Source organism: Cellvibrio sp. UBA7661 (assembly GCA_002483365.1).
Classification (GTDB): Bacteria; Pseudomonadota; Gammaproteobacteria; order Pseudomonadales; family Cellvibrionaceae; genus Cellvibrio.
Map to the genome: position 1 here is coordinate 1 of DLHT01000012.1, position 57671 is coordinate 57671.

56 protein-coding genes (1 of these 56 running past the window's edge) are annotated in these 57671 nt (G+C 46.9%); 19 read left to right on the plus strand and 37 right to left on the minus strand.

All coding sequences use genetic code 11. The annotated features are described in order from the left end of the window. Positions 1-80: 80 nt before the first annotated feature. A complete protein-coding gene (gene tyrS / locus B2739_RS10585; RefSeq protein ID WP_331345833.1) occupies positions 81-1388 on the minus strand; it encodes a tyrosine--tRNA ligase in 1308 nt (435 codons plus the stop codon). Beyond that, positions 1375-1638, minus strand: a complete 264-nt coding sequence (locus B2739_RS10590) for a hypothetical protein (RefSeq protein WP_331345834.1) — start codon at positions 1636-1638, stop codon at positions 1375-1377. The genes tyrS and B2739_RS10590 overlap by 14 nt, the downstream gene beginning before the upstream one ends. Here B2739_RS10590 and B2739_RS10595 point away from each other — a divergent pair. Then, a complete protein-coding gene (locus tag B2739_RS10595; RefSeq protein ID WP_331345835.1) occupies positions 1637-3049 on the plus strand; it encodes an OapA family protein in 1413 nt (470 codons plus the stop codon). The genes B2739_RS10590 and B2739_RS10595 overlap by 2 nt on opposite strands. Positions 3050-3063: 14 nt before the next feature. Next, a complete protein-coding gene (locus tag B2739_RS10600) occupies positions 3064-4179 on the plus strand; it encodes an anhydro-N-acetylmuramic acid kinase (RefSeq protein ID WP_331345836.1) in 1116 nt (371 codons plus the stop codon). A gap of 15 nt (positions 4180-4194) precedes the next feature. Here the strand turns inward: B2739_RS10600 and erpA are convergent, their stop codons facing one another. From erpA to argC, 4 genes are all read right to left on the minus strand, one after another. Next, the gene (gene erpA / locus B2739_RS10605) at positions 4195-4548 is read right to left on the minus strand and encodes an iron-sulfur cluster insertion protein ErpA (RefSeq protein WP_331345837.1); all 354 of its coding nucleotides are present in this window, start codon (positions 4546-4548) and stop codon (positions 4195-4197) included. A 70-nt stretch (positions 4549-4618) separates the two neighbouring features. Continuing rightward, complete coding sequence (locus B2739_RS10610; RefSeq protein ID WP_331345838.1) at positions 4619-4999, minus strand: polymer-forming cytoskeletal protein; 381 nt, start codon at positions 4997-4999, stop codon at positions 4619-4621. Between the two features lie 26 nt (positions 5000-5025). Next, the gene (locus B2739_RS10615; RefSeq protein ID WP_331345839.1) at positions 5026-5790 is read right to left on the minus strand and encodes a DUF6776 family protein; all 765 of its coding nucleotides are present in this window, start codon (positions 5788-5790) and stop codon (positions 5026-5028) included. 76 nt (positions 5791-5866) lie between these two features. After that, on the minus strand, positions 5867-6913 hold the full coding sequence (gene argC / locus B2739_RS10620; protein WP_331345840.1) for an N-acetyl-gamma-glutamyl-phosphate reductase: 1047 nt from the start codon (positions 6911-6913) through the stop codon (positions 5867-5869). A gap of 154 nt (positions 6914-7067) precedes the next feature. On the opposite strand from argC, the gene B2739_RS10625 reads away from it, so the two are divergent. The 4 genes from B2739_RS10625 (at position 7068) to hemL (ending at position 11278) form a co-directional block, all read left to right on the plus strand. Continuing rightward, entirely contained in the window at positions 7068-8810 is a 1743-nt protein-coding gene (locus B2739_RS10625) for a chloride channel protein (protein WP_331345841.1), read from the plus strand. 38 nt (positions 8811-8848) lie between these two features. Next, on the plus strand, positions 8849-9271 hold the full coding sequence (hemJ, locus tag B2739_RS10630; protein WP_331345842.1) for a protoporphyrinogen oxidase HemJ: 423 nt from the start codon (positions 8849-8851) through the stop codon (positions 9269-9271). A gap of 1 nt (position 9272) precedes the next feature. After that, entirely contained in the window at positions 9273-9884 is a 612-nt protein-coding gene (gene thiE, locus B2739_RS10635; protein WP_331345843.1) for a thiamine phosphate synthase, read from the plus strand. A 113-nt stretch (positions 9885-9997) separates the two neighbouring features. Next, positions 9998-11278, plus strand: a complete 1281-nt coding sequence (gene hemL, locus B2739_RS10640) for a glutamate-1-semialdehyde 2,1-aminomutase (RefSeq protein WP_331345844.1) — start codon at positions 9998-10000, stop codon at positions 11276-11278. A 42-nt stretch (positions 11279-11320) separates the two neighbouring features. Here the strand turns inward: hemL and B2739_RS10645 are convergent, their stop codons facing one another. The 8 genes from B2739_RS10645 to B2739_RS10680 all read right to left on the minus strand — a co-directional run bounded on the left by B2739_RS10645 (position 11321) and on the right by B2739_RS10680 (position 18150). Next, a complete protein-coding gene (locus tag B2739_RS10645; protein ID WP_331345845.1) occupies positions 11321-12739 on the minus strand; it encodes a hypothetical protein in 1419 nt (472 codons plus the stop codon). 223 nt (positions 12740-12962) lie between these two features. Further along, positions 12963-13562: a Yip1 family protein gene (locus B2739_RS10650; protein WP_331345846.1), complete on the minus strand. Its 600-nt coding sequence runs from the start codon at positions 13560-13562 to the stop codon at positions 12963-12965. A 116-nt stretch (positions 13563-13678) separates the two neighbouring features. Continuing rightward, a complete protein-coding gene (locus B2739_RS10655; RefSeq protein WP_331345847.1) occupies positions 13679-14341 on the minus strand; it encodes an SCO family protein in 663 nt (220 codons plus the stop codon). After that, positions 14334-14807 carry a copper chaperone PCu(A)C gene (locus B2739_RS10660; RefSeq protein ID WP_331345848.1) on the minus strand — a complete coding sequence of 158 codons (474 nt, stop codon included), beginning with the start codon at positions 14805-14807 and terminating at the stop codon, positions 14334-14336. The genes B2739_RS10655 and B2739_RS10660 overlap by 8 nt, the downstream gene beginning before the upstream one ends. Then, positions 14773-15720: a heme o synthase gene (cyoE, locus tag B2739_RS10665; RefSeq protein ID WP_331345849.1), complete on the minus strand. Its 948-nt coding sequence runs from the start codon at positions 15718-15720 to the stop codon at positions 14773-14775. Before cyoE ends, B2739_RS10660 begins: the two co-directional genes overlap by 35 nt. A gap of 65 nt (positions 15721-15785) precedes the next feature. After that, on the minus strand, positions 15786-16826 hold the full coding sequence (locus B2739_RS10670) for a COX15/CtaA family protein (protein WP_331345850.1): 1041 nt from the start codon (positions 16824-16826) through the stop codon (positions 15786-15788). Continuing rightward, positions 16823-17410, minus strand: coding sequence for a hypothetical protein (locus B2739_RS10675; RefSeq protein ID WP_331345851.1), 588 nt, complete (start codon positions 17408-17410; stop codon positions 16823-16825). The genes B2739_RS10670 and B2739_RS10675 overlap by 4 nt, the downstream gene beginning before the upstream one ends. Next, positions 17407-18150 carry an SURF1 family protein gene (locus B2739_RS10680; protein WP_331345852.1) on the minus strand — a complete coding sequence of 248 codons (744 nt, stop codon included), beginning with the start codon at positions 18148-18150 and terminating at the stop codon, positions 17407-17409. The genes B2739_RS10675 and B2739_RS10680 overlap by 4 nt, the downstream gene beginning before the upstream one ends. A 26-nt stretch (positions 18151-18176) precedes the next feature. Between B2739_RS10680 and B2739_RS10685 the strand changes: the two genes are divergently transcribed. Further along, a complete protein-coding gene (locus B2739_RS10685) occupies positions 18177-18386 on the plus strand; it encodes a DUF2909 domain-containing protein (protein WP_331345853.1) in 210 nt (69 codons plus the stop codon). A gap of 21 nt (positions 18387-18407) precedes the next feature. On the opposite strand, the gene B2739_RS10690 is transcribed toward B2739_RS10685, so the two are convergent. The 11 genes from B2739_RS10690 to B2739_RS10740 all read right to left on the minus strand — a co-directional run bounded on the left by B2739_RS10690 (position 18408) and on the right by B2739_RS10740 (position 31338). Further along, positions 18408-19289: a cytochrome c oxidase subunit 3 gene (locus B2739_RS10690; protein ID WP_331345854.1), complete on the minus strand. Its 882-nt coding sequence runs from the start codon at positions 19287-19289 to the stop codon at positions 18408-18410. Between the two features lie 62 nt (positions 19290-19351). Then, positions 19352-19879: a cytochrome c oxidase assembly protein gene (locus B2739_RS10695; RefSeq protein WP_331345855.1), complete on the minus strand. Its 528-nt coding sequence runs from the start codon at positions 19877-19879 to the stop codon at positions 19352-19354. A gap of 33 nt (positions 19880-19912) precedes the next feature. Next, complete coding sequence (gene ctaD / locus B2739_RS10700; RefSeq protein WP_331345856.1) at positions 19913-21529, minus strand: cytochrome c oxidase subunit I; 1617 nt, start codon at positions 21527-21529, stop codon at positions 19913-19915. Between the two features lie 2 nt (positions 21530-21531). Then, positions 21532-22689, minus strand: a complete 1158-nt coding sequence (gene coxB / locus B2739_RS10705) for a cytochrome c oxidase subunit II (protein ID WP_331345857.1) — start codon at positions 22687-22689, stop codon at positions 21532-21534. A 547-nt stretch (positions 22690-23236) separates the two neighbouring features. Beyond that, the gene (locus B2739_RS10710) at positions 23237-24082 is read right to left on the minus strand and encodes a putative porin (RefSeq protein ID WP_331345858.1); all 846 of its coding nucleotides are present in this window, start codon (positions 24080-24082) and stop codon (positions 23237-23239) included. A gap of 125 nt (positions 24083-24207) precedes the next feature. Further along, the gene (locus B2739_RS10715; RefSeq protein WP_331345859.1) at positions 24208-25020 is read right to left on the minus strand and encodes a symmetrical bis(5'-nucleosyl)-tetraphosphatase; all 813 of its coding nucleotides are present in this window, start codon (positions 25018-25020) and stop codon (positions 24208-24210) included. Positions 25021-25036: 16 nt separating this feature from the next. Continuing rightward, the gene (gene apaG, locus B2739_RS10720; RefSeq protein WP_331345860.1) at positions 25037-25405 is read right to left on the minus strand and encodes a Co2+/Mg2+ efflux protein ApaG; all 369 of its coding nucleotides are present in this window, start codon (positions 25403-25405) and stop codon (positions 25037-25039) included. Position 25406: 1 nt separating this feature from the next. After that, the gene (gene rsmA / locus B2739_RS10725) at positions 25407-26276 is read right to left on the minus strand and encodes a 16S rRNA (adenine(1518)-N(6)/adenine(1519)-N(6))-dimethyltransferase RsmA (RefSeq protein WP_331345861.1); all 870 of its coding nucleotides are present in this window, start codon (positions 26274-26276) and stop codon (positions 25407-25409) included. 16 nt (positions 26277-26292) lie between these two features. After that, the gene (gene pdxA, locus B2739_RS10730; protein WP_331345862.1) at positions 26293-27288 is read right to left on the minus strand and encodes a 4-hydroxythreonine-4-phosphate dehydrogenase PdxA; all 996 of its coding nucleotides are present in this window, start codon (positions 27286-27288) and stop codon (positions 26293-26295) included. A 162-nt stretch (positions 27289-27450) separates the two neighbouring features. Further along, positions 27451-28770, minus strand: coding sequence for a peptidylprolyl isomerase (locus tag B2739_RS10735; RefSeq protein WP_331345863.1), 1320 nt, complete (start codon positions 28768-28770; stop codon positions 27451-27453). Positions 28771-28785: 15 nt separating this feature from the next. Beyond that, on the minus strand, positions 28786-31338 hold the full coding sequence (locus B2739_RS10740; RefSeq protein WP_331345864.1) for an LPS-assembly protein LptD: 2553 nt from the start codon (positions 31336-31338) through the stop codon (positions 28786-28788). A gap of 156 nt (positions 31339-31494) precedes the next feature. Between B2739_RS10740 and B2739_RS10745 the strand changes: the two genes are divergently transcribed. Both B2739_RS10745 and murU read left to right on the plus strand, forming a co-directional pair. Next, the gene (locus tag B2739_RS10745; protein ID WP_331345865.1) at positions 31495-32589 is read left to right on the plus strand and encodes an aminoglycoside phosphotransferase family protein; all 1095 of its coding nucleotides are present in this window, start codon (positions 31495-31497) and stop codon (positions 32587-32589) included. Beyond that, on the plus strand, positions 32586-33281 hold the full coding sequence (gene murU, locus B2739_RS10750; RefSeq protein ID WP_331345866.1) for an N-acetylmuramate alpha-1-phosphate uridylyltransferase MurU: 696 nt from the start codon (positions 32586-32588) through the stop codon (positions 33279-33281). Before B2739_RS10745 ends, murU begins: the two co-directional genes overlap by 4 nt. Positions 33282-33334: 53 nt before the next feature. Here murU and B2739_RS10755 read toward each other — a convergent pair whose 3' ends face one another. Together B2739_RS10755 and B2739_RS10760 are read right to left on the minus strand one after the other, a co-directional pair. Next, positions 33335-34015 carry a hypothetical protein gene (locus B2739_RS10755; RefSeq protein WP_331345867.1) on the minus strand — a complete coding sequence of 227 codons (681 nt, stop codon included), beginning with the start codon at positions 34013-34015 and terminating at the stop codon, positions 33335-33337. Positions 34016-34037: 22 nt separating this feature from the next. Continuing rightward, a complete protein-coding gene (locus B2739_RS10760; RefSeq protein WP_331345868.1) occupies positions 34038-35891 on the minus strand; it encodes a serine/threonine-protein kinase in 1854 nt (617 codons plus the stop codon). 218 nt (positions 35892-36109) lie between these two features. Here B2739_RS10760 and rpsT point away from each other — a divergent pair, with 218 nt between their 5' ends. Both rpsT and maoP read left to right on the plus strand, forming a co-directional pair. Continuing rightward, a complete protein-coding gene (gene rpsT, locus B2739_RS10765) occupies positions 36110-36379 on the plus strand; it encodes a 30S ribosomal protein S20 (RefSeq protein WP_331345869.1) in 270 nt (89 codons plus the stop codon). A 208-nt stretch (positions 36380-36587) separates the two neighbouring features. Further along, a complete protein-coding gene (gene maoP / locus B2739_RS10770; RefSeq protein ID WP_331345870.1) occupies positions 36588-37040 on the plus strand; it encodes a DUF413 domain-containing protein in 453 nt (150 codons plus the stop codon). A gap of 76 nt (positions 37041-37116) precedes the next feature. On the opposite strand, the gene B2739_RS10775 is transcribed toward maoP, so the two are convergent. From B2739_RS10775 to B2739_RS10785, 3 genes are read right to left on the minus strand one after another with little or no spacing between them, the layout of a single operon-like run. Further along, on the minus strand, positions 37117-39468 hold the full coding sequence (locus tag B2739_RS10775; RefSeq protein WP_414633225.1) for a GH36-type glycosyl hydrolase domain-containing protein: 2352 nt from the start codon (positions 39466-39468) through the stop codon (positions 37117-37119). 30 nt (positions 39469-39498) lie between these two features. Continuing rightward, complete coding sequence (locus tag B2739_RS10780) at positions 39499-41142, minus strand: MFS transporter (RefSeq protein WP_331345872.1); 1644 nt, start codon at positions 41140-41142, stop codon at positions 39499-39501. Positions 41143-41179: 37 nt separating this feature from the next. Then, on the minus strand, positions 41180-42217 hold the full coding sequence (locus B2739_RS10785) for a LacI family DNA-binding transcriptional regulator (RefSeq protein ID WP_331345873.1): 1038 nt from the start codon (positions 42215-42217) through the stop codon (positions 41180-41182). A gap of 113 nt (positions 42218-42330) precedes the next feature. Between B2739_RS10785 and B2739_RS10790 the strand changes: the two genes are divergently transcribed. The 3 genes from B2739_RS10790 (at position 42331) to B2739_RS10800 (ending at position 43771) form a co-directional block, all read left to right on the plus strand. Next, positions 42331-42879 (plus strand): gluconokinase, GntK/IdnK-type, encoded by a 549-nt coding sequence (locus B2739_RS10790; RefSeq protein WP_331345874.1) that lies wholly within the window; start codon positions 42331-42333, stop codon positions 42877-42879. A gap of 122 nt (positions 42880-43001) precedes the next feature. Continuing rightward, the gene (locus B2739_RS10795) at positions 43002-43295 is read left to right on the plus strand and encodes a hypothetical protein (protein ID WP_331345875.1); all 294 of its coding nucleotides are present in this window, start codon (positions 43002-43004) and stop codon (positions 43293-43295) included. After that, positions 43295-43771: a GNAT family N-acetyltransferase gene (locus B2739_RS10800; protein ID WP_331345876.1), complete on the plus strand. Its 477-nt coding sequence runs from the start codon at positions 43295-43297 to the stop codon at positions 43769-43771. The genes B2739_RS10795 and B2739_RS10800 overlap by 1 nt, the downstream gene beginning before the upstream one ends. 49 nt (positions 43772-43820) lie before the next feature. On the opposite strand, the gene B2739_RS10805 is transcribed toward B2739_RS10800, so the two are convergent. Then, the gene (locus B2739_RS10805) at positions 43821-45770 is read right to left on the minus strand and encodes a phytase (RefSeq protein ID WP_331345877.1); all 1950 of its coding nucleotides are present in this window, start codon (positions 45768-45770) and stop codon (positions 43821-43823) included. Positions 45771-45855: 85 nt separating this feature from the next. After that, positions 45856-48618, minus strand: coding sequence for a TonB-dependent receptor (locus B2739_RS10810; protein WP_331345878.1), 2763 nt, complete (start codon positions 48616-48618; stop codon positions 45856-45858). 212 nt (positions 48619-48830) lie between these two features. On the opposite strand from B2739_RS10810, the gene B2739_RS10815 reads away from it, so the two are divergent. From B2739_RS10815 to B2739_RS10830, 4 genes are all read left to right on the plus strand, one after another. After that, positions 48831-49775, plus strand: a complete 945-nt coding sequence (locus tag B2739_RS10815) for a GGDEF domain-containing protein (RefSeq protein ID WP_331345879.1) — start codon at positions 48831-48833, stop codon at positions 49773-49775. 16 nt (positions 49776-49791) lie between these two features. Next, on the plus strand, positions 49792-50895 hold the full coding sequence (locus B2739_RS10820; RefSeq protein WP_331345880.1) for an AraC family transcriptional regulator ligand-binding domain-containing protein: 1104 nt from the start codon (positions 49792-49794) through the stop codon (positions 50893-50895). A gap of 342 nt (positions 50896-51237) precedes the next feature. Then, a complete protein-coding gene (locus B2739_RS10825) occupies positions 51238-52551 on the plus strand; it encodes a PAS domain-containing methyl-accepting chemotaxis protein (protein ID WP_331345881.1) in 1314 nt (437 codons plus the stop codon). Between the two features lie 12 nt (positions 52552-52563). Beyond that, positions 52564-53337, plus strand: coding sequence for an EAL domain-containing protein (locus tag B2739_RS10830; RefSeq protein WP_331345882.1), 774 nt, complete (start codon positions 52564-52566; stop codon positions 53335-53337). 34 nt (positions 53338-53371) lie between these two features. Here the strand turns inward: B2739_RS10830 and B2739_RS10835 are convergent, their stop codons facing one another. Beyond that, positions 53372-54163 (minus strand): helix-turn-helix transcriptional regulator, encoded by a 792-nt coding sequence (locus tag B2739_RS10835; protein WP_331345883.1) that lies wholly within the window; start codon positions 54161-54163, stop codon positions 53372-53374. Positions 54164-54324: 161 nt separating this feature from the next. Here B2739_RS10835 and B2739_RS10840 point away from each other — a divergent pair, with 161 nt between their 5' ends. Next, positions 54325-55554 carry an MFS transporter gene (locus B2739_RS10840; RefSeq protein WP_331345884.1) on the plus strand — a complete coding sequence of 410 codons (1230 nt, stop codon included), beginning with the start codon at positions 54325-54327 and terminating at the stop codon, positions 55552-55554. A 254-nt stretch (positions 55555-55808) separates the two neighbouring features. Here the strand turns inward: B2739_RS10840 and B2739_RS10845 are convergent, their stop codons facing one another. The 4 genes from B2739_RS10845 to B2739_RS10860 form a co-directional block, all read right to left on the minus strand. Next, positions 55809-56303, minus strand: coding sequence for a hypothetical protein (locus tag B2739_RS10845; protein ID WP_331345885.1), 495 nt, complete (start codon positions 56301-56303; stop codon positions 55809-55811). 274 nt (positions 56304-56577) lie between these two features. Further along, positions 56578-56865 (minus strand): hypothetical protein, encoded by a 288-nt coding sequence (locus tag B2739_RS10850; RefSeq protein WP_331345886.1) that lies wholly within the window; start codon positions 56863-56865, stop codon positions 56578-56580. A 153-nt stretch (positions 56866-57018) separates the two neighbouring features. After that, positions 57019-57453: an acetyltransferase gene (locus B2739_RS10855; protein ID WP_331345887.1), complete on the minus strand. Its 435-nt coding sequence runs from the start codon at positions 57451-57453 to the stop codon at positions 57019-57021. A 139-nt stretch (positions 57454-57592) separates the two neighbouring features. Further along, a protein-coding gene (locus B2739_RS10860; RefSeq protein ID WP_331345888.1) for a hypothetical protein crosses the window boundary here: on the minus strand, positions 57593-57671 show its 3' portion. 242 nt of this gene lie beyond the right edge of the window; the window shows 79 of its 321 coding nt (coding positions 243-321); its start codon lies beyond the right edge, outside the window; it ends in the stop codon at positions 57593-57595.

The following is a 57671-nucleotide window of genomic DNA, read 5'->3' on the forward strand; positions in this document are numbered from 1 at the left end:
CACCCTCAGACAAGCTTTATTTGCAGACTTTTTGATAACAAAGCAAGAGCAGGCCACTCAACAAACAAACCAATCAAAATTCACACAATTTCAAATAAGTGATACTTCTTTTTGCCAACCTTTACCAAATAGAAGCACTCAAAAAAACCACAGCATTTAGCAAAAGATTCCGCAGCCTTCATGTTGTCATCAAGTGATTTCGGGGAACCATTAATTGATACAGCATTGCGTGCGAGAGCATCTTTAATTTGCTTACCCGATGCCGCTAACCCAGCATCTGCAAGCAATTGAGTTAAGGGGGCGAGCCCCAATTGCGCTCGATCAATTACTGACACTGGCAAGCCATCCTGCTTCAATTGCAACAAATCATCCCTGGATAACATATCGAACCGATCACTGAACAAAGCCAACGTAATTCGCTGAGCCGCAGCCAATCCCTCATGACCATGAATCAGTCGAGTCACCTCCTCCGCAAGAATTCGCTGCGCCTCAGGCTTCTTGTTGCTCACCGCATCCTCAGCCTCAATGCGCGCAATCTCCTCGACAGACAGGAAAGTAAAGTAACGCATAAAACGATAAACATCTGCATCCGCCACATTCAGCCAAAATTGGTAAAACATGTAGGGAGAGGTTTTTTCAGGATTGAGCCAAACAGCCCCAGATTCAGTTTTACCAAATTTCGTACCATCTGATTTGGTAATCAAGGGAACAGTTAATCCATAAACCTGACCACCATGCAGACGCCGAGTCAGATCCGTACCACCAGTTATATTTCCCCACTGATCACTACCACCAATTTGCAACGTACAATTATATCGACTGTACAATTCTGCAAAATCATATGACTGAAGGAGCATGTATGTGAATTCAGTAAATGAAATCCCCTCGCCTTCACGCTCAATACGCTGCCTTACAGATTCCTTGTTAATCATATTATTGACAGAAAAATGCTTGCCAATATCGCGCAAAAAAGTCAGCACATTCATGCTGCCAACCCAATCAAGGTTGTTAACAACAATCGCAGAGGTATCACCACACTCAAAATCAACAAAGCGGCTAATTTGACCCTTCAGATTTTCAACCCAATTACTAACAGTTTCAGCGGTATTTAGCTTTCTCTCTTGAGCCTTGAAACTGGGATCACCTATGAGACCTGTTGCACCACCTACCAAGGCAATAGGACGATGCCCAGCCAATTGAAAACGGCGAAGCATTAATAAAGGCACAAGATGCCCTATATGAAGACTGTCCGCAGTAGGATCAAAACCACAATAGAGCGTACGACTGCCCGAGTTAAGGTGTTCAACAATAGCCTCACCGCCAGTCATCTGGGCAACAAGACCTCGATCTTGCAACTCTTGCAGAAAATTTGTGTCAATAGCCGTCATACACACCAACCACACCTGTTAATTGTGTTTCGATTTGGAACAAAAAGGCGGCAAAGATACCGCATCTCGCTTCAAATTCAAGGCTAAAGCGAAGACTTATTGCAATAAGATGAAATTTTGGGGTGTTAAGGCCATTTTTTTCTGCTATAAATGCTTTTTCTTGGATCACTTTTCTATATATTTTTGTGAAATTACGTGAGCCGACTCTCTCAAGTGTTTGATATACAAAGAAGTGCGAATTTTTATACATGCTTACAATAAAGAATTATTACAACATCGCCCGATCGACACTATTTCAATATGTACCGCGCGAGCACCTCGCAGTGGCGGTAGCTTTATCATTGGGTTTAGTAATAGTTTTAGCCAGCGAGCAGCATAACAATACAGAAATAGCCAGTACTCCAAGTAAGAATATTCCCGGACTAGAAATTCAAGGTCTAGACACTCAGGCCACCCCCATAGCGGTTCCAGAAGTAGAAACAATAATCCAGACCGTTGCAGCCAAAACTGACACAAACAAACCAATACAAAACCAGCCAGAATCCCCCAAGTGGAAAGAGTTCACTGTTCAAAATGGCGACAATCTATCAATTCTATTCAAACGTGCAGGTTTAAATGATCGCGCTATTTATGAATTATTTAGTGATGCTAAGGACGCCAAGGATCTCCGCAATATTCGCGCTGGTCAAAAAATGTCATTTTTGGTGGAGAACGGGCAACTACACGGATTGAACTATGTTATTGATAACCTCAATAGCTTGAGTTTCGAGCGTGGTATAAAAGGTTTTACAAGCAAGGAAGTCACTTTAAAGCCGAATGTTAAATACGCATTTCGTCAAGCATCTATTGATAGCTCGCTCTATATGGCAGGCAAGCGCGCAGGAATGCCGAGCAACCTAACTATGGAACTGGCGAATATTTTTGGCTGGGACATCGACTTCGCTCTGGACATCCAAAAAGGTGACAACTTCAAGGTGATGTATGAAGAACAATTCCTTGATGGTAAACGCATTGGTACAGGTAAAATACTCGCTGCAGAGTTCACCAATAGCGGAAAAACATTTAAAGCAGTTCGTTATACATCAAAAGATGGCTCAAGCAATTACTACACTCCGGATGGCCGCGGGATGCACAAAGCATTTTTGCGTACCCCGATCGAATTCGCACGAATTAGTTCCCATTTCAGCCTGAACCGCAAACATCCCGTATTACATATTATTCGCGCTCACAAGGGTACTGACTACGCCGCAGTACGTGGCACACCTATCCGTGCGACAGGTAATGGGAAAATTGCTTTCGCTGGCCGTAAGGGCGGCTATGGAAATTGTATTGTCATTCAGCACGGCCAAGGGATTGAAACTCTCTACGGTCACATGAACGGTTTCGCCAAAGGAATGAAAACAGGAGCTCGCGTAAGCCAGGGTGATGTTATCGGTTATGTTGGATCTACCGGCTTAGCTTCCGGCCCTCACTTGCATTATGAGTTCCATGTTAATGGTCAGGTGCGCAATCCTGTAACTGTTCCACTGCCAAAATCGATTGGCATAGAGAAATCTGAATTGGCTAGATTTAACGAGACTACCCGCCCACTTATCGCAAAATTGGATCAGTACAAATCTTCCAACCGCTTGGCTGTGGCTAAAACTGATAACAGCAACTAATACAGACATTTCGTATGACTCAACGCCAGCTCTATATAGGTTTGATGTCTGGCACCAGTGCTGATGCTATAGATGTCGTATTAGTAGATTTACAATTCTCACCAAAGCTAATTGCCCAGCACAGCCTTCCTCTTCCTCATAAGATACAACAACAGATACATGCACTCTCATTGCCTGATGAAAATGAGATAGATCGTATGTGCGCTTTGGATACTGAGCTTGGACAACTATTTGCCCAAGCAAGCCTCGACTTACTCAGCAAGGCCAAAATTGCTAATCACGATGTTGTAGCTATTGGCAGCCACGGCCAAACCATCCGTCATCGGCCGCCAGGCTCAATCCAAGGGACATTTACTTTGCAGATTGGAGATCCCAATATCATTGCAGAGCTAACAGGTATAACAACGGTGGCAGATTTCCGCCGCCGGGATATGGCAGCAGGAGGCCAAGGAGCACCACTGGTACCGGCCTTTCATCAGGCCGTCTTTAAAAGCCAGAAGCATGACCGGGTTATCCTGAATATTGGAGGTATGGCCAATATCACCTGGCTTCCAGCCGAAGGAAAAACATCCGGCTTTGATACCGGCCCGGGAAATGTCCTGATGGATAACTGGGTGCAAACGCATCTTAATAAATCTTACGATGCAAATGGAGACTGGGCTTCGGCGGGTAGCATTAATCCTGAATTACTACGTCTTCTGCTGGCCTATCCTTTCTTCTCATTGCCTGCCCCCAAGAGCACCGGGCGGGAGAATTTCAATCGCACATGGCTAGATAGCAAATTGCATATGCTGCCGTCGCAGCCCGCAGCTGTTGATGTGCAAGCCACCCTATTAGAGCTAACCGCCACCTCTATTGCCGATAGCATTAACCAACTTTCACCAGACGCAAAAGAAATTTTCGTTTGTGGCGGAGGTGCTTACAACACTCACTTAATGCAACGCCTGGCAAATTTATTAACTAATAGCACTGTGGCCAGTACCTCAACCTTGGGCGTTGCCCCACAGTGGATAGAGGCAATGGCGTTTGCCTGGTTGGCACAGCAAACCATACACCGCAAGTCAGGCAACTTGCGCGCGGTGACAGGGGCAAATCGGGAAGTGATTTTGGGGGGGGTTTATTACGCGTAATCCAATAAGCATCTATTAGATGCTGAAGGACGAGCCGCAGCCGCATGTACTGGATGCATTAGGATTTTGGATAACAAATTTAGAACCTTGTAACCCTTCCTCATAGTTAACTATAGCGCCAACGAGATAAGGATAGCTCATCGCATCCACTACTACTTTGACACCTTCACGCTCAACAACGGAATCATCATCAGCCACAGCTTCATCAAAAGTAAAACCGTACTGGAAGCCAGAGCAGCCGCCCCCCGTGACATAAACACGCAACTTCAGATCCGGATTATCCTCTTCCTCAATCAAACTCCTGACCTTGGCAATCGCACTATCGGTCACGATGACGACCTGAGGAATATAAACTTCAGCGGTAGACATAAACACTCCGGAAACAACCAAACCCTCAAGGGCGGGATTTATTATCCCTTTACCCTAGTAAAACAGTCAACTATTGGGCTTTAGCTAATATATCCAAGACTCCAGAAGGCTCCTGCTGATTATTGACCATACTGCCGTTCAACTGTGCCCCCTTGACCATTTCTATAGAATGATAATGCACTGTCCCGGTCACATTACCTTTAGCTGCTAACTCAAGATGCTTACTGGAGTATATATTTCCCACGACCTTACCATTCACAATAACGACGGGAGCACGAATCTCACCCTCCACTAAACCAGTATCAGCAATCACCAACTTTGCATCCTTCTCATCTTCTGCGACGATGTTTCCTGTCACTTTGCCCTCCAGTTGCAGCTCACCACTAAAATACAAATCTCCAATGACTCTGGTTGCGCGCGAAATAAGAGTGTGATTATTAGAAAACGCCATCAGGAGACTCCTTAACCTTTACTGTTTTATTTGATTTCTGGCCATTCAAGTTCTGCTGTAACAGTCACCGGATTGCGCTTGGCACTGGATTTCACTGTCAGCTCGACCCGGTCTGGAATGAATCCTTGGGGTAATAGGATTTCAGTTTCTATATTCTGGAAAAACTTAAAGTTCAAAGGAATAGATTCTGCCAGTGGGTCACTGCCTTCTTTATTGACCGCCAGTTCATGTAATGAAATAACCGCCTCTTTGCCATCGCGCAAACCAATTACATCTACACGTAAATGGCCAGAAAACTCATCGTCGCCTTCTGCGAGCTTTTGCACCACCAATTTAAATTGATGTTTGTTATCGGGCAGTGATGCAACTGAAAAAATGCCGAAGCTGATTCCCATAGGATTGGCGCTCTTTTTCGATGTGAGAATGCGGTACACCTCAACATCGCGCTGCAATGCAGCTTTCTCTTCACGCAACTCCAATACACGCTTACGTAAATCTTCGCCTGCTTGACGATCAACCTCTGCGTTTAACTGATATTTAGCCAACTCTCGTTTGGAATCACCCAGCTCCTGGGTCAATTTCTCCAATTGCGCACGAAGGGATTGTGCTTCTTCTGGGGATAACAACTCATTACTGGCTTTGTGCTGCGCATAATAATAAGTTGCCACCAAGGCACTCGCGACTAGCAGCGACAGCAACAAAATCACCAAAACGTTTTTCAATGGCCGATGAGGCACCACTTTCATACGATAAACCGGCGAACCTTTCACTTTGGCTTTGGATGAATTCATAGCATTTTATTATTAGCAGTCATTTTTTTTATTGGGTGTGACCATCAGACGATCACACCCGCGATAAGAGAAAGAATCAAGGCAATAGTGCGACAACATCCAGTCCGGCTTTTTCATCAAAGCCAAACATAATATTCATATTCTGAATGGCTTGGCCGGATGCACCTTTAGTGAGATTATCGATGACGGATAACACCACAATCGTATCGCGTTGTTGCGGGCGCACAACTGAAATCCGGCAGACATTAGAACCCTTCACCGAACGAGTTTGCGGCAACTCACCTGCGGGTAATACATCGACAAACGGCTCATTGGCGTAACGCTGTTCGTAGAGCTTCTGCAAATCCGGCAGCGTGTTTACATCGAGCGCAGTTGCGTACAGGGTGGCGTGTATACCGCGGATAATCGGCAACAAATGCGGAACAAATGTTAACAAAACGGGTGCAACGCCTGCTGGCTGAACATCGCGAAGCCCCTGCTCGATTTCAGGCAAATGGCGATGCCCGGCAACACCATAGGCTTTAAAGCTATCGCTAATTTCCATCAGTAAATTATCGATTTTTGCCTGACGACCTGCCCCACTCGCGCCACTTGCGGCGTTAGAGATCAGACGTGTTGGATCCACCAGATTATTTTCAATCAGAGGCAAATAACCCAGTTGAGTCGCTGTTGGGTAGCAACCAGGGCACGCGACCAATTTAGCAGTGCGGATTTTGTCGCGGTTTACTTCCGGCAAACCATAAACGGCCTGCGTGACAAGATCAGGAGCTCCATGAGTTTGGTTGTACCACTTTTCCCACAAAGGCACGTCGCGAATACGGAAGTCTGCCGACAAATCGATAATGCGCGCCTTGGTATTCATCAATGCACCCATCATGTTCTGCGCCACACCGTGCGGAGTGGCGAAAAACACCACATCGCACTCGCCCAGCACCGCAACATCGGGCTCGGTGAACGCCAGATCGACATGGCCACGCAAGCTGGGGTATATATCAGCAACCTTAGTACCCGCTTCCGCACGGGAGGTGATCACCGTCACTTCAACCTGTGGATGTTTGGCCAACAAACGTAACAGTTCGACGCCTGTATAGCCGGTTCCGCCGACGATGGCTGCCTTAATCACCTTAACCCCCTAACACTCAATAGATTTGTTCAATGTGATCGCACTTATAGCGACTAACGAAAGACGGCTATCATAAGAGCCTTGTCCATAAATCGAAAGCAAAAGCTGCCCATCATTCTCATAAACCGGATAAATAGCCGAACAGGAATCCAGCGTGCCGATTGAGCCAACACCCACTAACCAGCCCCCTACACAACTATCCCAGCGCATTGAATCGCTACGCGACCAGCTCGCCGGGGCCGATTCACTGCCGCTGTTAACCCTGCTGGGTTTGCTAACCGGGATTATCGCAGGTGCAGTCATTGTGTTATTCCGCTGGGTAGTAGAAATCCCTCTTGGCTATTTTTTGCCAGATAACTTTGAAAACTTTGAGGGTGTCAGTTCGATAACCCACTTCGCCCTGCCAGTGGCAGGAGCCATACTCTTGGGGGGCATCCTGCAGTTGGTTGACAAGCGCCATCACGCCACCAGCATCGGCCATGTTATGGACCGCCTGCAAAACCATCAGGGGCGGATGCCGGTGGGTAACGTCATCACCCAATTCTTCGGCGGCGCCACCTGTTTGTTAACCGGGCACTCAGTCGGCCGCGAAGGCCCTGCTGTGCATCTGGGAGCCGGCAGCGGCAGCTTGCTTGGCCAGTGGCTAAAATTGCCCGCCAATACCTTGCGGCCGCTCGCTGGCTGCGGTGTTGCTGCGGCTATCGCTGCCTGTTTTAACACGCCGATGGCCGGGGTTATTTTTGCGATGGAAGTGGTGATACTGGAGTACACCATTGTCGGTTTTATCCCTGTCACACTCGCCGCATTCGCGGGTGCGACCATGACCAGACTCGCCTTCGGCCCAGAGATCGCCTTTATGAATGCCCAATCTGTCATGGGCGATTTACGTGAATTACCGCTCATGGCCGCCGTCGGTTTTGTTGTCGCAATCTTTGCCGCTGCCTATATCCGCCTTCACGGTGCGAGCTGCCGCTGGGCACTAAACCGCCCCATCGCACTGCGCTTTGCTCTGGCAGGATTATTGACCGGAATATGTGCCCTGTGGATTCCACAGATTATGGGCGTTGGTTATGACACTATCAGCAGCGCTCTTGGCGGCGAGATAGGCTTTGCGCTGTTACTGGCTATTGCCGTCACCAAACTCTTCGCCACGTCCTTTAGCCTTGGAGTTGGAATGCCTGGTGGCGTTGTTGGCCCACTCCTGTTTATTGGTGCCTGTGTTGGCGGCGCAGTGGGTTGCGCAGCCCAGTGGCTCATGCCCAATTCCGCCAGTGCTATTGGGTTCTATGTGATATTGGGTATGGGGGCGATGATGGGCGCAACACTGAATGCACCTCTTGCCTCCATGATGGCCATTCTCGAACTCACCTATAACCCCAATATTATTTTTCCCAGTATGCTGGTGGTGATTGCCGCCTGCCTCACCACGCGCTGGGTCTTTAAATGCGATGGATTATTCCAGCATGTGCTGCGTATACAAGGGAAATTCCGCAGTGCGGAAGCGATGGAACAACTTCTTAGCCGCACAGGTGTACGTGGCATAATGGATCGCCATTTAGTCGTGAGCGACAACCTCATCGATGCAAACACAGCGCAACAATTGCTGAGCCACCACCCGCACTGGATTTTACTGCGCGAAAGCAGCCAACTGCTGCAACCGGCCGATCTCCACGCTCAATTGCAACATCGCGATGCTAACGACAAGCTCAACCTGCAAGAAATACCGGCGCGCCGTTATGACCTCGCACGCATTCCCGCCGATGCCAATTTATTTGAAGCACTTGAATTAATGAACCATCAACAACTGGATGCACTCTGGGTAGAATCCCTTAACGATACCCACCAACCCTTGGGTATAATCACACGCAACAAAATTGACGACTATTACCGTATCTAAATTTTCTACCTACGAAATCATTTTATTGAGACGCTCACATGCTCTGGATTAAAGCATTTCACATCATCTCCGTTATTAGCTGGATGGCCGCGCTATTTTATTTGCCGCGCTTATTCGTTTATCACACCATGAGTGAAGATGACATCAGCCGCGAGCGCTTCAAAATAATGGAGCGAAAATTATTGCGCGGTATCGCCAATCCCGCGATGGGCGCTACCTATATTTTTGGCATCTGGATGATGTGGCTCGGCTGGGGTTATTACTCAACGCAAATGTGGTTCTGGTGCAAGATAGTGCTGGTTGCTCTGCTGACAGGATATCACCACGCGTGCGTCGCCTATTGGAAACAACTGCGCGATGATCGCTGCACCAAAAGCCATACATTTTTCCGCGTATTTAATGAACTGCCGGTGTTTTTATTGGTCGGCATTGTGATCTTGGTTGTCGTAAGGCCGTTTTGACATGACCAGTACACTCTATGCAATTACCGACTCACAATTACTCCCCGGTGACAAACTGTTTGATGCAGTTGCGGCTGCATTAAAAGGTGGCTGCAAATGGGTGCAGTACCGCGATAAATCAGCGGATCATGCTCGCCGTTTATTTGAAGCAAAACATTTACTCACGCTTTGCAATCAATATCAGGCGCAATTATTGATTAACGATGATGTAGAGCTCGCCAAAAACAGTGGCGCGCATGGTGTGCATTTGGGACAAGACGACACAAACCCCGTAGCGGCACGCCTTATTTTAGGCAGCAGCGCCATTATCGGCGTAACCTGCCACGCTTCACTTGCACTGGCACAGCAAGCCATTAAAGACACCGCCAACTACGTCGCCTTTGGCCGGTTTTTTCCATCGAGCACAAAACCCGATGCACGCCCTGCCCCCCTATCGTTAATCAGCGAAGCGCGCGCGCAGTTTGTAAATACACCGATTGTAGCGATTGGCGGCATCACACTGGATAACGGCAAACAACTGCTGGATGCCGGTGCCGACATGCTCGCCGTTTGTCACAGCCTTTTTTCAGCAAACGACATTACTGAACAAGCCAGAAAATTTATTGAATTGTAGATTGGAAGTGAGGAACGAACTCCAACGCAAAATTTGAAAAATTCGCATTGGGGGTTCGTTTCCCACCGCCAAACCAACAAAAAAAATTACATTTTATTTATCAGGATTTACACATGAGCCGCTCCGAAGAATTATTTTTACAAGCACAAAAACACATTCCCGGTGGAGTCAATTCACCAGTGCGCGCATTCAAAGCGGTGGGTGGAACGCCCGTGTTTTTTGAGAAAGCCCAAGGCGCCTATGTATGGGATGCCGATGGCAAACGCTATATCGATTACGTACAAAGTTGGGGACCAATGGTATTAGGCCATGCGCACCCCGAGGTCATCAACGCCGTGATTGAAGCAGCAAAACACGGATTAAGTTTTGGTGCACCCACCGAACGCGAGACAACACTTGCGGAAAAACTCTGCACATTAATGCCTGGCATGGATATGGTGCGCTTTGTTAGCTCCGGCACTGAAGCCACCATGAGTGCAATCCGTCTCGCACGCGCCTTCACCAAACGCGACAAAATTATTAAATTTGAAGGCTGCTATCACGGCCATTCTGATTCACTGCTAATCAAGGCAGGCTCAGGCGCGCTCACACTCGGCGTTCCCAGTTCACCTGGCGTACCTGCGGTATTGGCCGACCACACGCTCACACTTGATTACAACAACGCAGAACAAGTGCGTGAGTGTTTTGCAAAATTGGGCGATCAAATTGCGTGCATTATTGTTGAGCCTGTTGTTGGCAATATGAATTGTGTTCCACCGGTTGCAGGATTTTTGGAGTGTCTACGCGAGGTTTGCGATCAATACGGCAGCGTATTGATTCTGGATGAAGTCATGACCGGATTCCGCGTTAGTCACACTGGCGCGCAAGGTCATTACGGCATCAAAGCGGACATCACCACACTCGGCAAAGTTATCGGTGGCGGAATGCCGGTTGGCGCTTTTGGTGGCCGCCGCGACATTATGCAAATGATTGCGCCCTCCGGTCCTGTATATCAGGCGGGAACACTATCAGGAAACCCGGTTGCCATGGCCGCCGGCTTAAAGACATTAGAGTTGTTGGAGCAAGCGGATTTTTATAAACACCTTTGCGCGCGCACCACACAATTAGTAGAAGGCTTACAAAAGCTTGCCGATGAAGCCGGAATTCCATTCACCACCAACCACGTCGGCAGCATGTTCGGTTTCTTCTTTACCAGCGAGAAAAAAGTCACCAACTTTAAACAAGTGATGGCATGCGATATTCCGCGCTTCAATAAATTTTTCCACGGTATGTTAGAACGCGGCATTTATCTGGCACCGGCTTCGTATGAAGCAGGCTTTATGTCTGCAGCCCATACCGATGAAGATATTGCCAATACACTGGCTGCAGCGGCGGAAGTTTTTAAACAGCTGTAACCATTCAATAGGCCTGCTTGTTCGTGACAAGCAGGCCTATATTTATTTAACCGCAAGAGGATTGATCATAATTAACATGCCGCCATCCGGCAAACGACGACTGATAAACAATCCTTGTTCACGTTGATATTGCGCCCGCTCCTGATACATAGATTTTATCTGATCACAATCCCATCCCTGCAAATCCGGGCATACCCTGAAGTGTTTGTAACCCATTTCCTTTAATACAGGCACCCAATACTGGGGATGCGAAAAACCCTCAGAATATAAATTTCTTTTATTAATATTATTATTGATCATGTCAAACATTTTCCGGGATTCAGCCATTTCGGCCACTACAAATACCCGGCCAACTTCTTCTGGTGGAGCAACTACAACTGACTCAATTTGTTGTGCAAGCAGATTGGTATTAATGCTATACCAACTAATTCCTTCATGCCCCACCTTCGCCATACGAACAGCCAATGAAAACATAATAACCATTACAACCAATACTGCCGTCCGCGACGCATAAGGCGCAAGAAACAAAGCAGCAAATAATGCGATAAATGCTGACAGGGTGGTGCGATCCTGAATATAGATTCCGACAGGAAGCGTTGAAACATAAATCCCTAAACTACAAATAATGGCGAGCAAAGGTAACCAATACTGTTTCTTCCAAATGGAAACAACAATGCTACTTACCAGCAAAATTGCTAACACACCTTTCTTTAAAAAAGATTCCATTTTCCCCAAATGAATAAAAATGGCACGTTTTATATTTTCCAAGTTAACCAAAAAATCATCGAAATTATGGAGATAATTAGGGTTTCTCCAATTCGCAAGCTGAATGGAATGTCCGGTCAAGATATAAACCAAAAAATTGGTAGCAATATATGCTGCAATAAATGCGGCAATCCAGATCAGCATCAATCGCCAAAATCGCGAATAATTCAACCCGCTCAAAAACAAGAGCGGCATCAGGAAATAAAAGGCACTAAAAGTACCCATGAATAGAATGGCAACTAATGGAAAGAAATATAGATCAGGCAAGCTCTTCTGTAACACAGGAGACAAAGCCAACCCAACAAACCCGAAAAGTAATGTTTCTGGCCACTCAAGCTGTACCGGCAAGACTGGTGTAAGCGCACATAAAATGCCAAAAACAGCCGAAAAAAATATATTTTTTGTTACCCTGAAAGCAACTACAGCTGAAAAAAGAATGACGCAAAAATAGCTAATCACGATAGCGACATCGCTTGGGACTAGCTGTAAAAATCGAAAGAAAAGATGATTAATCCAACGGCCTTCCTCGACCAACTTATCATCATAGCTACTGACGTAATACATTGAGTCATTACGCCAAATATCCACTGTTAAAAATAAAGAAAGGTTTGACCAAAGCAGAACAACCATCAACCCTAATATTAATATCTCGGGCAGACGCTTACCCCACGAATCCCTCATTACAGCCAAGTCCATAACAACAATTACCTTTTGTACAACAAATTACAACTCGGGAACACGCAGCCCGCGAGCCAAAAATGAATAAGTGAAATATCAAAAAAAGAGGCTGCTTGTTATGCAGAGATTCATAACAAGCAGAGCTTGACCGAGCCAAGTACCGGCTCTTTGGCGGCGCAATTTAATTGCAAATTAGACTGAGTGTCCAGTAATTTTTTGTACGCGAAATAATACCCCATCACTAGCCCGCATAAGCCGGCCCAAACCCGAAGCTCCAGATCAATACAGTAATTGCCATGATAGAGACAAACATGACCAAGCCAATTGTCAGTATTGAACTTGAATAAATAAATCCTTCGTCTTCAGGGATTTTCATAAAAATGGGAATGCCCATGTAAAGCAAATACACCGTATAAAAAATCGCAACTATGCCCACCAACATTGCCAATATGACATTGGGATAAAGCGCGCAAAGACCGGCGAGGAATAGCGGTGTCGCCGTGTATGCGGCAAACACAATACAGCGGGCAAGCCCGGGGGATGAGTCATAGGTGCGCGCCATCCAGTTGATAAACATACCTATCACCGCCACACCGGTGAGCATGGCCAAATACATCAGCGCGCTCATGATTGCCGCGCTGGATTCGGTGAGCATAACCGGCGCGCCATTGCCAATCGTCCACCCCACTTTCGTGGTACCGATATACATAGAGACAGGAGGAATCAATGCAAGGAAAAGTACATGCGCGAAATACAAATGGGAGACGCTTTCCTGTGTATCGCGAATTTCCTCCCATTCTTTGTGCGGATGAGTAAATAAACCAGCAACATGAGAAATCATATCCTGCCTCCGGAAACCTACTGATGTGCTATGAGTATAGGGGCTGACATTACCAACTTCACTGGGCGCATTAGAACAAATGTAATTCAAAACAATACGCACGATAACTGCGAACGCTAAAACAATTTCTGTAAATCTTCCCATATCAATTCCGGCGTTCCGGCATTAGCTATAGAACCAATGTATTTACCTTGGGAATCAATAACAAACACGCGAGTGGAGTGATTGACCAGGTACTGCTCGCCTGCGTTAACTGGCATTGCCACTCCCGCTGGAATAGTCACTACTTTATTATCGATAATGGCAGAGCGATCATAAGCCGCACCCAGGAAGCGGGCAAAATTGGCTATCGCCGGATTATCACCACGCAGCCCGATAATCTGCGGATGGAAAAACGCAACATACTGTGCGAGCTTTTCAGCTGAATCCCGCTCTGGATCAACACTCACAAATACAACTTGCATACGATTGCCTGACGGCTGCGATAACTTTAATAACCTACTGAGCTTTTGTAGCTCCATAGGGCAAAAATCCGGGCATGACGTAAAGCCAAAAAATACCAGACTCCAATGCCCGTAAAAATTTTCACGCGCAAATGCATCACCAGTGACACTGCGCAACATGACCGAAGGCAAAGATTTCGGCTCTGGCAATAACTGTACGCTCTCCAACACAAGGGGTTTGGAGGATAAAGCAGCGAACAAATGTTTGGCGCTGACAACACCCAATAACACGCACACAATTGCTACCAACATAAAACCCATTCGCTGGCTAGTCATTGCCATTTACCTTTACCGGAAAATAAACCGTTTGTTGTTGACCATCCGCAAATAACAGCTGTATCGCAATTTCATCTCCCAAGTGAAAAGGCGATTCAGACTGTAACAACATAATATGTAAATCACCCGGCTTCAGATCCACCTGTTTTGCAGCGGGGATTGTCAATGTATCCACATGCTCCATCATCGCTTTATCATTTTTATATACGGTGCGATGCAACATGAGTGTTGCACAACAAGTGGAAGACAAACCGCTAATGACTAACGGTTTATTACCCGGATTATATAATTCCGCATAAGCTGCATTAACCGCTGCACCGGGAGGCGCCATTTTTATCCAGGCATTGTTTATATGTAAGGGTGCAGGTATTTCTGCCCACACTGGATAACAGAAAGTTATTATCGCTACTGATAACAGCATCGCCTTATATTCAAGGTGATAACATTTGCCAATTCCAATAAGCATAGTGATCCACCAACAAAATAAGAAACAGCGTCATCAGGTGCACAATTGAAAACCGGAATGTGTTCATTGCCGATGCTGCATCCGCATGAAACTTTAATTGCCATGCATGGGCAATAAATTTCACACTCAATATAACCGCACCCAGTAAATAAATAAGGCCACTCATACCCACAAGATAAGGAAGCAAGCACACAACAGCTAACAACAAGGTATATAAGAGAATTAATGTTTTGGTGAAATCAATGCCGTGGGTAACAGGCAACATAGGAATACCCGCACGCGCATAATCATTAACACGATGAATGGCCAGCGCCCAAAAATGCGGAGGGGTCCAGGTAAATACAATCATCATTAACAATAACGATTCGCCGCTCACCTGGCCGGTCATGGCACTCCAACCGAGCACCGGCGGTAAAGCGCCAGCAATCCCACCTATCACAATATTTTGCGGTGTCGCACGCTTAAGCAGCAGCGTGTAAATCACAGCGTAACCAAATAATCCCAATAACGTCAGCACAGCTGTTAGTGCATTTACCGCAAAAAATAAAATAAAAAAACCTGCTAATGCCAACGCGCAAGCAAAGACCACAGCCTCCCTTGTTGATAAGCGCCCTTGGGGTAAAGGACGTTGGTGAGTGCGCGCCATTTGCGCATCAATTTTCTGATCGAGCACATGGTTAAACGCAGCGGCAGCCGCAGATACCATTGCAATACCGACACAGGCAATGACAACTAATAACAGATCCGGTATTGCGGGGGTTGCGAGCATCATTCCTACCCATGCCGTCAGGACTAATAGCGCAACCACTTTAGGTTTGGTGAGCTGATAATAATCGTCACAATACTCGCGACAATAATTGAACACTGTGGGGCGATACAATGCAGTTGAAACAGCATGTTTAATAATAGCCATTGCGATTTCTCTCCATGTGAATGCTTTAACCGGAGTAGCCTCTTAAAATAATACTGAACTAATTGCTAACTAATAATTGGCCGTTCTTTTTCAATAAGTGGCCGATGTACTTTATGCAGCGCTGTGTTGCGCAACTGTATTTGCCGAATAAACACCACCAACATTACTAATAGATTTGCAGCCACAAGATTATGAGCAACCGCATTTAGTAGAGGTAATTGGGCGATGATATTGATGAGCCCCAATGTCAGCTGCAGCAATAGCAATGTTCCTATCGCTAACGCCATGGAGCGCATTGTTTTGCTGCTCGCGCGGAGCCAACATAACAACACAAATATTCCCAACACAAAAAAGGTAAAAATTGCACCCATTCGATGCAGCACATGAATACTCATACGCTCCTCATAGGATAAAACACCGAATTCATAAGTATCATGTCCCAGCGGCATACTGAACGCGGCCTGTAATGAAAATCGCTCCTGCCAGCCACTTTCACAGAACGGCAACTGATAACACACGGTGGCGGCATAATTACTGGAGGTCCAACCACCCAATGAAATTTGAATAAATAGAACCAGTAATGCGAAATACCCTAGTGGTAATAAGTTTCCCAATACAAGCTCCATCGCCAATGCTGTTTTTTGTGATGCAACCTCTGTACGCAGCAACACCAACAAACTCAACAGCGTAAAGCCACCCAATAGATGCGCCAGTACAACTAATGGCAACAAATTTAAGGTGACTGTCCACATTCCTAATGCAGCCTGAAACATTACCAAGAGTAAAATCACCACACCAAAAATCCGATACTGCTTTAACCAAAAACAAAATAAGGTGATTGCCAACACACACAAACCCAATAGACCCGCAATGTAACGATGCATCATTTCGTTATGGGCTTTGTGTGGTTCAATTGTGGCATCAGGAAATTTTTGTTGGGCTTCTGCAACATGTCCGTCATGCAAAGGGGCGGTTAGCTTTCCGTAGCAGCCAGGCCAGTCCGGGCAGCCGAGCCCAGCATCAGTCAAGCGGGTATACGCACCCAAAGCAATGACCGTAAATGCCAACAAAATAGTGCAATTAATCAGGACTACAAATGTTTTCATGTTCCACTCCGGTCATAATTGATCAGATGCATCAAATCTGTCCGTATGTCCTTTGCAAGATCACGCATCTGTTCAGCGCTACCGGTAATGGGATAACGCAACAATACCAAACCGCGTTGATTAACAATCACAATGTGATTTTGCAATTCAGGTACAACAAAGGAGGCAGTCTGCCACTCAATATCCGGTCGCTGTTGTAATTGCACAGGTTGTAATTGCAAAGATGATAACTGCACGGTTTGATTCGCATTCAATTGCGGCGGAGTGAGTAACAAAGGTTTTATTTTTAATTGTTTACGACCAAACCCGGAATACAACTGTTGTAATGTAAATAAAGCCTGCTCGCAAAGCTGGTCGCATGTTTGCGCCTGCACATATACCAATCGCCAATGAACTTCTGTGCTTGCAAGTGTTTCGTGTTGCAAGCTTGCCATGTCGGGCAATAGCTGTATTTCCTTTTCCATCCAAATACCTTTGTTGGTAACTGAATGGCTAAACCAACCGAAACTCAAACTCAACTTTGCTGCTGCCAAAGGCACAATTGCACACAAGCAAAAGAATAAAAAAAACTTTCGGCTATTCATGCTTGTGGCTCCTGTATTTTTTTACGACCACTGGCAGCCAATGCAATGACAACAACAGCTATCGCCAGTAAAAACCATTGCAATGCATAGGCTTTGTGGCGCTCTGGTGGAAGCATTACCGGGCGATAATGAATAACAAAAGGCGAGTTTTTTTCCTGATAAACAACACCAGACACCAACGATGTATCGATAGAATTGGATAACAGGGACGGATCTACCTGTTGAATCCGGATTGGCCAATGATCGTTATTTTCAATGTTTGTACCTAACAAAATACCTTGCGTGCGTGTGCGGAAAATACCTTGCACCGGCAATACAGAAGGAACGTCAATGGCCGGAAGCGATGCTCGCGAAACCGGAGCCGCAATCCAACCAAGGTTTAATAAAACCGCAGGTGTATTACCGGATGATGAAATATCTTTAACGGCGATTAATACATCGTAACCTGCGCGACCATTCACCAATCGATTATCCAGCAGCCACACTGCAGGTGCTAACCAGCGTCCGGAAAATTCCATATACACACCATCACGATCTGCAGCAGAAATAGTTAGTAAACGGGAAACATTAACAGCGCCCTGTTTTTTCCAGCCAGCAATGCGCTCCAGGGTTTGGTACTTTTCTTCCGCCCGTTGCCATTGCCACAGGGATAACCCCAGCAATAACAGCACTGCCAGAAAATTTACGCATACCCACGGCCACCGGACGACCCAATAGCGATTGAACGCTATAATAGTCATACACTCACTCCTGCAATGGTGATCCCATGCTGATTAAAATTATTCTTGTTGTGTTGTTGGCAATCGTTGTTTCCAGCTTATTCCAGGCACTTGTAGTGATGTTAAAAAATGATGAAGCAGCTCCCAAGATGTCCAAGTTTTTAGGCCGTCGCCTGATTTTTTCAGCAGCAGTCGTTTTGCTTCTGATCATTCTGTTATTAACAGGAGTTATTACCCCAAACCCACGCCCTTATTAAATTGGCGCTCTTTTAAAAAAATTACAGAACGTACACAAATATAAAGAGATTTAGCCAGACCACATCCACAAAATGCCAATACCAAGCCGCCGCCTGAAATCCAAAATGACGTTCAGGTGTGAAGTGACCTTTTATTAAGATACGCAAAAAAATAACCGTTAAAAAAATTGCACCCAGCGTGACATGAAGCCCATGAAACCCGGTCAATAAAAAGAACGTATTGCCATAGACTCCAGAGTCCAAACGCAGGCCTAATTCCTGATAAGCATGTACATACTCATAACCTTGCAAACATAAAAAAATCACTCCAAGAATAATTGTCATCAACATGAAAAAACCGAGTTGGGTATATTTGCGCTGCTCTATGCCGATATGCGCAAACTGCAAGGTTACCGATGACGCAAGCAGTATCAGCGTGTTATAGAGTGGAATACCTTCCCATGGCATTGCCTGGGTTTCTATACCAGCGGGGGTTTTAACCAAAGGCCAGACCGCATCAAATTTGGGCCAGAGAACTTCTGCTGTCATGGCATTATTACTTGCACCATCTAGCCAGGGCACGGCAATCATGCGTGCGTAAAAGAGTGCGCCAAAAAATGCCATGAAAAACATAATTTCAGAAAAAATAAACCAACTCATGCCCTGCCGGAAAGAGCGATCCATCTGCTGGCTATAAAGCCCGTCCATCGATTCATCAATCACATTACTGAACCATCCGAACAACATATAGAACAACAATGCAAAACCGATAATTAATAAAAACCAGCCTGCACCATGTTGATCCTTGGCCAAGGCATTAATCCAAAAAGCCGCGCCATAACCAATCATAAATAACGCAATTGCCCCCAGAATCGGCCAACTGCTGTGGTGAGGGACATAATATTTCTGGTAACCATTTGCCATGATCTACCTCCATATTTCCGGCACTGCCGGTTTGGATGACTGCATTTTTTGATTTACATGCATCAGCGATTAGCTGTATGCAGAGTGCTCTTATACAAACGGTACGACAAAGTGATCGTTGTAAAACGTTCAGGCAATTCCGGATCGATATAAAATTGCACCGGCATGGATTTATGTTCGCGACTATTTAACGGCTGCTCAACAAAACAAAAACATTCTATCTTTTTAAAATAACGCGCTGCTTCACCCGGGGATACTGATGGCACTGCGCGCCCGATCATCGCCTCTGAACTTAAATTCTCTACATCAAAATGAATGATTTTAATTTGCCCCGGATGAACAACAATACGCTCAACCTCCGGCGCAAAACGCCAGGGAATACCTGAGTCCCGGTTAGCCAAAAACTCCACTGATATTTCACGGCTTTCATCTACTTTTTTTGAAACGGGCGCTGCGGTATTTTCTGTTTTTCCATTGATGCCTGTGTAGCGACAAAACACATCGTATAAAGGCACTAGCGCAAACCCAAAACCAAACATGGCGATACACACCACGATCAGTTTGCGTACCAGCAATTTATGCGATGCCATTTTTTGCCTCCGGTCATCGATTATTTAGCGCACTCATTTCACCCGCGGGGGTGTTTCAAACGTGTGGTAAGGAGCAGGCGATGGGATTTCCCACTCCAGCCCCTGTGCACCTTCCCATACTTGGGCAGTGGCTTTTTCACCCTTGCCGCGCATACAGCGAAATACGCCCCACACAAATAACAACTGCGATAAACCAAATAACAAACCACCAATACTGATAAAAGCATTCAGGTCGGCAAACTGTAAGGCGTAATCCGGGATGCGGCGCGGCATGCCGGCAAGCCCGACAAAATGCATAGGGAAAAACAACATGTTGACGGAAATCAAAGAGCACCAGAAATGCCACTGCCCCAAACGCTCGCTGTACATCACACCGGTCCATTTCGGAATCCAGAAATAAACGCCAGCGATAATCCCAAAGAGCGCGCCGGTCACCAGCACGTAGTGAAAATGCGCAACCACAAAATAGGTATCCTGATATTGAAAGTCTGCCGGAATAATGGCCAACATCAGCCCGGATAATCCACCAATGGTAAATAGCACAATAAATGCAACGGCAAACATCATCGGCGTTTCAAAGGTCATTGAGCCACGCCACATAGTCGCCACCCAATTGAATACTTTTACTCCTGTAGGCACAGCAATGAGCATAGTGGAATACATAAAAAATAATTCAGCGGCCACCGGCATTCCCGTTGTAAACATATGGTGAGCCCAGACAATAAATGAGAGGAACGCGATGCTCGCCGTGGCGATCACCATGGACTCGTAACCGAATAATGGCTTACGTGAAAAAGCAGGAATGATGCTGGAAATAATACCGAAGGCGGGCAAAATCATAATGTAGACTTCGGGGTGTCCAAAAAACCAAAAAATATGCTGGAACAACACCGGATCACCACCGCCTGCTGCATTAAAAAAACTGGTACCAAAATATTTATCGGTCAGTACCATAGTCACAGTCCCTGCTAGCACCGGCATAACCGCAATTAATAAAAATGCGGTGATCAACCACGTCCACACAAACAAGGGCATTTTCATCCAGGTCATGCCGGGGGCGCGCAAATTAAATATGGTGACGATAACGTTCATCGCGCCCATGATTGAAGAAATACCCAACAAATGCACCGCAAACACAAAAAACGCAGTGCTGTCATTGCTATAAGTTGTCGAAAGCGGAGCATAAAAAGTCCACCCCGCTGCCGGACCACCACCCTCCATAAATAAAGTGGACAATAAAATAAAAAATGAAAATGGCAGTATCCAGAAACTCCAGTTGTTCATACGTGGCAATGCCATATCGGGAGCGCCAATCATTAAAGGAACCATCCAATTTGCCAAACCGACAAAGGCGGGCATGATTGCGCCAAACACCATCACCAAGCCATGCACGGTGGTCATCTGGTTAAAAAAATGCGGCTCAACAAATTGCAAACCCGGCTGAAATAATTCAGCGCGTATCACCATTGCCAAACTACCGCCAATAAACAACATCAACAGTGCAAACAATAAATAAAGTGTGCCTATATCTTTGTGATTGGTGGTGTATAACCAGCGAGTAATACCTGTTGGTTTATGCTCTTGCGATTCGTCATGCGCGTGATCTGCATGGGTGCGATCGGTTAGCGAACGTGAATTTTCTGCACTCATTGTTATTCTCCTGCATCAATAGCAGCAGCTACATCCGCCACCTGCACGGACTCACCGGTATTGTTGCCCCAGGCATTGCGCTCGTAGGTAATCACTGCCGCCAATTCACTGGTACTTAACTGTTTAGCAAACGCTTGCATCGCGGTTGCCGGCTTGCCATACACAACAATATGAATATGGGCAGAAATATCCTGCGTAGCTATTTTGCTGCCTTTGAGCGCAGGAATCGCACCAGGTAAACCTTCACCAGACACCTGATGGCACATAGCGCAATGGGTTTCATACACTTTTTGCCCAAGCACCATCAATTCATCCAACCCTTGGGTTTTCGCTGCCGCCTCTTTTTCAGCGGCCAATGCTTGTGCTTGAATTTCAATTTGCTCTTGCGTCCATTGCTCAAAATCTTCAGGCGTTCTCACATCCACCACTATCGGCATAAACCCATGGTCTTTCCCACATAACTCGGCACATTGGCCGCGATAAATTCCAGGCTTATCCACTTTGGTCCATGTCTCATTAATAAACCCGGGATTGGCATCTTTTTTAATTGCAAATGCAGGAACCCACCAAGAGTGAATCACATCATCTGCGGTAACCAAAAACCGGATTTTTTTGCCAGTGGGAAGAACCAGAGGCTTATCGACATCACGCAAATAATGCTCGGTTTTGTCTGCCTGGTTTTCGATTTGATCGCGCGGGGTGGCAAGTAAGGAATAAAATTCGATGGGATATTCCATGTATTTGTAATGCCACTTCCACTGCGACCCTGTAATTAATACAGTGAGATCAGCTTTGGATGCATCTTCCATTGCAATCAATGTTTTGCTGGCAGGAATAGCCATTATCACGAGGATAACAACCGGGATTGCCGTCCACAGCATTTCCATTTTTAAACTACCGTGAAATTGCTCAGGCGTTGCACCTTTGGATTTCCGGTGATGGATGATCGACCAAAACATCAAGCCAAATACAATCGCGGCAATCGCGCAACAAATATAAAAAATGATCATATGCAAGTCATACACTTGCTGGCTGATGTCCGTTGCACCGCGAGTCATATTGTATTTTGACTCCTGCGCCAATACAGAAATTGGCAGCAGCAACAAAATCAAAAAAAGCCTATGTACATAGTTATTCTGCAGACATGACTTCTGTTTCACTGCGGACTCCTTTTTCTCACTTATTGCTCATGGAAATCGCAACGAAGAGATGAGCAGATCCCTTCCAGAATTTTGGCAGGAATAAACTATTGCTCATAACTACTTTTCATCAGCATCCGTTTTAAAAAACTTAAATCATCTAAAACGGAAAAACGCTGGATCTATTCCAGCAGAGGAATCAGGTGAAATTGCCCGCTTAAACAACCGGGACCAAGGCGCAACCTGACAACAGAACAGCCAACTGGCTACAGACAAGAATGCCAGAACACAGGACGCACCAGACTCTTACACAGAATTACCGGCCACCTAAATTCCAACTTATTACGTGAATCCTATATCGCGATTTACAACAAGCAAACGCGCGAATATTAGCTACTAGCGTTTATGAAACGTTTTAACTATAAACCGCAGCGCATAAAACGCAAGCCGTTATTTATAAACAAAATTTATACACTAAACATATTTTTTTATATAACAAAAAACGCCAAGCTTTATCGGCTTGGCGTTTTCAGGTCGGAACTATAAATCTATTGCTGAAACCGTCACACTAGAAACGAATGCTGGCTCCCAGAGTCAAAGCATCTTCAAACTCACCAGAGGTGTATTCCAATTCCACTCCGATGTTATCGGTAAAGTAATTACGCGCACGGATGAAATAATCGGTAACATCCTTCCCTTGAATCAAACCATCGTTTTCAAATGTCTCATGGGTAAAACCAGTCCCTACACTTAAATGGCGATCAAAGTAAAAATCGGCTGCCGCGCTCCAGGTTTCTGCAGGAAAGAAATCATCGGAATTTTCGTAACTGGCTTCGAAGTTCAACGCCTTTTCACCCGCCAAGGCTATTACGTATTTTCCATTGATGTTCCATTGCTCGGATACATCAACATCTTCCACAAATTCAGACCACACCAATAAGCCATCAACAGGAGAGACACCCGCTTTGATAAACCATTGAGATTGCCATGGCATTCCATAACTGATAGCACCCGAACCACTATTGGTATCAGGAGCATATTTCGTTTGGTTTTTCTCCTCTCTTACGCCTGCACCGAGATAAAAAATACTATCCGGAATATAAAAATCTATGCCTATTTCACGTGCATAGATATCAGAACGAAATCCATCACCTTTCCATTCCTTGGTAGCTGCGGATACGTAAATGTTGCTCGCTTTTTCCAGAAAAGCCGCTTCTGCCAATGGGTGCTGGCTCGTATCAACAGGAGAAAAATAATATTTTCCTTGTATGCCTGCTTCATAAGCATCTGTCGATGTAGCATCAGGATTAACATCAGAATAGGCAGCGGTAACTTCACCTTGGTAAGTGGAAGAAAATGCGAAAGGTGCAGCAGCAAAACCCGTAGCGGCGATAATAGCGGTAAGTAATTTCATGTTCATAATCCGTCCTCTGATAAATACACTGACATCATCAAGAATGTCCAAGGGCATATTATTTAAATGAAATTGAATTGAAACTGAACGATACAAACTGTTACAAACGAACCCATTGCAACCACTTACGCAAGGCAATCACATGAAAACCTTTCTTCGTCATCCAAGCGCAATGCAGTGAGCGAACCACCCCATACACAACCAGTGTCCAAGGCAAAAATTTTATTGGATTTGACTCTCCCTTCAAGGGCGGCCCAGTGTCCAAAAATAATTTTTTCATTACGCGTTTTGCGTTCGGCAAAAGAAAACCACGGTGAAAAACCGATGGGCGCAGCATCTGCATTTTCTTTGGTTTGCAATTCCAATTCACCACTCGCACTGCAAAAACGCATGCGTGTGAAGTAATTGGTAATAATGCGCAAGCGCTCAACACCTGTCAGGTTATTACTCCATTCACTGGGCGCATTGCCGTACATACCCGCCAAAAAATTTTCCGGGCTATTGCTCTGCAGCACTGATTCTACTTCGCGCGCGCGCGCCAGTGCATCGGCCACAGTCCACTGTGGAGGAATTCCTGCATGCACCATGGTAAAACCCAAGTCGGGGTCATGATGCACCAGTTTTTGATGGCGCAACCAATAAACTAAATCTGCACGATCCGGTGCGATCAGCAATTCATCAAGAGAATCGTTTTTGCCTTGCTTGCGCAGGCCGTAATAAACAGCAATAAAATGCAGATCATGATTACCTAAAACAATGGTGATCGAATCGCGTAATTTGTATAGAAAGCGAAGTGTCGCCAACGAATCCGGCCCGCGATTAATTAAATCGCCTGCAAGCCAAAGCTTGTCTTTTGCTGGATTGAATGCGATTTTTTTTAACAAACATTGCAAGGGCTCAAGGCAACCCTGAATATCGCCAATTGCATAAGTAGCCATAAAGAACTCTATCGGATTAATGGATGGCGTGAGGGGGCACTAATGCAAAAGCAGGAATTTGCGCATCAAACATTGCACCATCATCTGCGCGCATGTGATAAATCCCTTCCATTATTCCTGTTTCAGTTTCAAGAATAACACCGCTGGTATAGGTGTAACTTTCACCCGGTTTTATGTGAGGCTGCTCACCAACAACACCAATACCCTGCACTTCTTGCAGCTTTTCATTGGCATCGGTAATGCGCCAATGACGGCTGATCAACTGTGCAGGCTCATCGCTATTATTGGCGATAGTGATGGTATAAGCGTATACGTAGCGATGTTCGAGTGGTACAGACTGGGCTGCAATATAAGTTGTTTTTACACTCACCTGAATAGCAGACATATTATTCAGCCTCTTCAGTCGGACGATGCTGTACTGAAAGATCGCCGAGTAAATTACTGATAGCAACATATTCAGCCAAACTAATATCTTCCGGGCGCAATTGTAAATCAACCGGCAAGCTTTCCAATTGTTCTGCTGTCAGTAATTGTTTGAGTGAATTGCGCAAGGTTTTACGGCGCTGTTGAAAAGCAACATTCACAAGTGTTTCCAATGTTTTCACATTGTTTGCCACATAAGGTAGTGTTGCATGGGGCACCAAGCGCACAATGGCCGAATCCACTTTCGGTGCAGGGTCAAAGGATGTTGGCGGCACGTCAAACAAATCTTCTACGGCGCAATAATATTGCACCATAATTCCCAAACGACCGTAGGCACTATCGCCCGCTTGCGCAGCCATACGTTTCACCACCTCTTTTTGCAACATAAAGTGCATGTCTTGCACTTTATCGGCATACGACAGCAAATGAAAAATAAGCGGAGTGGAAATGTTATAGGGCAAGTTGCCCACAATACGCAGCGGTTTTCCATCGCGCATTAATTGGGCAAAATCAAACTGCAATGCGTCAGCTTGAAACAACTGGAAATTAGGGTGCTTTTCAAATTTAACTTTCAACCAAGGCACCAGATCACGGTCCAGTTCGATCACATGTAAATTATCACAAGCATCAGCCAAGAGCTGGGTAATAGCACCTTTGCCCGGCCCGATCTCTACCACCAAATCATCTTTACGTGGATGGATAGCGCGGACAATTTCGCGAATGATGCCATGATCGATCAAAAAATTTTGTCCGAAGCGTTTACGCGCTTTGTGTTGTGACTCTGTATTTAATTGCGCCTTGGCATCCACATGCAAACCAGAATTTTTTTTCATACAATGTATCCAATAATTAGCGCGCGTATTTTGCTGCAACCATCGCCTGCGCATATGCAAGCGCAGTGCGCAAGCTACCTAAATCGGCCTTACCTGTACCCGCCAAATCCAACGCCGTACCATGGTCCACCGAGGTGCGAATAATGGGCAAGCCAAGGGTAATATTCACCGCTTGGCCAAACCCTTTGTATTTCAACACCGGCAAACCTTGGTCGTGATACATCGCAAGCACCGCATCAGCTTTATCCAGATATTTGGGCGTGAATAAAGTATCTGCCGGTAAAGGGCCGATTAAATTCATTCCGCGCCCGCGCAACTTTTCCAGCACGGGTTCGATCACATCAATTTCTTCGCGCCCAAGATGACCACCTTCACCCGCGTGAGGATTTAGTCCGCACACTAAAATACGCGGCTGCTCGATGCCAAATTGCAATTGCATATCGCGCTGTAAAATTTCAGTCACTTGTGTGAGTTCATCGTCAGTGATAGCGGCAGCGACATCTTTGAGCGGCAAATGTGTCGTCGCCAGTGCAACGCGCAAGCCTTCAGTTGCCAACATCATGACCACTTTGGGCGTATTGGTTTTTTCAGCCAGATATTCGGTGTGACCGCTGAATGGAATGCCCGCATCATTGATCACACTCTTTTGTACAGGGCCAGTCACAAGCGCAGCAAAATGCCCTGCGATACACCCCGCGATAGCAGCATCCAGTGTTTGCAAAATGTAGGGCGCGTTATTGACATTCAACCTACCCGGAACAGCCGTTTGAGCAAGTGCGACAGGCAATACCGCAAGCTCGCCCGCAACACTCGCACGCGGCTTTTCGTGTAGATCAATTTCACGCAAACGCAGCGAAAAACCCAATTGTTGAGCACGAGCCTGCAATAGCTGCGGATCAGCAATCGCAACAATTTCATGCTGCTGCGCTTCTTGCGCCAACGTAACTACCAAATCCGGGCCTATACCAGCCGGTTCACCGGGAGTCAGTGCGATGCGGTAAACATTACTCATGTATCTGTGCATCCAAAAAGAAATAAACGAAAAATACAGCCCTAAAAAACACAGCGGCTAAAAACAGGATTGCAACTGATAGCCAGTAATAAAGCCAAAAGCACAACCCGATTTTTAGCCGCCGTTTTTTGTGTAAAACAGGCTCAATAACAATACGCGAATCTAGAGTTTAATTTCGACGTAGGCCTCTTCGCGAATCTGGGTCAACCAGAGTTGGAACTCTTCATCGAAGCGGCGTGAGCGCAATACGTTGGCAGCTTGGTTGCGCTTCATTTTATCACTCATATCTTCTTTGCGGCGCTCCATCACTTGCAAGATATGCCAGCCAAATTGACTCTTGAAGGGACGGCTGATATTGCCAATAGAGGTATTTTTCATCGCCTCTTCAAATTCGGGCACGAACATACCGGGGGTAGACCAACCCAAATCACCGCCATTCAACATTGACCCCGTATCCTCAGAGTGCTCACGTGCAAGGACAGCAAAATCCTCACCTTTTTCGATGCGGGATTTAAGGCCGAGTAATTTTTGACGCGCTTGTGTGTCATCCATAATTTCAGAGGTTTTCACAAGAATATGGCGCGCATGGGTTTGCTCAACCAATTGCTCACCGCCGCCACGCTGCTCGATATTTTTGAGAATATGGAAACCTGCGCCACTACGGAAAGGTTTGGTTACCTGACCCACTGTCAAGGTGGACATTTGGTTGCCAAACAATTCCGGCAACTGCGCCAGCTTGCGCCAACCGATATCACCGCCTTGTAGCGCAGCCTGATCGTTTGAGTAGCTGATTGCCATTTGCGAGAAATCAGCTCCGCCCTGAAGTTTTTGATACACCTCATTGGCTTTGTCTTCAGCTTCTTTCACGGTCGCATCATCCGCACTGCTGGATACAGCAATCAGAATGTGGCCGATATGGTAGTCGGGCGAAGTTGCGTATTTTCCATCGCTGGAGGCGAGGAAATTATTGATGTCCTGATCGGTAATTTTGATGCGGCTATTCACCAGCCCTTGTTGCAAATGACTGATCGTCAGCTCATTGCGTAATTGTTTACGCAAACCATCCAACGTCAGCCCCTGGGCGTTCAGATCCGCCTCCAGACTCGCCAACGTAATTTGGTTTTTTTGCAGGATACGGCCAATAGCCTGATCAATTTCTGCTTCGTCTACGTTAATTTCGTAACGCTCGGCCATGCCTAATTCAATGCGCTCAAGAATTAGCTGTTCCAGAATTTGCTTGTTGAGCACATCTTCCGGTGGCAGCTGTTGGTATTGCCCACGCAAGCGCTCCATTATCGAGGCTTTGCGATCATTTAATTCACTTTCCAGCACGACATCTTTATCAACAATCGCCACTACGCGATCCAGTGATACAGCATTGCTCTGCGCCAATCCAAGCTGGCTGGTCAGCAATACCATGCCGCCCAGTAATACTTTCCAGCCCATGCGTACAGAATGCAGGTTGTTTTGGTTCTTACTCATAATTCAATCACTGTTTTATTGTAGGGATTTTTCGCGCTCGCCATAGCCGTACATGGCCTTGTCGAGCAGGTTACTGATGCGTTGACTCAGGCTGCCAAAACCGCGCAACTGCACTTCAATGAAAATACCGCGGTCATAATCATCACTGCTGAGCCCCTCCATAAAGTCGGGACTAAAATCAAAATCCACCCATTGGCGAGCCAGCACGCGGACGCGATAACAACAATCGGTATATTCGAGCCCGGCAAAGGTATCGAGTTCCGCACTGTAGGTAAAATCATAATTGGCGCGGGCAATCACCGCCCATTGGTTAGACACCGGCCAGAGCGTTGTCACATCCAACTGGTTGAGCGACTTACCTATCGCAGGAATCGTATCTAACGGGCTGAGCGATACCGGATCGCGGCTGTAGCGGTAACCCACATTCAAAATACGGTATTGCTCATCCATGTAGTGCAGGCTGGTACTGACGGTATTGATTTTTTCTTGCTGATGATCGTAAAGCACATCGTTGTTGATACGTAGATGATCGCCCAACTGCGCACTTAATTGTCCTGCAACCGCCGAACTGGTGCGGGTGTTAGCGTAGGCATCGTCATCGTTGAGGATACTGACCTCGCGATCCGCAAAATACGTAATCTGCCCGACACTCAGCCGTAACCGCTCAATGCCCGAGCCATCCTCCACAAAGCGGCTGGTCAAACCCAGCGCGAGATGGTTGGTATCGTCAATACGGTCGCCGCCGGAAAAACGGGAATCGCGGAACAGCTGCTCGTAGTTAAAGACCAAATCCGATGTATCAAAGTTCACATAGCTGGAGGCCGATGTCAGCCCGTAAAGCGAATCCTGATTTTCATAATCGCGATAGAGATAAAACGCGCGCGGCTCCAGGGTTTGGATGAAACCGGAACCGAACAGCGACTTCTCGCGCTCGAAATACAAGCCCATGTCGAGCGAGCCTTGCGGCGCAGCAAACTGCTGGCTGCTGTCGATATCATCGCGCAAATTGGTCGCTTCAAGTTTATAGCCGAGGGTTTTTACCCCGATACCGGGTTTGAGATAACCCGCAGTGAACTCTTTATCCCACGTCAGTTTGTAGTTGGTGCGCAAGCGCTCGCCGGTGATCAGATCTGCTTTGTAAAGCGCATTGGCGGGATCTTCTTCAAAGTAACGGTTCATCGCAAAGTTGGTGAACTCATGATCCAGCTCGATTCGCCAATCATTAATACGGTACTGGCCATCAGCGTGCAAGCGAGGCAACTCGCGATAAGGCAGCTGTGTACTGGTCAGCAGGCGAAACTCTTCTGCCTTGGCTCCCACTTGCCAGTGCCCGGTATTGAAGCTGGCTGCTGCGCGCTGACGGATGTAGGCCTGGCGATTCAAATCCACAGCACTGCCATCGACATCACGCAAATAATCGGCATCGCTGACATCGGTGTAATCAATCTCGGTTGACCAAGGCTTGTTGCGTCCACCGGTCTGCAGCACATTGTATTGCCAGCGGTCTTTGCCCAAATAACGCGCGTCAATCTCATCATCGGCGCGGCCGGTATCGCCACTGCGGTCATTGTTCAGCACGCTACCGCTTAGCTCAGTATCAAACCACGTCGATTTATGGCGAAACTCGGTCGCCAGCATGTAGCCATGCTCAGACAGATAGCGCGGAGTGAAGGTCGCGTCGTAATTGGGGGCGATGTTCCAGTAAAACGGCGCTGAAAACTCACCAATTCCGTCATTTTCATCAAGGCCAACAGAAGGGAAGAGAAAGCCAGTCAGGCGATCCGGCCCTATAGGGAAGCGAAAATAAGGCGCATAGGCAACCGGAATATCCTTGATATGCAAGCGCATATGCTTGGCGGTGCCGTAGTGCTTGTCGTTGTGAAGGGTGATATTGGAACCCTTGATCGCCCAGGTGTTATCACCCGGCTCACAACTGGTAAAGGTGCCTTGATCGAGGCTGATAATTTTATCGCCGAATTTTTGCAGATTTTCCGCACGGCCACGCACTCGGGTTTCATAGAGCACGAAGCGGGCATTATCCAGACGTGCATCGCCGGTATTGGTATCGATATACGCGCGGTCAGCGCGCAGCAACACACCCGGCTCACGCACCTGGATATTGCCGTCCAGCTCTGCCTCGCGGCTGGTTTTATCGAAGGTAAACGTATCTGCACGGAATGAGCGCCGACCTTGGGTCAGGCGAACATCATCGCGCATGATAAATTTGGTTTGCTTTTCTGATTCTGAATAATCTGCAGTGCCGAAGATGTTCGCCTTTTCCGGATCCATCTCTGATTCCGCATCATCGCGCTCAGGCGCAACATAAGCGCCACAGCAGGCAGTGGGCACACGAGCTCGCTGTTCTTCGGTCAACTCTTCAAGCGGCACCCAATCCAGTTCGCGCAATGCTTCGTTGGGATCGGTGTTTGTTACCGGGTCTGCACCCAGCGCCGGGTTGGCAAATAGCAAAATCCCCGCACACTGGGCTGCAATACACAGGGCTAGGCGGGAACGGAGGAATTTACTGCGCAGATATTGTGTTATGTGTCGCTGTTGGGTTGGAGCCATTAACCGCAATCTCAAATGGGCGATCGGTTTTATCACCGAAAAAATTGCAGCGATTCTACTGTAAACCGCCTGCACTGGGAATGAATTGGGGCAAATCCACAAGCTGGGGTAGAATCCAGCGCACTACTGATAATCACATCCCTATCGGATCGCCGCATGACCAACCCCACAACACCCGCAACAGCCAGCGATAACCGCTCCATAACCGACCCCCGAAAGCTAGCGCTCACTAACTGGGTAGCACAGCACACTCCGAAGGAGCAGCACCCGATTGTATTGCACAGCCTGGGAAGCGATGCCGGCTTTCGTCGCTACTTTCGCTTCCAGCAACCATCGCAATGGCTGGCGGTTGATGCCCCGCCAGCAACCGAAGACAGCGCCCAGTTTTTGGCGATAGCTGAATTGATTGCCAGGCAAGGTGTGCGCAGCCCGCAAATTGCCGCCGCCGATATCGCCCAGGGCTTTTTGCTGGTAGAGGACTTTGGCGATCGGCTGTTTCTGCGCGAACTTACGCCGGATAATGCCGACACCCTTTACCGGCAGGCCATGGACACCCTGCTGCAATTGCACCGCACCGCCGATAATCATTCGCTGATCCCCCGCTATGACCGCGAATTGTTGCGCCGCGAGCTGGGGATTTTCAGCGAATGGTTCGTCCAACACCTGCTGGGCTACAGCCTGAACCAGAGTGAACGGGAATGGCTGGACGCGCTATTTGTGCAACTGGAAGACAATGCACTCAACCAGCCGCAAGGCTTTGTGCACCGCGACTACCACTCGCGCAATTTACTATTGCTTGATGACGGCACGCTGGGCGTAATCGACTTCCAGGGAGCGCTCTGGGGCGGGATCACTTACGATCTGGTGTCGCTGCTGCGCGACTGTTATCGCCGCTGGCCTGCCGAACAAGTAAAGCGCTGGGCATTGGATTATCGTCAACAGGCGATTAGCAAAGGAATTATCCCCGCTGTGAGCGAACAAGAATTTTTACGTTGGTTCGACTGGCTGGGCTTACAAAGGCACATCAAAGTGTTGGGTATTTTTGCGCGCCTCTCACTGCGCGATAACAAGCAGGGCTACCTGCAGGATTTACCGCTCGTCATTCGCTACACACTGGAAGTTGCCGAGCAATATCCAGAGCTGCAACCATTTTCAGACTGGTTCAAGCAAACCCTTTTACCGCGTGCGCAGCAACAAGCCTGGTACAGCGATTATCGTTCGGCAGGGAATGAGACGGGAGAGGCACCATGAAAGCCATGATCCTCGCTGCCGGGCTGGGCAATCGCATGCGCCCGCTTACCGATCATCTACCCAAACCCTTATTGCCCGCCGGCGGCAAACCGTTGATTGAATATCATCTGGAAAATATTGCGCGCGCCGGTATCAAGGATGTGATTATCAACCTTGCGTATCTGGGCGATAAAATTCGCGCGCATTTAGGTGATGGGCAACAATTCGGTTTGCAAATCCATTACTCAGAAGAGCCTGAACCACTGGAAACCGGCGGCGCACTTTTTCACGCGCTATCGCTATTGGGCGATGAACCTTTTTTATTGGTCAATGGCGATGTGTGGTGTGACTTCGAATTTGCCCCGTTCATCCAAACAATACTGGACGAAACGCAACTGGGGCATCTTTTGCTGGTACCCAATCCCGATTTCCATCCACATGGGGATTTTGCATTAGATCAAAGTGGTTTGTTGGTTGAGGACACCGATAAGATTCACCCCCAGCGCTTCACGTTTGGCGGAATCAGCCTGCTTAAACCGGAGTTGATTGCGCAGTATCCGCATCTGCGCCAAAAATTCCCGTTGGTAGAAGTGCTGCGGCGTGCGATCAGTAATCAACAATTAAGCGGACAGGTACATCGCGGGCATTGGAGCGATGTAGGCACACCCGAACGGCTGGAAATGCTGAATCGTTATTTGCAAAACCCGCGTTAAAAATAAAAAGGGCGCGATTAAACGCGCCCTTTTTGCTGCACAATAATTCGCACTTAATTCATCGCTAGCAGCTGTATCTCACCCACATCATTTACTTGCAGAACGAGTTGGATATCCGTATCCGATGTATCCACTACTTTGCCATTTAACAACAGCTCGGTTTTGATCGGATACACACCTTGCGGCAAACCTTCTGGTAACGTAAATGAAAATTCATTTTGGTAACGCCCACCTTTTTTGGTTTTTCCATTTACCGGTTTGGTGAAATTTTTTAATTCTTTGGTGTTATCTTCATTGTCGTAAATCGCAATGCGCTCTTCTATCAATGCTGTTTTCTGTTTGGTACCCGGCACCACAACAATATCCGACTGAATAATCACTTCACTACCCGGCTCCACCACATTACCCGGCAATGTTTTGGTGATGTACTCCGTCGCCATGGGTTCAGCAGGTAAGCTGCTATTTTGGGTTTTGTATTCTTCAGCTACCTGCTCTTCGCGCGCAATACGTTCGGAGCGGTGCTTGATCACCATCTTGGTAATCAACGTAACCGCCGCCGCAACTACAGCCACTCGTGCCACCGCTTTTAAACGCTCGCGATTCTTACATCCCTGGTCATCACTTTTACATTTGTAGGAACGATCAATATTGTTTTTAAGATCTTTTAAGTCAAATCCGTAGGACGGATAAGCCATAGCGAGAGATAAGAGCAAAACCAAACATTTGGATTTCATAAAGCCACCTTGCTGCACACAATTATTTGATAGTAAAACCGGTTTCTTTCAATTTACGCTGGGTATCCATTGCACGCACCCTGAGCGCTTCAGCCTGCTTATTGCCTGCATCCAACTCCATAGCCGATTCCGCTTTGGCTATTGCACAGGAATAATTTTTTTTGGTCATGCAGGTATTGGCATCGGCAAGCAACTTATCGACTTTTACCGCAATTTCTTTTTGCTGTTGTTGCGCCAAATTGGCTTGCTGCCGGATTTCTATCGCCTGGGTATTGGCAGGCTCCAGCGCCAGTATTGCTGATGCCTGCTCCTGCACACACGCGTAATCATTTTTTATCAAACAATTTTGCGCGACTGCCAATTGTTGATTAATCATCTGTTGCTGCGCCGCTGCAGCTTGTTCGCCTTGGGTACGCGCAGAATGGATCTGCTGGTCAAGCAATTGCAGTGCTGGATAATCAGCATCGGCTTCACGCAATTTATCCGCAAATAAAACGGCACAATCCAAATCTTGTTTTGCAACACATTCCTGCGCCTGTACAAGCAACTCTTGCAAACGGGACTCTTGTTCACGCGCCGTTTGCGCGACTTGCGCAGCCTGCAATAACTGCGCGGCAACATTGTTCGCAGAATCAAGATTGACCGCCACCAATGCCTGCTCAATCGCACAGGAAAAATCACTATGGGCAAAACATAATTGCGCAGCCGTTATTTTTTGCTGCACTGTTTTTTGTACCTGCTGCTGGGCTTGATGCTGGCTGTATCCAAACCACCCCGCGCCCACCAATGAAACAACAGCAAGCCCCAACGCCGCCGTCAATACAACAGGGTTGCGCTTGGGAAATAACTCATCCGCAAATTGCGCAATGCTGGGCGTGCGCGCGGATTTATCCAATGCGAGCGCATGATTTAACGCTTTCCATTCACGCGCACTCAGATTATCCAAACGTTTGGGGATTAACTTTTGTTGCTGCGCTTCAAACGCAGAGCGCTGATTATACGGATGTCGGCCTGCCAACATTTCGTATACCACACACGCCAGCGCATACACATCATCGCTAAAACCGAGCGGTTCGTCTTTTACCATTTCGACAGTAGCATATGCCGGAGTCAACGCGCCCAACTGCCCTGCATCGAACCGGTGCTTTTGCGCTTCGCGATTGGCAGCACGCGCAATACCAAAATCCAGCACCTTGGCATGGCCGTCGTTATTAACAAAAATATTGCCCGGCTTGAAATCAGCATGAATCAACTGCCGCTGGTGCGCATATGCAAGCGCAGCGCAAAGATCGCGCGTAATTTTCCACACCTGTTCTTTGGGTAAACCTGTGTGGCGATAAGCCTTGATTAATTGATCGAGCGGCTTACCTTCAAGCAACTCCATCGTCATAAACAGGATGTCGCCATCGCGATCAAAATCATGGACAGTCACAATATTAGGGTGCGCAAGTGTTTGGGACTTTGCCGTTTCCTGTTGCAAGGTCACAAAAGCATCGGGGTGATCTTTAAAATCCTGATTCAGTACTTTGGTAGCAATATAGGGGTCGGGATCTTCCGCTTCGACTTTGCGTAAGTCCTTGGCTTTGTAAACGGTGCCCATCCCACCATGCCCAAGCACCTCTTCCAGCAAAAAACGCTTTTTGAGAAGAGTGCCTTTACCACTTTGGGATTGTTTGACAAGCTCACGCGCCTGGGCAAATCCGGCAGAGTGATTGTGGGATGCGCTGTAGTGGGTAACGGTCAAATCAGGAGCTTGGGGTGCATCTGCGATAATCGTGTCACCGGGACGAAACCGGGTCTTATCGCCGTCTGTTACATCATCCCGAATAACACCCTGACCGCTATTACCTTTAGCGATGCGATGGTCATCTGTCATGACACGAAAATCCCCCGGTTTTGGCGCATTTATGAGCATCAATACTAACATGCCACGTAATATTGAGGGACTGGATCAAGGTATCGGCTGGAGCCCATCGCCATGCAAATAACCCTGCATCTTTTGTTGACAAACAAATCGAACACGGCATAATGTCGCGTCCTTGAATCCCGACCCTTTTTTAGACAGTTTTTACAGAATTTAATAGGAGCACTAAGGTGGCAAATACACCCCAAGCCAAAAAACGCGCGCGTCAGAATGAAAAAGCTCGCAAGCACAACGCAAGCATGCGCTCTATGGGGCGTACCTACCTCAAGAAAGTGCTGGCAGCTATCGCTACTGGCGACAAAGCAGCGGCTCAAGCTGCTTATGTTTCAGCCGTTGCGGTAATTGACCGCATTGCTGACAAAGGCCTGATCCACAAGAACAAGGCTGCTCGCCATAAGAGCCGTTTGAATGCAAAGATCAAGGCTCTGGCTACCGCCTAATCAACCTTGAATAGCGTCAAACACAAAAAACCGGCTTAGGCCGGTTTTTTTATGCCCGACATTTATCCAAACTGCTTCTTCAAGCACCAAAAAGCACAAGCTTGACTCTATACACTGTCATGAAAACAGATTATCTTCGGCAGCGACTTTTGTCCGGGAGCCTCTTCCGGTGTAGCCAAAAGAGCACATACTAATAATGGAGATACCTATGTTGCCGCGTGAACATTATCTGAAACAAACCTTCCAGGATGCCGTGAACTTTCCTGACGGCTTTGAAAAAGGAGGCCTGACGGATATCCAGGCCAGATTGATACGCAAACAAGGGGTACTGGTTAATGCGCTTTCCATGGATGAAGTTTCTGACCCCACTCCAGAAGACCTGCACATACTCAAAGTCATATCCAACCAAAGCGCCCCCAAAAGCCCGATTGAGCAAGCTTGGGTCAAATATCTCTCTATCGTAAAAGCGCGCCAGGCTGCGGCTCCAGCCAAAACCGCCAAAGCCAAAACAACCAAGCCCAAAGCTGCGCCGGAACCTAAAGCCGCGCCAGAACCTAAAGCCGCCCAAGAACCTAAAACCGCAGCCAAACCCGAACCGGCAGATGCAGCCAAGCCAGCAAAAGCTGCCAAGAAAACGACCAAGACCGCAAAAGCCGAATAATCGGCAAAATAAGCAAAAAAGGCGCTTTTGAAAGCGCCTTTTTTATCTAACCGAAAGCAATCCCCTCAAGCGGAAATCAGGGAACCAACACCTCCAGATGGTATTCACTTCCGGCCTTAATGCTGCGCACACAATTATCGGCAAGCAGCTCGCCATCGCAATGCAACTGCACCTTATCGATTGCAACACGCTTGATGCTCACATGAAAACGCGCACCGCGAAACTCGCGTACCGCTTTCGCTTCTTGCCAGCCTGATGGCAGCTGTGGGCTAACTCGCAATCCCTCAGTGCACCCCTGTAAACCAAATACACCTTCAACCAAACAGCGATACACCCAGGACACAGTGCCGGTATTAAACAGCTGTGATGAACGACCAGCCGTGCGCGGATATTGATGATAAGCGCCGCGATAATAATTGGGGATGTAGACAGGCAATTGGCCGCGCTGTAAATAATCAGCTTCACTTGGCCCCGGAATCATCTGTCGCAATAATTTATACGCACGGTCTTTTTCAGCAACTGTAAACAAACTGTAGATATAAAATATCGCCGCATGATTGTAGACAGAGCCATTTTCAGCAGAGCCGGGATGCTTCTGGGTAACGCGCCCTACATCGTCGCGCATAGCGGTATACGCAGGCGCCAACATGGCAACCCCGTAAGGCGTTTCCAATTGCGCTTCTACCGCGGCAATCATTTTTTTGCGCTGATCTTCGCTTGCCGCACCGCCAAGAATCGCCCAACTTTGCGGGTTTAAAAAAATACGCCCTTCGTTATCTTTGCTGATCCCGAACACCACATCATCATCTGTGATACCGCGACCAAACCACTCGCCATCCCACAAGTATTTATTCACAGCAGTATTAATGTCTGCCGCACCTGCGATATATTTTTGCTGCAAATCTTTGCGCGATGTTTTTTCACACACTTCCGCCCACAGATTCAACGCATAAGCCGTTGCGACAGATAACCAACCGGAAACGCCTTTTCCTTTATAACCCACCATATTCATAGGATCACACCAATCCCCTTGGGCGATAAAACTCAAGCCGCGATAATCGCGCGCCTGTAACAACCAATCCATCGCGTTGCTGATTCGTTCAAATACGCTCAGGGTTTTACCATCATGCCCCGCCACCCGCTCATCCAACAATGCGTAATCATTGGCTTCATCCAGATAGGTTTTTAAACAGACCGGCAACCATACGCAGTGATCGGTATGGGGAATTTGGTTGATATATTTAAGCTCTGCACCTTCAACTAATAAAATTCCGTCTGGCATTGCACCAGAACTTTCTTGTTGGCTGAGTGCATGTAAAAACGCCGCGCGCGTAACATCGGGTTTGATAAAGGTCATCCCCATATTGTCTTGCAAATAATTGCGTGTTTGCGGGTCCGTTGTCAGGCGATTGACATCACCATGATAAAACACCTGGCGCGGCAGCCAATTATTGACGAAATTATTCAGCTCGGCATCCGGTGTTTCGATGTGCAAACAACCTTTTCCGCTCGCAACATAAGCAGCGTATTCAGCGCGAGCTTTAGCAAAGCCCTGCTCATTTAAATAGGTATTACGCAGCTTGCTGATTTCAGCATCATCAAATGCCGGACCAAAAATAAAACGATAGGTTTTTTTATCGTCAGGTAAAAATGTTTCGCGGTATTGCAAAATGGCAGCCGGTGTTTCATAGCGTGCATCACCGCAAGACAGCAACTCTTGCTGCAAGCCAGACGGATAATGCAAACCGCCTTCACCTTCAAAACTCTCCTGCTTTGCCTCCCAAGCTGTTGGTGTTTGCTCATGCAGGAAAAACGTTTTGTCTTTGAACAATTTATTTTTAAAGTGATCAGCCACTTTTTGATACGGCGTGACACAACTTGCGACAATTCCACCCACGTCAGCGCGATATTCCGCGGACTGATTCATCCATGACATATATCCCACCGGAAAATAGGGATAGACACTGAGACGGCGCGAACGCCCGGAGCGATTGATAACATTCACTTCCCATAATTCAACAACATCTGCCACAGGCAGCGACAGCGTTAATTCAATTTCAATGCCGAGTGCTTGCAACGTCCAGCGCAAATCACTTTTTCCCACTGAAAAGACATAGCGTTCGTAAGCCGCACGCACCGGTTCGTAAGGCGCCGAAAAAATTTCACCCGTCTCTTCATCTTTTACATAAAAAAAACGGCCGGGATGATGCGCATAATAAGGCTGCTCTGGCTGCATAAATGTTTTTGCTTCCAGATTGGGCGCATAAGCATATTTGGCAGGTTCGGGCTGCATAAATTGTGCAACAGCATAACCGCGGCAGGTTGATTGGATCATCATCCGCTGGTTCCATAAAAAACCCGCTGCGCGCGGCATGGCCGTGGGGCTGTGCAATTCGTAGCGGTTACCAGCATCACTGGAATTTAGCAAATTAGTCATGATTGAAAACCCAATAACCCATTAATTGTTTCGAGACGATAATTCGTGTTGAATATTTTCAACTTGCTTGTCTGTCAGGTTGTAAAACACCAAAGACAACACCGTAAGCAGCGCAAACATTCCCGGCACAATAGTTTGCATGTACACAATACTGTCGAGCGATGCGCCGGCTTGCATCTGCCCTGCTTGATAGCCCATCACTGCCAATACAGAAAGCATCAGCGCAGAACCGACCGCACTACCGATTTTTTGTGAGAATGTCGTTGCCGCAAATGTCATAGCCGTTGCACGGCGACCATTTTTCCACTCGTTATAATCGGCCACATCGGCATACATCGCCCAGGTGATTGGCGGTTTAAAACCCAATGCAATGCTGATCAAAATATTGAACGCAAACATCAATAGAATTTCATTAGGTAATTCTGCGCTGTCTTGTTCGCTACCATCCGCGCGGGTGCGGATAACACTGATCACCTGCCCTTTGGCATTTTCAAGCGTGAGCCCTGCACCGGTTTCCGCAAGAGGTACGCGCTCTTTGATAATCCAGAAAATTTTGTCATGGCGCAGCCATTGATATTGATCACCATCCTGATGCGCGGAACCCAGTAGTGTTTGCGCATCCAGCTGCATTGACTCATTAACGGTAATATCTACCACACCATGGCGATCCGGTTTGGGAACAAACGTAAATGCAATCGACAATACGGCAACCACACACATCAACCACATCATCAGTTTGCGTTTATCCACATATTTGGTCACGGTAGATGCCATCATTGCTCCCACCATCAAACCTGCCATTTGCAAACCAATATAGTTACCCAACAAATCCGGCCGCTCGACAAAGTAACGGAAATAATAAGCGGCTGAACTGCCACGCAGGGTCATGGCGATCATGAATACCAATGCCAATACAAATAGAATCATCCAGGGGCGACAGATAAATAAATCTTTTAGGTCATTCAGAGGATTGGTTTTTTCTTGATGAGCGGCCGGCTGAATGCGTTCGCGCGTTGTTAAAAAGGTAACTACAAATAAACAGGATGCAATCACTGCATAGATCGCCATGGTCAGTTGCCAACCTTTGGCCGAGTAGCGGTCACCATCGCCAAAATATTCGGCCAGTTCCGGTGTGGCTGCACCGACGATGATGCTGCTGAAATACGCAAAAAAGAAACGCGTACTGTTGAGCGTATTGCGCTCTTGCACGTTGCCGGTAAGCACTGCCGATAACGAGTTGTACGGCATATTCAACACGGTGTAACAGAGCATTAATAAACTGTAGGTTGCATAAGCCCAAATTAATTTTCCGGTTTCATCCAGATCGGGAGTACTCATGGTGAGCACTCCCGCCCCCATCATTGGCAGGGCACCCCACAGTAGATATGGGCGGAATTTTCCCCACCGGGTATTGGTGCGGTCAGCAATGCCGCCAATGATAGGGTCGGTAATCGCATCGATAATTTTTGTCACCGTCACCATGGTTGCCGCTGCTGCAGCGCCAATACCAAAAACATCGGTGTAAAAAAAGACGAGATAAGAACCAATGATCGCCCAATAAAAATTAAATCCGGCATCGCCCAAACCATAACCAATTCGCTCACGCCAACTGAGTTTGGCAAGGCGATCATTTTTCATTGCAGGGGATTCTTGCGTATTCACCATTGCTCTCCAGTTTTTAATGCATGTTTATCCGGCAGATTTACGCCAATCGCTGGGTAGAGGCGCGCTCGCGGATGATGTATCCCATATCGACGTGTTTTGATTCGATGTCATGCTCCTCCAACACGCGGATGATCATTTCAGCTGCTTTCACGCCCATTTCATAACGCCCAACATAAACACTGGTAAGCGATGGATTTACATAGGCGGCGGCTTCGGTATCGTTAAAGCCGCAAATAGCCAAGTCTTTCGGCACATTGATATTCATGCGCTGGGCTTCAAACAAAGCGCCCAATGCCAGGTCATCGTTCGCGCAGAAAATCGCATCCAGAGTTCCATTGGTTAATGCCATGACGCTTTTGAATAATTCACCGCCCGCACAAACTGATGAGGGCTCAGGAGTAGTGGCGATATAATTTTTTTCATATTTCCCGGCCTGCTCAAGCGCCGATTTATAACCTTGCATCCGCTGCTGTACACGCGGATCCATACGCGCGCCAATAAAACCTATGCGCTCATATCCCTGCGCTAACAAATGGGCGGTCACGTCATAACCCGCTTTGGTGTGGGAAAAACCGACATTCATATCGATTGGATCGGGCAACAATTCCATGATCTGCACAATGGGGATACGCGCTTTCTGCAGGAATTGTTGGCAGGCTTTGGTCTGGTCGCCGCCAGTAATGATCAACCCCTCTGGCGATTGGCTGAGCAAGGTTCGGATCATCCGCTCTTCTTCCAAGGGGGAGTAATGGGTATCGACCAGCAGAACTTTGTAGCCCGCTTGCCCCATAACCTCATAAATACCGCGCAATACATCAGTAAACACAATGTTGCTCAGCGAAGGGATCGCAACACCAATGACCCGCGAGCGGGACGATGCCAGGGAGCTGGCATGCTGGTTGGGGATATAGCCCAATGAATCTATGGCTTTCTGTACCTGAGTGCGCAAAGCATCAGACACTTTCTCTGGCTGGTTAATCACCCGCGACACAGTGATTGCACTAACACCGGCAAGGTCGGCAACATCTGTGAGGGTAATTTTCTTATTTATGCTGTCTTTTTTCGCTATTTTCATGGGCAATGTCTGCATCTGCCATTATTTCGTCGTCACCATAGCACAAGCAAAATGATTGCGCTATCATGAGATTAATCGTATCACTTGCGCTAAAATTCCGGAATCCACAGCCAATGCCTCATAAACCCCTTCTATCCAACCCCGATGCCACCACCCATCTGATCATTCTGATGGGGGTTTCCGGCAGTGGAAAAACAACGCTCGCCAAAGCCTTGGCAGAACACTATGGCTACCAGTATCGGGATGGGGATGACTTTCACAGCCAGGAGGCGCGCGACCACATGGCGAGCGGCAAACCGCTCACCGATGACATGCGCCTGCCGTGGGTGATCCGCATGCGCGACTATTTCCGCGATGCTGCACGCACCCAGCAACATTCCACACTGGCCTTTTCGGGATTAAAACAAGCGCACCGCAATGAGCTGCGCAAAGCGGGATTGAAGACATTATTTTTATTCCTGCACAGCGACAAAAACACCATACAAACACGCGTTAATAATCGCGCAGGCCATTTCATGTCACCCAGCTTGGTGAACAGCCAGTTTGATAGCCTGGAAGATCCCACGCAGGAAAGTGATGTGGTCACAATTGATGTAGAAGCACCGTTTGAGCAAGTGCTCGCACAGGCGATCGCGGTTGTCGACAGCGCGTTTTATCGGTAGCCAATCCAATGCTTGGCATTAGTCATTGCACAAGCGAGAATGTGAACTCTTAAGCGGGAACCTTATCAAAATAGTCAGGTAAAACACCTTGGCGACAAGGTTCATTTAACGGAGAGTCAGCAATGTCCAACACCAAACGTGTATTGACCGGCACGCTATTGATCACCAGCCTCTTGCTTTCAGCCTGCGCAGCCAAAACCCAATATCGCAGCGCGTGTGATAAAGAACTTGAAGCAGCCTGGAGCGAATTATCCATTGCAAAAGCAGAAGGGTTTAGCGGCACGATCAGTTACACCAAAGCCTTTGGCTTGATCACCTCGGCGCGCACTATGCAAACCGTAGAAAATTTCGATAACTGCTATAACCAGGCAAAAGATGCGCGCTTTTATATTCGCGAATCGCGCAAAGGTCAGTAATGGATATGATTCGTTTGGCAACCCGCGAAGACCTCGCGGGCTTGCTTGCACTCTACCGCGAGCTACGCCCGCATGATCCGGAACTATCGGTAGCGCAAGCAGACAACGCACTACACGAGCTGCTCACCAACCCTGATATCTTTCTCATAGTGGTAGAGGAAAACCAACAACTTATTGCCAGTTGCATGTTGGGTCTCATTCCCACGCTAACCAATGGTGCCCGACCTTTTGCCATGATTGAACATGTGATCACTAACAGCCATTGCCGTGGCAAAGGCATTGGTACACGCATGCTGCGTTTTGCAATTGATCTGGCATGGAAAAGAAATTGTTACAAAGTGATGTTGCTGTCAGGGATGCAGCGGGTAGAAGCCCATAGGGTGTACGAAAAATTAGGCTTCCGTGGCGATGTGGAAAAAGGTTATGCGTTAAAGCCGGAGTGGTATTTACCCGTACAACCCGATAACCCAAATTAATAAAAAAACAGCGCCGATTAAGCGCTGTTTTTTTATGGCAACGCGTTTTTTATTCCAGGCTCAGAGCTGAGCGGATTTTTTTCCAATCCACATATTTAAAATTCTGCGGCGCTTCCGGCATGACCTTGTGACCGTCTTGCACTACCAACAGCCCTTCACTAAACAATTTTCCAAAGTTCGCGGAACTCACTTCCAGACCATCGGTTTCTGATACGCCATCGATATTTTTATCCGCATCCATATCGATACGCACGCGGCCACGCACGTTGAATGGAGGCAATGCATCCATCACCACAAAGGTATTATTGCCCTGGCTGGATACCACCACATAAGCGTGCTGCTTGCCGTGATAAACACCGACACCTTCTACATCCGGCACCAGAATATCACCCGCAGCCAATACTAATTCCGGTGTATTGCCAGCGGCAGGCTCAGCGCCGAGCGTCCAGAGTGCAGTATCTTCTTCGCCAATAAACAAACGCTGGTTTTTATCATCCGCCACGCAACCTTCGGGTTGGCTTTTAACATAAAAACGGCGCACGACATTTCCATTCCACTCGATTTTATTTTTACCCACAGCAACGGCGGTTAATTCAATTTGCTGAAATTCGCCGCTCTTGCCATTGGGAATAGCGTAAGTTTTTTGTGCTGGCGATTGATACAAACAAAAACCGTAAATTTCTTCCAAATCGGTTTTTACACTGCCGGAAAAGGTGAGCTTTCCCGAGCGAGGATCAATAGTGTAAATCGCCAAACTGTTGTCATCGCGATTAGTTGCCACCGCGATATCAACACGTTTATTACCAACAGCAACGCCATAACGCACATCCACATTATTTAATTTACCGGTATTGAAATGCTGGACTTCCTTGCCTTGTAAATCGTATACAAATAATCCTTGCTGCTTGTTCGTGCCAATAACACGGCTTTTGTGCGGATGTTTTTTATTGACCCAAATAGCCGGATCATCTGCCGCATCGCCAAAGCGCAACATGGGTTCGGTTTGCACATCCGGCGTCACCGACACAATGGGATAAACAGACGAAGACGGCGCTGTGGCTTGCCATGGTAAATCGACATGATGATTACCGGTTTTTTCATCGCCAACAATAATGGAGGCGGATTTTTTAGCTGCACGATAAACCGCTTTTACCAGCTCCGGCTCATCGGTTTCCTGCAATTCGATCAACTGTTTCTGTACAAATGCGGCCTTGGTAGTGGAATACACAGCCAGCTGTTTTTCTTCCGCGATAGCAGCCACCAACCCTTGCGGCAAAACAGCGAGTGCTTCTACGCCGCCCGATAATTTGCCAAAAGGCTTTTGCATATCCACAATTTTACGATCAGGTTGCGATTCTTCCGATGCGCCGAGCGCCCAAATACCGACACCTTCTTCAGCAATAAATAATAAATCCTGTTCATCATCCACTGCACAGGCTTTGCTGTTGGGCGCTACCGGCACACGGCGCAGTAATCTGGCATTGGCATTGCCCGCCGCATCCACCACTAACCAATGCTCTGCTGTGCCTCGTTCATCCAATAAATACAATGACAAATGCTGGCCAACTGCGCGGCTCAAACAAATATTTTCAATTTTAAATTCCGGTGTCGGTACACGCAGAAGTTCGCGCAATTCACCGGTAACAGGATCGAGCACAACCAACCCCGGTTGTTGCTCAGGTAAAAAAACGGTAGCAACAACCAGTGCGTCCTGTTTTTTTCCGTTTGACTCGACACTGACCGGGTAACGCCAGTCAATAAATTCCGCAGGCTGCTTTAATTGTGCAACGGATTTCCCCTGCGCATCGCGCCAATCAATAGTGTTGCCCACACTCAAATAAGTTGGTTGTTGCTGATAAAGCACATTCAAAGGCGCATGCAAAACCGGCGCGAATGACGCAGGCATATTATTAGGTGTATTTGCCAATGCAGTAATAGCCATTACTGTTGCACCAGCGCCCAGCACACAGGCAGTTAACAACGTACGCAAATGGATCATAATCAAAACCTTTTTATGAAATACAGCCTTAACCATTAAGGCCCAACAGAAGCATCCATGCTATAAGGCAATACTTAATTCAGAATTAAAATTGCATAAATGTAATACCGAGTTTGTAAGTCGCTCCGTAACTTTCGTATTGCGCGTTGTACCCTGGTGATTTCACATAGGAATAATAAATTTCATCAGTCAGATTAAGCGCTTCAAAATGCAACTTAATGGAATCGGTCAGGTAATAACGCAACGAAAAATCCAATTGCATTTGGTCGTCCACATAAGCGTCATAATCTGCCTCCATAGGTTCCAACACTTCCAGCAAATAGTTGGATTTATAATTGGCTGATAAACGCATACTGATTTTTTCAGATTCATAACCAATCATAAAATTCGCAGAAGTATCTGATTGGCTTGGCAGAGGAATATCGCGCGCGATAAATTCGCCATCGTCATAACCACCAATTTCTGCAGTAGAGTCAACGAAGGTCGCATTACCGCCAATCAACAAGCCATCCCAAGGTGCAGGTAATTGGGTAAATTGTTTGGATGCAGCCAATTCAATACCCAATAACTCGGCAGAATTCCCGTTCACAAACGTAAAGGCTTTATCAAATTCTTCATAACCCGCCGTGCCGCCCAAATCGGTTTGATAGGCAAAATTATCAATGTCTTTGTAAAACACAAAGGCAGATAGCACACTGGCTACGCCGGGATAATGTTCAATACCCACATCAATATTGCTGGACTCCAGCGATTTCAAATACGGATTACCAAACTCGGCTTCAATATCGCCACCATCTTCTTCAATCAAACGGCCGGGAGATAATTGCGCAAAACCGGGGCGCACGACTGAGTTAGTCCATGCCGCGCGAATTTGGGTTTTATCGTCAATGCTGTAGCGAATATGCAGTGCTGGCAAAAAATAATCATCGGAATTGCTAAATGACTGACTGCTAGTTTCATCGTCTTCGCTGTTATAAGAAAAACCTTGCGCGGTAAAATCGGTATTTTCATAACGCACACCGGTGAGTATGCACCAATCGTTAATATCCACGCGCCCCATAATGTAGGCCGCACTGGTATCTTCCGTTACTGCATAATCGCCAATACTGCTTTCGACTTCGTCAATTTCTATTTCACCCAGCGCAGCTTTTACCGATTTGGCATTAATCTGTGAACCGAATTGGCCAAGCGTGTAATCAACATCGTTATCGGCAAAATTGCTGAGCGAGGTCTCGCCAATAAAATCTTCGGACACCCATACTGCTACATCATTATCTTTTTCACGCTCAGTATGTTTTGCACCAAATTTAATTTGCGCGGGGTTACTCCCCCATTCCAATTCACGGGTGAAATCCACATTCACACTGGTGCTTTCGTCGTTGGTGTTGGTCGCCCCCAATTCAACTTCATCCAATTTATAACTGGCACTTTGATAATATTCAGCGGGCGCAGTGATGTGAATTTTTTTCGTACCCGATAGCGACAGATCAAACACTTCATCGGCAATCACATCGTCATCAATTTTAAAAACCGCACCGGCAATATTTTGTGGCTCGTCTTCGCTGGATTTACTGTATGCCGCGCGATAATCCACCGTCCATTTATCCAAACGGGTTTGGCCGCCCAGCGAGGTAGACAGAATTTTTTGCGTTTCTACACGGTCTTTTAATTCGCGCTGTACTTCTGCAGTACCGGTTTCACCCTCGGCAACCGCATCTTCAAATTCGATAACGTTGGCCAAACGAATTTCGGAATCGGTGTATTCGCTGTACAGGTTGCGCCAGTAAAGATCGGTGTTATCGCTCGCTTTGTAATCCAGGTTTAAGGTTACGCCCGAGCGCTCACGGGTAATGCGGTAATCGCGTTGCTCCAACTCTTCCACGCGCGCTTCACCGTCTTCAAAATCCCAGCTGCCTCCGGTTTCCACGTTATCGGAACCAAACTCGCGCTTGAATGAACTCACACCCAAAGCCACACCAAGATTATTTTCGCCATTGCCAATACTGAATTGGTTGCTGGCAGTTGCGGCCAATTTCGGGCTGGTCTGCTCTGTGTTTTCATCAAAGCTGCCTTCTGCTGTGAATTGATAAAAAAATCCATCGCGATCAAATGCCGAAAGACTTTGTACATCAATACTGCCGCCCAATGAATTGGCATCCATATCCGGCGTTACACTTTTGGTAACGGTCAGGTTTTCCAGAAGATCAGAAGGAATGACATCAAGCGCAACTGCGCGGCGATCTGCATCCGGGCCGGGGACACCAACACCGTTAATCGTCACCGCATTAAAATCAGGGCTCATGCCGCGTACACGCACATAACGGCCTTCACCTTGATCGCGCTCAATGGATAAGCCCGGCAAACGCTGCAGCGATTCCGATACGTTGGTATCCGGAAATTGGCCAATCGAATCCGCTGACACGGCAGTAATAATATTGTCTGCGCTGCGCTGCTTATTGAGCGATTTATTAATGCCGGCGGCTTGGCCGATCACAATTACATTTTCAACCAAACCGGATACACCGATCAGATTGAAATTTTCACGCGTGGTTTTCTGGTCTTGTACAACAATTTTTCGCTCTACATTGTCGGCACCAATGTAGCTGGTTACCAGAGTGTAGTTACCTGCCTTAACATCCAAAAAAACAAAGCGACCATCGCGTTGGCTCACGGCTTCGCGATTCAATTCCTGAATACGAACTTTTGCACCTTGCAATGCAATACCTTTTTCAGTGGTTTTGATTTGGCCTTCAATACGGCCATCGGCTACTGCATGCGCAGCAATACCCGCAATAACGATTGCCAACATCGTTTTTTTAACGGCGATTTTGTTTGCAGACTTTTTCACAATCATTCCCCAAGCACGGTTAGTGGTTTCAGTTGCCACCAAACTAGGGATGCTCTATGACACTTCTGTTACCTTTTTTGCCACTATCGCTAAATAGCCTGAGCTGATTTGCCTCTTTTAAAGAGAACCCAAAATACATTTCCACTGAAATAAAAATGTCACATCGTTTTGTTAAGGGTGTCGGGTCATTATGGTTAAACCGGATAACGAAAATGCTCAGATTGCATAAATGGAAACTGTTGTGTCTCGCGCTCGCTGCCAATATTGCGCTGATCGGCAGTTTGGTAAGTGGCGATCTCAAACCCTACGACCAATGGAATTGGCTGGATATTATTGGTGAGGGCGGATTGGCATTTCTGGCGCTGGTCTGGTTGCTATTAATTTTGCACAGCAGACCAACCGGGCGCGTCACCCAATTATTAAGCCTGGGGTTAGGGGCGATATTTATTGCAGGGTTTCAGGATTGGTTGGATGAATTTATCCACTTCCCCGATAACGCACTATGGGATCACTGGCTGGAGTCGGGTTTTATGCCGGTCGGCCTGATCTTGTTAACCTGGGGCATTTACCAATGGCACAAAGAGCAGTTGCTACTGGCCGAGCAACTGCGCAAACGCGAGCGTTTATTTCGCGAACATCGCGGTCTGGATTTCACGACCACATTAAGCGGCGCCAGTTATTTGCGCACGCAACTCGGCCAATCACTCGCAGAGCAGCGCGCAACCGAAACATCGCTCGCACTGTTATTTATTGATGTCGATAATTTCAGTCACACCAATCGCCATTACGGACACCAACAAGGTGATCATTTACTGCAGTGTCTGAGCGAATTAATGTTACTTAACATTCGACGCAACGATTTACTATGCCGCTACGCAGGTGACCGGTTTGCATTAGTACTACCTAACACGGGCCGCTCAATGGCCGAGAAAATCGCAACCGAAATTGCCAATGCCGTGCAGCATTTTGCTTACAAACCGTTTAATCACGACGAAAGCCTGTTTCACTCGGTGAGTATTGGTATTGCACTGACCAATAACGATCAGCCCGTGGCGGATACAGCCTGTTCACTGATCGAGCGCGCAACGATTGCCCTGCTCCACCAAAAAGAAAAACGCGCAAAAGAACAATCAATTACATTGCCATATGTGGCCTGATAACAGGATTACCATTATGGCTACAACCGATGCACACGCAGCCCACAAACCACAAGCCTATATTGAAATTGATACGCCGCTGGTTTCCGCACAGGGCTGGCCACTCACATTAATAGAGCTGGCGTTAAATCGCGGTATCGAAGAACACAAGCTACTGCGCGGCACTGGAATTTTTCGCGATGATATTGCACAAAAAAATGTTCTTCTATCACCGCAACAATGTTTCCAGTTAATCCACAATGCAGAAAAATATAACCATCACCATGATCTGGCTTTTTTGCTGGGCAGCCGCTTGCTCCTGGACAAATACGATCCTGCCCATACCGCTCTTGCGAATGCGCACAACTTACAAGAAGCGTTGGATATATTCATCCGCTACAACAGCTTGCTCAGTCCTTTATTAAAAGCGCGGCTGGATTACCAAAAAGAAACGCTGATGCTTTATTGGCAAGACAGCTGCGGCGCTGCAGAGTGCCAACACTTTTTATTGGAGATGATCGCCACTGCCCTCAGCTCACTTGCGCGCTGGAAGTCCAACGCACATGTACCCTGGCGATTTTATTTTTGTAGCAGTAAACCGGATTATATTGAGCAATACCATGTGCATTTGCCCGGCAATATCCAATTCAATGCCCCACTGAATGCGATGGCTATCGCACGCGAATATTTACATCGCCCCTGGCTGGAAGCCTCACCTGAGCTATTGATTTCTGCGCAACAACAGCTAGCAACACAATGGCAAGAGGCAGCTGTAGCGCAAGGTTTTTTGGTTGAGGTTTATGATTATCTGCGCTGCAACATTCATAACAACATTCATAACAACATTCACAACAATATACGCAGCAACATGCACAGCCGAACTCACAAAGCACCGAACCTTGAACAGAGCGCAGCAGATTTTGGGATGAGCAGCGCCAGCTTTAAACGCAAACTCAAAAAACATAACAGCTGTTTCCAGGCTCAATATGATCAGGTGCGCAAAGACCTAACCCTGATGTGGCTAGACCAAGGCATGTGGTCAACTGAACAAATCGCACAGAATTTGCATTTCTATGATGTCGCTAATTTACGACGCGCCTTTAAAAAATGGACAGGAGCCCCTGTAAAGCCGAAAGCATAAACCGACTTTACAGTCCTTTACAGCAACACAGCAACGCACTCCACCCCTCTTTGTAAAGCCGCTGCCCAATAAATAATCCGGCCCTCAAAGCCCGGCAGATACCGCCTCCACTCATGCCATACCCTCGACTGGCGGATTTCCAGAAGTGCAACTAAACTCACATATGACTTTACAAAACCTACACCCCTGATATCTGCGGCAGTGCCTCGACCGAGGCTTTTTCAATGCAATGGTATATACACTAGGCCTTTAGATAACCCGGCTAGTCAGAGATAAACAACACGCGTTTGATTCTAATCTCATACGTATTATCGTTATTGACATTCAATCCAGAGAATTTTGATGTTTTTTAATTCAGCGTTAAAAAAGCAGCTGTTGGAATTGGAAAGTAAGCAAAATGCCTCAGACGCACTCATTCAGGCTTTATGTAAAAACATTCCAATTATTCAGTTCACATGCGATGGCAATATATTAGCTGCTAACGACATGTTTCTTTCTGCAGTTGGCTACACTCAAGATGAAATCCAAGGGAAACACCACAGTATATTTTGTGAAGAAGATTACATTCACAGCCATGAATACAAAGACTTTTGGCGCTCCCTTGGCTTGGGAAATTCATATAAAGGAACATTTTTGCGCTTCGGAAAAGCTCATCAGCCCGTTTGGTTAGAAGCAACCTATTTTCCTGTGGTGGAAAATGGAAAAGTGACACGAGTTTTTAAAATAGCAAAAGATATAACTGAGCAAGTTACCAAAAATAAAAGTAATGAAGCAATTATTACTGCCCTGCATAAAGCGATGGCCGTCATTGAATTCACCCCCGATGGGGTGGTTATAACGGCCAATAAAAATTTCTTATCCACAATGGGATACCGCCTTGAAGAAATCATAGGCCATCATCATCGTCGTTTCTGCAATGAAGACTTTTATCAACACAACCCCAATTTTTGGCAACAATTATCCATGGGGCACTTTGAACAGGGAAAATTTCAACGCCATACGAAATCAGGTGCAACCATATGGCTTGAGGCAACTTATAGTCCGATTATCGAAAACGGACATGTAGTTAAAATTATTAAATTCGCCAGCGATATCACCAAGCGGATTCAACATGCTGAAGAGGTCTATCTCGCCAGTCAATTGGCCAGAGCAACCGCCGATGAAACATTAAAAATTGCACAGGAAGGTGAGAAACTTTTACACCGGACTGCATCAACCTCGAATCTTATTGCTAATGAAGTGGTACAGTCATCTTCTTTAATTGAAAAGCTTTTAAATGAGTCAAAACAAATTTCAGCGATCGTAAACACCATCCGCAGCATTGCGGATCAAACCAATTTACTAGCATTAAATGCCGCCATCGAAGCTGCTCGTGCTGGTGAAAATGGACGAGGGTTTGCGGTAGTTGCTGATGAGGTTCGCAGCCTTGCAGCGCGCACTAGCACATCGACAATTGAAATTGAGGAGGTTGTTCACCGAAATGGCGAGCTGACTTCACAAGTAATGACAAGTATGGCAACCGCCCGCCAGCAAGCTGAAGAAGGCAATACATTAGTTCATGATGCAGTTAATGCAATTGAATCGATTAAGAATGGAGCAAGCAATGTGAGCCTTGCGGTTGCCAAACTCACTGATAATAAAACACTGTCTGACTAAGCTCACTAACATATGAAACCAAAATCATCCTGTCGCCCAATGGGCTGTGAAGAATGTAACAATGGCGAAGGCCTGGACTTTGACTTTACCATGGCGTTCCAGCCCATCATTAACAGCCGCACGCGCGAAATTTATGCCCATGAGGCGCTGGTGCGGGGTTTAAACAACGAGGGTGCAGGCTCTGTGTTTGCTCATGTTAATGATGAAAACCGCTACCGGTTTGATCAGGCCTGCCGTACCAAAGCAATCAAATTAGCCGCCGAGCTGGGTATGAAATCGCTGCTCAGTATTAATTTTATGCCCAATGCGGTTTATCGGCCTGAATTATGTATTCGCGCAACACTTGCCGCAGCGGAAAAATACCATTTCCCTATTGAACAAATTATTTTTGAAATTACCGAAAGTGAAAAGGTCGATGACCTTGCGCATCTGCGCAATATTGTTGATCACTATCGCCAACGCGGTTTTAAAACCGCTATCGATGATTTTGGTGCAGGCTATGCCGGGTTAAACCTGCTCGCAGAGATCCAGACCGATATTATGAAATTGGATATGGCATTGCTGCGCGATATCGATAAACGCCGTTCAAGCCAAATTATCGTCCGCGGCATTACTCATGTGTGCAACGAACTGAATATGACCGTTGTTGCAGAGGGAATAGAAAGCTACGAGGAGTTTTCGGTTCTGCGCGATATGGGGATTGAATTGTTCCAAGGCTATTATTTTGCACGCCCCGCCTTTGAAGCGCTTGCCGACGTTCCTGCAGAGGTTTTTCACGCGCGCTGAATGTTCGATGAGTTTGCTCGCTTGAGATGGCCCGCTAAGGCTGCACATGTTTGGAAAAATAATGGTTAGGCGTTACTCCAAAATTGCGTTTGAACATGGCTGAAAATGCACTGGGGCTCGCATAGCCCAATTCACTGGCGATGCGGGCAATGCCCTCACCGCGCCCCAAGCGGCAGAGCGCTTCTGCCAACTGCACTTGCTGAACCCACTGGTGATATTTCAAACCCGTCTCTTTAGGAAATAAACGGATTAATGTACGCGCGCTCGCGCCTGCACTATCGGCCAATTCTTCAATCGTGCGTCTGATGCCGGGTTCATCCATCACCCATTGGCAAACACGCTGCAAACGGCGGTCTTGCGGCCAGGGAATTTCAACCGCTTGCGTTGCCGCGCGCTCAATCTCCATCAAAATCAATGCGGTTAAATGTTCGCCGCGCCCGGGAATAGGATATTCCGCAGGCTCTTGCAGCAAACCTAAAATTAATTCGCGCAGTAATCCCGATACTGAAATTGCGCGGCATTCTTTTCCAAGTGAGAGCGGAACATCGGCACTGACGTAGAGTGTACGCATTTCCAAGTCGCTCATCATGAATGAGTGATGCTCCACCTGTGGCGGTACCCAAAGTGCCCGGTGCGAGGGAATCGTCCACACACTATTGGGCGTAATCACGCGCATCACCCCTTCAACGGCATATAAAAGTTGTGCGCGCGGATGGGTGTGCGGCGGAATTTCATCGCCATTGGCATAGTGGCCACCCCAGGCGACGATGGGGCGCGGAACGTACTGCAAGGCTTCCGGGCTGCGCGGCATAACCGTATTTGTCATAGCGTCCTCAAAGGCATAAGTCTTCACAAACTGGTTGGTGAGACCCAACAAAACCAGCTTGTCACTTATTCGATAGTTTATGTCATTTCTGCTTTTTGCAGCACTTTATACTGCCAATGCCCCGTTTGTCCAAGTCAGTATTTGTGGAGATAGCAACCAACATGAGTCAGATGGAATCCATTCCTGTGCAGCCTTCTACACAGCCCCTCACGCCAGTCGAATTTGACCCCACCAAAACCGTGTTGCCGGTCATAGGCGCTGTGAGTTTTGTGCATTTGCTGAATGATTTGATCCAGGCGATTTTGCCCTCGATCTACCCGCTGCTAAAAAGCGATTACGCTCTGAGTTTTACCCAGATCGGCATGATTACCCTTGCCTTCCAGATGACGGCATCGCTGCTGCAACCGGGCATTGGTTTGTATACGGATAAACACCCAAAACCCTATTTGCTGCCTACCGGAATGCTATTCACCCTGTGCGGTTTGGTGATGTTGGCGCTGGCGAGTAACTTCACTTGGCTGCTGATCGCATCGGCCATGATCGGCTTGGGCTCATCCACCTTTCACCCTGAGGCTTCACGCGTTGCGCGTATGGCATCGGGCGGGCGCTTTGGTTTTGCGCAATCGTTTTTCCAAGTGGGCGGCAACGCAGGCTCTGCATTTGGCCCGCTGCTCGCTGCCGCGATTATTTTGCCGCAAGGTCAGGGCGCAATTGGCTGGTTTACGCTATTTGCGATTTTGGGTTTTACAGTTTTATTTAACGTAAGCCGTTGGACAATTCGCTCGCGCGCATCGCTCAAGAGCACAAAAAAAAATCCGCACTTCGCCCATCTGTCGCGCGCGCAAATTGCCGGTGCATTAACGGTGCTCGCAATTTTGGTGTTCTCCAAGTACATCTATATGGCAGCGTTCACCAACTACTACACGTTTTATATGATGGAAAAATTTTCCACCTCCGTCGCTAACGCACAATTATTGTTGTTTTTATTTTTAGCGGCAGTCGCCGTAGGTACCTTTGCCGGTGGGCCAATTGGCGACAAGGTTGGGCGTAAAGCGGTGATCTGGATCTCCATCCTCGGCGCTGCGCCTTTTACATTGTTATTTCCCTACTGCAATTTATTCTGGACGGCGGTGTTATCAGTCGTGATCGGCTTGGTTTTATCGTCCGCCTTCTCGGCAATAGTGGTACTCGCACAAGAATTAGTCCCCACCAAAATCGGCATGATCTCCGGCGTATTTTTTGGATTGATGTTTGGTATTAGCGGAATTGCCGCAGCAGGCTTGGGCGCAATTGCCGATGCGACATCGATTGAGTATATGTTTGATCTCTGCGCTTATCTGCCGCTGATCGGGATAGTGACGGTGTTGTTGCCTGCGATGAAACGGGATTAACTCGCCGCAAACTGATTTCGGAAATTTATTTTGTAGGTTGGGTCGCGCCGTGTAGGCAGCAATGCCCAACACTTTGGCGATTGAATAGATTTGTTGGGCATAGCTGCCCAGCCTACGCGCAGCTCAAAACTATTTTTAGATCAATGCTAGCGATCAGCCAAAATAGGAAATTGAGATAACACCAAGGTCAATATACATTGTTGATTTGATGCAAGGCGTAGCAGCATTTACCACAGTCGCTTGTTATATTGCTTTTAGAGTGAAAAAGTCTCGCTATAAGCTTTAACCCATTCTTTTTCAATCCACCAATTTTCACCATTTTCGTTGATTTGACGAACAATTTCCTTTGGGGTCATAAACTGCGCCCATTGCAAACTATATTCGGCAACTTGACGCATTGCTTGCGATAGCAACTCAATTGATTCCTGTTCATTTATTAGCTCCGCACCGAATACATTTAATGATTCTTGGCTTTGGATTTCTCGGCCACCGTAGTAGATTGGATGATAATTATTAAAAGACATTCCTTGTTGACCAAGGGGATTAATATACTTCCATACAGATGAATTAAAGCCTGACTCTATAAACGACCCAATTTTAAATGGAGATATTTGAACTGGCGAGGCTCGATCAATATCTTGAAAAGCTGAAACTTTTACCCTTTCTGTTCCCAGTGGAACATTCACATGCCTTAACGCCACAGTTAGGTATTTAACTTGAAAATGAGAAGCATTTTTTTCTTTTGCCAAAATGAAAGATAATTGAAAATCACTGTTCAGAATGTGCCAATTCCCATTTTTGTATTAAAACCCTTTAGGCTCCAAATACTCAATCCCTAATTTATAGTTAATACTATCGAACTCTTTAGTTAGCATTTATTTTATTCACTAGGTTTTTAATATAACGCAGTGCTCAACGGCAGTTTGTAAATCGTGGTTTTGTAGTTTACTTTTGCGCAGCAAAACCACAAAACTGCGACTTAATACTGTCCAGCGCACGCAGTGCGCGTGTCGGAGCATTTTGTTATGTGCATTCTATTGTGCTGACAATATGAACAATTAAAACGGTACTGCCTACCAAATAGCTAGAGCACCAAACATTTTTCAATCCGCTCACAGCAACAGGCTGATTGTCTGGCTCATTGACTTGAGCAATTAAATCAGACCAAGCTTTTTCTGTAATGTCAGGAAAAACCTGAGAATCAAGCTTCTCTGCCCAACTCAAAGTAGCCGCCTGTAAACTCTCTTCCTGATACTGAGATATAAAAGTTCCACCATCAAAATCAACCAAGAACGTGAATAATTCCTTCATTTCAAGATGAACTCCTATTGCAAATAACACCGTATAAAACGGCAGCTTGTAAATTGTGGTTTGTGGATTATTTTTTGCAGAGCAAAACCACAAAACTGCGATTAAAAAACTGTCCAGCCACGAAGTGCGCGGTGCTTGAGCGATTTGTTATATTCAGGTCAACTCCAAATGGAGCAGTGGAAATGGGTTTCCCTGTCCATCTAGTGGGGAGCGGCCAATTACTCTGAAACCTAAATGCTCATAAAAGCCGGTTGCATTAGGATTCTGCTCATTCACATCAACCTTTCGCGCGCCCTGATTTTTTATGGCATTTTTTAGTAAGAAGGACCCGATGCCTTTGTTTCTGTGTGATGGAGATACAAAAAGCATTTCAACATTTTGTTCTGCGACCCCAATGAAGCCAACGATTGTATTGCTTTCATCTTTAGCAACTCGCAGATCCACTGCGTCGAAATAGTGCTCAAGTATTCGAGGTTTAAGATAGTTTATGTTTTCTTCACTTAGGAAATCATGCGTGGCGCGCACTGATGACTCCCAGATTTCTATTAGTGCCAAATAATCGCTTTTTGTGGCTGTGTCGATTTTCATATGTACCTTAGGAATATAACACCGTATACAAAGGCAGTTTGTAAGTTGTAGTTTTGCGGAATATTTTTGCGCAGCAAAACCACAAAGCCGCGACTTACAAACTGTCCAGAGCACGTAGTGCGCGAGTTGGAGCACTTTGTTATTTTTTATTTTTACGCCACTTCCACGTTCTTTCTAGAGCTTTTTTCACTCCACGGGAATAGAAATAACCAAATATA

Excerpts from the sequence above, each read along its gene's own strand:
- maoP (WP_331345870.1), top strand. The coding sequence starts at position 36,588 with ATGTTGCCGCGTGAACATTATCTGAAACAAACCTTCCAGGATGCCGTG.
- B2739_RS10740 (WP_331345864.1), bottom strand. The coding sequence starts at position 31,338 with ATGGCTCCAACCCAACAGCGACACATAACACAATATCTGCGCAGTAAA.
- hemJ (WP_331345842.1), top strand. The coding sequence starts at position 8,849 with ATGCTCTGGATTAAAGCATTTCACATCATCTCCGTTATTAGCTGGATG.
- B2739_RS10650 (WP_331345846.1), bottom strand. The coding sequence starts at position 13,562 with ATGATTTCTCATGTTGCTGGTTTATTTACTCATCCGCACAAAGAATGG.
- B2739_RS10745 (WP_331345865.1), top strand. The coding sequence starts at position 31,495 with ATGACCAACCCCACAACACCCGCAACAGCCAGCGATAACCGCTCCATA.
- B2739_RS10840 (WP_331345884.1), top strand. The coding sequence starts at position 54,325 with ATGAGTCAGATGGAATCCATTCCTGTGCAGCCTTCTACACAGCCCCTC.
- B2739_RS10660 (WP_331345848.1), bottom strand. The coding sequence starts at position 14,807 with ATGCTTATTGGAATTGGCAAATGTTATCACCTTGAATATAAGGCGATG.
- B2739_RS10800 (WP_331345876.1), top strand. The coding sequence starts at position 43,295 with ATGGATATGATTCGTTTGGCAACCCGCGAAGACCTCGCGGGCTTGCTT.
- B2739_RS10595 (WP_331345835.1), top strand. The coding sequence starts at position 1,637 with ATGCTTACAATAAAGAATTATTACAACATCGCCCGATCGACACTATTT.
- erpA (WP_331345837.1), bottom strand. The coding sequence starts at position 4,548 with ATGTCTACCGCTGAAGTTTATATTCCTCAGGTCGTCATCGTGACCGAT.
- B2739_RS10610 (WP_331345838.1), bottom strand. The coding sequence starts at position 4,999 with ATGGCGTTTTCTAATAATCACACTCTTATTTCGCGCGCAACCAGAGTC.
- B2739_RS10755 (WP_331345867.1), bottom strand. The coding sequence starts at position 34,015 with ATGAAATCCAAATGTTTGGTTTTGCTCTTATCTCTCGCTATGGCTTAT.
- B2739_RS10785 (WP_331345873.1), bottom strand. The coding sequence starts at position 42,217 with ATGAAAATAGCGAAAAAAGACAGCATAAATAAGAAAATTACCCTCACA.
- B2739_RS10710 (WP_331345858.1), bottom strand. The coding sequence starts at position 24,082 with ATGAAATTACTTACCGCTATTATCGCCGCTACGGGTTTTGCTGCTGCA.
- B2739_RS10690 (WP_331345854.1), bottom strand. The coding sequence starts at position 19,289 with ATGGCAAATGGTTACCAGAAATATTATGTCCCTCACCACAGCAGTTGG.
- tyrS (WP_331345833.1), bottom strand. The coding sequence starts at position 1,388 with ATGACGGCTATTGACACAAATTTTCTGCAAGAGTTGCAAGATCGAGGT.
- B2739_RS10805 (WP_331345877.1), bottom strand. The coding sequence starts at position 45,770 with ATGATCCATTTGCGTACGTTGTTAACTGCCTGTGTGCTGGGCGCTGGT.
- B2739_RS10645 (WP_331345845.1), bottom strand. The coding sequence starts at position 12,739 with ATGGACTTGGCTGTAATGAGGGATTCGTGGGGTAAGCGTCTGCCCGAG.
- B2739_RS10825 (WP_331345881.1), top strand. The coding sequence starts at position 51,238 with ATGTTTTTTAATTCAGCGTTAAAAAAGCAGCTGTTGGAATTGGAAAGT.
- B2739_RS10790 (WP_331345874.1), top strand. The coding sequence starts at position 42,331 with ATGCCTCATAAACCCCTTCTATCCAACCCCGATGCCACCACCCATCTG.
- B2739_RS10815 (WP_331345879.1), top strand. The coding sequence starts at position 48,831 with ATGCTCAGATTGCATAAATGGAAACTGTTGTGTCTCGCGCTCGCTGCC.
- ctaD (WP_331345856.1), bottom strand. The coding sequence starts at position 21,529 with ATGAGTGCAGAAAATTCACGTTCGCTAACCGATCGCACCCATGCAGAT.
- pdxA (WP_331345862.1), bottom strand. The coding sequence starts at position 27,288 with ATGAGTAATGTTTACCGCATCGCACTGACTCCCGGTGAACCGGCTGGT.
- B2739_RS10715 (WP_331345859.1), bottom strand. The coding sequence starts at position 25,020 with ATGGCTACTTATGCAATTGGCGATATTCAGGGTTGCCTTGAGCCCTTG.
- B2739_RS10795 (WP_331345875.1), top strand. The coding sequence starts at position 43,002 with ATGTCCAACACCAAACGTGTATTGACCGGCACGCTATTGATCACCAGC.
- B2739_RS10760 (WP_331345868.1), bottom strand. The coding sequence starts at position 35,891 with ATGACAGATGACCATCGCATCGCTAAAGGTAATAGCGGTCAGGGTGTT.
- B2739_RS10615 (WP_331345839.1), bottom strand. The coding sequence starts at position 5,790 with ATGAATTCATCCAAAGCCAAAGTGAAAGGTTCGCCGGTTTATCGTATG.
- B2739_RS10850 (WP_331345886.1), bottom strand. The coding sequence starts at position 56,865 with ATGAAGGAATTATTCACGTTCTTGGTTGATTTTGATGGTGGAACTTTT.
- B2739_RS10820 (WP_331345880.1), top strand. The coding sequence starts at position 49,792 with ATGGCTACAACCGATGCACACGCAGCCCACAAACCACAAGCCTATATT.
- B2739_RS10735 (WP_331345863.1), bottom strand. The coding sequence starts at position 28,770 with ATGAGTAAGAACCAAAACAACCTGCATTCTGTACGCATGGGCTGGAAA.
- B2739_RS10600 (WP_331345836.1), top strand. The coding sequence starts at position 3,064 with ATGACTCAACGCCAGCTCTATATAGGTTTGATGTCTGGCACCAGTGCT.
- B2739_RS10670 (WP_331345850.1), bottom strand. The coding sequence starts at position 16,826 with ATGAAAACATTTGTAGTCCTGATTAATTGCACTATTTTGTTGGCATTT.
- B2739_RS10695 (WP_331345855.1), bottom strand. The coding sequence starts at position 19,879 with ATGGCATCGCATAAATTGCTGGTACGCAAACTGATCGTGGTGTGTATC.
- B2739_RS10835 (WP_331345883.1), bottom strand. The coding sequence starts at position 54,163 with ATGACAAATACGGTTATGCCGCGCAGCCCGGAAGCCTTGCAGTACGTT.
- B2739_RS10675 (WP_331345851.1), bottom strand. The coding sequence starts at position 17,410 with ATGAATAGCCGAAAGTTTTTTTTATTCTTTTGCTTGTGTGCAATTGTG.
- rsmA (WP_331345861.1), bottom strand. The coding sequence starts at position 26,276 with ATGAAAAAAAATTCTGGTTTGCATGTGGATGCCAAGGCGCAATTAAAT.
- B2739_RS10830 (WP_331345882.1), top strand. The coding sequence starts at position 52,564 with ATGAAACCAAAATCATCCTGTCGCCCAATGGGCTGTGAAGAATGTAAC.
- apaG (WP_331345860.1), bottom strand. The coding sequence starts at position 25,405 with ATGTCTGCTATTCAGGTGAGTGTAAAAACAACTTATATTGCAGCCCAG.
- B2739_RS10590 (WP_331345834.1), bottom strand. The coding sequence starts at position 1,638 with ATGTATAAAAATTCGCACTTCTTTGTATATCAAACACTTGAGAGAGTC.
- hemL (WP_331345844.1), top strand. The coding sequence starts at position 9,998 with ATGAGCCGCTCCGAAGAATTATTTTTACAAGCACAAAAACACATTCCC.
- cyoE (WP_331345849.1), bottom strand. The coding sequence starts at position 15,720 with ATGGCTATTATTAAACATGCTGTTTCAACTGCATTGTATCGCCCCACA.
- B2739_RS10655 (WP_331345847.1), bottom strand. The coding sequence starts at position 14,341 with ATGACTAGCCAGCGAATGGGTTTTATGTTGGTAGCAATTGTGTGCGTG.
- B2739_RS10855 (WP_331345887.1), bottom strand. The coding sequence starts at position 57,453 with ATGAAAATCGACACAGCCACAAAAAGCGATTATTTGGCACTAATAGAA.
- B2739_RS10780 (WP_331345872.1), bottom strand. The coding sequence starts at position 41,142 with ATGGTGAATACGCAAGAATCCCCTGCAATGAAAAATGATCGCCTTGCC.
- thiE (WP_331345843.1), top strand. The coding sequence starts at position 9,273 with ATGACCAGTACACTCTATGCAATTACCGACTCACAATTACTCCCCGGT.
- murU (WP_331345866.1), top strand. The coding sequence starts at position 32,586 with ATGAAAGCCATGATCCTCGCTGCCGGGCTGGGCAATCGCATGCGCCCG.
- B2739_RS10685 (WP_331345853.1), top strand. The coding sequence starts at position 18,177 with ATGCTGATTAAAATTATTCTTGTTGTGTTGTTGGCAATCGTTGTTTCC.
- B2739_RS10680 (WP_331345852.1), bottom strand. The coding sequence starts at position 18,150 with ATGACTATTATAGCGTTCAATCGCTATTGGGTCGTCCGGTGGCCGTGG.